Annotated in this window: 54 protein-coding genes and 1 tRNA gene (1 of these 55 only partly in view); 12 read left to right on the forward strand and 43 right to left on the reverse strand. The window is 52.1% G+C overall.

From position 1 onward, the window contains the following. Positions 1-322: 322 nt before the first annotated feature. The 21 genes from FYJ64_RS10000 to prmA all read right to left on the reverse strand — a co-directional run bounded on the left by FYJ64_RS10000 (position 323) and on the right by prmA (position 20,151). Positions 323-398: transfer RNA gene (locus FYJ64_RS10000), tRNA-Ala, on the reverse strand. A gap of 259 nt (positions 399-657) precedes the next feature. After that, a complete protein-coding gene (locus tag FYJ64_RS10005; RefSeq protein ID WP_154575000.1) occupies positions 658-2,112 on the reverse strand; it encodes an aminoacyl-histidine dipeptidase in 1,455 nt (484 codons plus the stop codon). Between the two features lie 2 nt (positions 2,113-2,114). Further along, positions 2,115-2,483, reverse strand: coding sequence for a hypothetical protein (locus tag FYJ64_RS10010; RefSeq protein WP_154575001.1), 369 nt, complete (start codon positions 2,481-2,483; stop codon positions 2,115-2,117). Next, positions 2,480-2,857, reverse strand: coding sequence for a PqqD family protein (locus FYJ64_RS10015; protein ID WP_154575002.1), 378 nt, complete (start codon positions 2,855-2,857; stop codon positions 2,480-2,482). Before FYJ64_RS10015 ends, FYJ64_RS10010 begins: the two co-directional genes overlap by 4 nt. Further along, positions 2,841-4,784 (reverse strand): OPT family oligopeptide transporter, encoded by a 1,944-nt coding sequence (locus tag FYJ64_RS10020; protein ID WP_154575003.1) that lies wholly within the window; start codon positions 4,782-4,784, stop codon positions 2,841-2,843. The genes FYJ64_RS10015 and FYJ64_RS10020 overlap by 17 nt, the downstream gene beginning before the upstream one ends. A gap of 777 nt (positions 4,785-5,561) precedes the next feature. Further along, on the reverse strand, positions 5,562-8,192 hold the full coding sequence (ppdK, locus tag FYJ64_RS10025; protein WP_154575004.1) for a pyruvate, phosphate dikinase: 2,631 nt from the start codon (positions 8,190-8,192) through the stop codon (positions 5,562-5,564). A gap of 25 nt (positions 8,193-8,217) precedes the next feature. Continuing rightward, entirely contained in the window at positions 8,218-9,609 is a 1,392-nt protein-coding gene (locus tag FYJ64_RS10030; protein ID WP_427811246.1) for a glycine--tRNA ligase, read from the reverse strand. Between the two features lie 38 nt (positions 9,610-9,647). Continuing rightward, the gene (locus tag FYJ64_RS10035) at positions 9,648-10,856 is read right to left on the reverse strand and encodes a DUF4342 domain-containing protein (protein WP_154575005.1); all 1,209 of its coding nucleotides are present in this window, start codon (positions 10,854-10,856) and stop codon (positions 9,648-9,650) included. A gap of 27 nt (positions 10,857-10,883) precedes the next feature. Beyond that, complete coding sequence (gene recO, locus FYJ64_RS10040; protein ID WP_154575006.1) at positions 10,884-11,645, reverse strand: DNA repair protein RecO; 762 nt, start codon at positions 11,643-11,645, stop codon at positions 10,884-10,886. Beyond that, positions 11,645-12,547: a GTPase Era gene (gene era, locus FYJ64_RS10045; RefSeq protein ID WP_154575007.1), complete on the reverse strand. Its 903-nt coding sequence runs from the start codon at positions 12,545-12,547 to the stop codon at positions 11,645-11,647. Before era ends, recO begins: the two co-directional genes overlap by 1 nt. Before the next feature lie 15 nt (positions 12,548-12,562). Further along, positions 12,563-12,946 carry a cytidine deaminase gene (gene cdd / locus FYJ64_RS10050; protein ID WP_154575008.1) on the reverse strand — a complete coding sequence of 128 codons (384 nt, stop codon included), beginning with the start codon at positions 12,944-12,946 and terminating at the stop codon, positions 12,563-12,565. A 2-nt stretch (positions 12,947-12,948) separates the two neighbouring features. After that, a complete protein-coding gene (ybeY, locus tag FYJ64_RS10055) occupies positions 12,949-13,431 on the reverse strand; it encodes an rRNA maturation RNase YbeY (RefSeq protein WP_206045639.1) in 483 nt (160 codons plus the stop codon). Then, the gene (locus tag FYJ64_RS10060) at positions 13,428-14,396 is read right to left on the reverse strand and encodes a PhoH family protein (protein WP_154575009.1); all 969 of its coding nucleotides are present in this window, start codon (positions 14,394-14,396) and stop codon (positions 13,428-13,430) included. Before FYJ64_RS10060 ends, ybeY begins: the two co-directional genes overlap by 4 nt. Positions 14,397-14,477: 81 nt before the next feature. Continuing rightward, a complete protein-coding gene (locus FYJ64_RS10065; protein WP_206045640.1) occupies positions 14,478-15,167 on the reverse strand; it encodes a CPBP family intramembrane glutamic endopeptidase in 690 nt (229 codons plus the stop codon). 182 nt (positions 15,168-15,349) lie between these two features. Further along, on the reverse strand, positions 15,350-15,814 hold the full coding sequence (locus FYJ64_RS10070) for a GatB/YqeY domain-containing protein (protein WP_075712311.1): 465 nt from the start codon (positions 15,812-15,814) through the stop codon (positions 15,350-15,352). 38 nt (positions 15,815-15,852) lie between these two features. Next, the gene (rpsU, locus tag FYJ64_RS10075) at positions 15,853-16,038 is read right to left on the reverse strand and encodes a 30S ribosomal protein S21 (protein WP_075712312.1); all 186 of its coding nucleotides are present in this window, start codon (positions 16,036-16,038) and stop codon (positions 15,853-15,855) included. 179 nt (positions 16,039-16,217) lie between these two features. Then, the gene (locus tag FYJ64_RS10080) at positions 16,218-17,225 is read right to left on the reverse strand and encodes a polysaccharide deacetylase family protein (protein WP_154575011.1); all 1,008 of its coding nucleotides are present in this window, start codon (positions 17,223-17,225) and stop codon (positions 16,218-16,220) included. Next, complete coding sequence (locus tag FYJ64_RS10085) at positions 17,226-17,486, reverse strand: TIGR04076 family protein (protein ID WP_075712314.1); 261 nt, start codon at positions 17,484-17,486, stop codon at positions 17,226-17,228. Between the two features lie 31 nt (positions 17,487-17,517). Next, positions 17,518-17,859, reverse strand: a complete 342-nt coding sequence (locus FYJ64_RS10090) for a histidine triad nucleotide-binding protein (protein WP_154575012.1) — start codon at positions 17,857-17,859, stop codon at positions 17,518-17,520. Next, entirely contained in the window at positions 17,852-19,219 is a 1,368-nt protein-coding gene (gene mtaB / locus FYJ64_RS10095; protein ID WP_154575013.1) for a tRNA (N(6)-L-threonylcarbamoyladenosine(37)-C(2))-methylthiotransferase MtaB, read from the reverse strand. Before mtaB ends, FYJ64_RS10090 begins: the two co-directional genes overlap by 8 nt. Beyond that, entirely contained in the window at positions 19,171-20,151 is a 981-nt protein-coding gene (prmA, locus tag FYJ64_RS10100) for a 50S ribosomal protein L11 methyltransferase (protein ID WP_154575014.1), read from the reverse strand. The genes mtaB and prmA overlap by 49 nt, the downstream gene beginning before the upstream one ends. A 205-nt stretch (positions 20,152-20,356) precedes the next feature. Here prmA and FYJ64_RS10105 point away from each other — a divergent pair, with 205 nt between their 5' ends. Next, the gene (locus FYJ64_RS10105) at positions 20,357-21,187 is read left to right on the forward strand and encodes a MerR family transcriptional regulator (protein WP_206045641.1); all 831 of its coding nucleotides are present in this window, start codon (positions 20,357-20,359) and stop codon (positions 21,185-21,187) included. Here the strand turns inward: FYJ64_RS10105 and FYJ64_RS10110 are convergent. After that, the gene (locus FYJ64_RS10110; protein ID WP_154575016.1) at positions 21,159-22,613 is read right to left on the reverse strand and encodes an MFS transporter; all 1,455 of its coding nucleotides are present in this window, start codon (positions 22,611-22,613) and stop codon (positions 21,159-21,161) included. The two genes, FYJ64_RS10105 and FYJ64_RS10110, sit on opposite strands and share 29 nt — an antisense overlap. Positions 22,614-22,717: 104 nt before the next feature. Further along, on the reverse strand, positions 22,718-23,239 hold the full coding sequence (locus FYJ64_RS10115; protein ID WP_154575017.1) for a CarD family transcriptional regulator: 522 nt from the start codon (positions 23,237-23,239) through the stop codon (positions 22,718-22,720). Positions 23,240-23,585: 346 nt separating this feature from the next. Here FYJ64_RS10115 and FYJ64_RS10120 point away from each other — a divergent pair, with 346 nt between their 5' ends. Then, on the forward strand, positions 23,586-23,963 hold the full coding sequence (locus FYJ64_RS10120) for a hypothetical protein (protein WP_154575018.1): 378 nt from the start codon (positions 23,586-23,588) through the stop codon (positions 23,961-23,963). Positions 23,964-24,131: 168 nt separating this feature from the next. On the opposite strand, the gene FYJ64_RS10125 is transcribed toward FYJ64_RS10120, so the two are convergent. Together FYJ64_RS10125 and FYJ64_RS10130 are read right to left on the reverse strand one after the other, a co-directional pair. Then, positions 24,132-24,692, reverse strand: coding sequence for a hydrolase (locus FYJ64_RS10125; protein ID WP_154575019.1), 561 nt, complete (start codon positions 24,690-24,692; stop codon positions 24,132-24,134). After that, entirely contained in the window at positions 24,689-25,132 is a 444-nt protein-coding gene (locus FYJ64_RS10130) for an SseB family protein (RefSeq protein WP_075712322.1), read from the reverse strand. The genes FYJ64_RS10125 and FYJ64_RS10130 overlap by 4 nt, the downstream gene beginning before the upstream one ends. Positions 25,133-25,265: 133 nt before the next feature. Here FYJ64_RS10130 and FYJ64_RS10135 point away from each other — a divergent pair, with 133 nt between their 5' ends. Next, positions 25,266-26,507, forward strand: coding sequence for an arginine deiminase (locus tag FYJ64_RS10135; protein WP_328597008.1), 1,242 nt, complete (start codon positions 25,266-25,268; stop codon positions 26,505-26,507). 211 nt (positions 26,508-26,718) lie between these two features. On the opposite strand, the gene FYJ64_RS10140 is transcribed toward FYJ64_RS10135, so the two are convergent. Further along, a complete protein-coding gene (locus FYJ64_RS10140) occupies positions 26,719-27,942 on the reverse strand; it encodes a hydantoinase/carbamoylase family amidase (RefSeq protein ID WP_154575020.1) in 1,224 nt (407 codons plus the stop codon). Positions 27,943-28,112: 170 nt separating this feature from the next. On the opposite strand from FYJ64_RS10140, the gene FYJ64_RS10145 reads away from it, so the two are divergent. Beyond that, on the forward strand, positions 28,113-28,370 hold the full coding sequence (locus FYJ64_RS10145; protein ID WP_154575021.1) for a TIGR03905 family TSCPD domain-containing protein: 258 nt from the start codon (positions 28,113-28,115) through the stop codon (positions 28,368-28,370). Positions 28,371-28,465: 95 nt separating this feature from the next. Here the strand turns inward: FYJ64_RS10145 and FYJ64_RS10150 are convergent, their stop codons facing one another. Further along, complete coding sequence (locus tag FYJ64_RS10150; RefSeq protein WP_154575022.1) at positions 28,466-29,482, reverse strand: GNAT family N-acetyltransferase; 1,017 nt, start codon at positions 29,480-29,482, stop codon at positions 28,466-28,468. 217 nt (positions 29,483-29,699) lie between these two features. On the opposite strand from FYJ64_RS10150, the gene FYJ64_RS10155 reads away from it, so the two are divergent. Beyond that, on the forward strand, positions 29,700-30,488 hold the full coding sequence (locus FYJ64_RS10155; RefSeq protein ID WP_154575023.1) for a PHP-associated domain-containing protein: 789 nt from the start codon (positions 29,700-29,702) through the stop codon (positions 30,486-30,488). Positions 30,489-30,508: 20 nt separating this feature from the next. On the opposite strand, the gene FYJ64_RS10160 is transcribed toward FYJ64_RS10155, so the two are convergent. The 4 genes from FYJ64_RS10160 to FYJ64_RS10175 all read right to left on the reverse strand — a co-directional run bounded on the left by FYJ64_RS10160 (position 30,509) and on the right by FYJ64_RS10175 (position 34,735). After that, positions 30,509-31,708: a pyridoxal phosphate-dependent aminotransferase gene (locus FYJ64_RS10160; RefSeq protein WP_154575024.1), complete on the reverse strand. Its 1,200-nt coding sequence runs from the start codon at positions 31,706-31,708 to the stop codon at positions 30,509-30,511. Continuing rightward, positions 31,705-32,283: an indolepyruvate oxidoreductase subunit beta gene (locus FYJ64_RS10165; protein ID WP_154575025.1), complete on the reverse strand. Its 579-nt coding sequence runs from the start codon at positions 32,281-32,283 to the stop codon at positions 31,705-31,707. The genes FYJ64_RS10160 and FYJ64_RS10165 overlap by 4 nt, the downstream gene beginning before the upstream one ends. Before the next feature lie 6 nt (positions 32,284-32,289). Beyond that, a complete protein-coding gene (iorA, locus tag FYJ64_RS10170) occupies positions 32,290-34,071 on the reverse strand; it encodes an indolepyruvate ferredoxin oxidoreductase subunit alpha (RefSeq protein ID WP_154575026.1) in 1,782 nt (593 codons plus the stop codon). A 325-nt stretch (positions 34,072-34,396) separates the two neighbouring features. Then, positions 34,397-34,735: a winged helix-turn-helix transcriptional regulator gene (locus tag FYJ64_RS10175; RefSeq protein ID WP_075712331.1), complete on the reverse strand. Its 339-nt coding sequence runs from the start codon at positions 34,733-34,735 to the stop codon at positions 34,397-34,399. Between the two features lie 117 nt (positions 34,736-34,852). Here FYJ64_RS10175 and FYJ64_RS10180 point away from each other — a divergent pair, with 117 nt between their 5' ends. Then, complete coding sequence (locus FYJ64_RS10180; protein ID WP_154575027.1) at positions 34,853-35,479, forward strand: LysE/ArgO family amino acid transporter; 627 nt, start codon at positions 34,853-34,855, stop codon at positions 35,477-35,479. A 92-nt stretch (positions 35,480-35,571) separates the two neighbouring features. On the opposite strand, the gene FYJ64_RS10185 is transcribed toward FYJ64_RS10180, so the two are convergent. From FYJ64_RS10185 to FYJ64_RS10210, 5 genes are all read right to left on the reverse strand, one after another. Beyond that, complete coding sequence (locus FYJ64_RS10185; protein ID WP_154575028.1) at positions 35,572-36,000, reverse strand: Hsp20/alpha crystallin family protein; 429 nt, start codon at positions 35,998-36,000, stop codon at positions 35,572-35,574. Between the two features lie 297 nt (positions 36,001-36,297). Next, the gene (locus FYJ64_RS10190) at positions 36,298-37,404 is read right to left on the reverse strand and encodes a YibE/F family protein (protein ID WP_206045642.1); all 1,107 of its coding nucleotides are present in this window, start codon (positions 37,402-37,404) and stop codon (positions 36,298-36,300) included. Positions 37,405-37,457: 53 nt separating this feature from the next. After that, complete coding sequence (locus FYJ64_RS10195) at positions 37,458-39,671, reverse strand: metallophosphoesterase (RefSeq protein ID WP_206045643.1); 2,214 nt, start codon at positions 39,669-39,671, stop codon at positions 37,458-37,460. Positions 39,672-39,761: 90 nt separating this feature from the next. After that, on the reverse strand, positions 39,762-40,058 hold the full coding sequence (locus FYJ64_RS11905) for a type 1 glutamine amidotransferase family protein (RefSeq protein ID WP_235897171.1): 297 nt from the start codon (positions 40,056-40,058) through the stop codon (positions 39,762-39,764). Positions 40,059-40,209: 151 nt separating this feature from the next. Next, positions 40,210-40,368 (reverse strand): hypothetical protein, encoded by a 159-nt coding sequence (locus FYJ64_RS10210; RefSeq protein ID WP_154575031.1) that lies wholly within the window; start codon positions 40,366-40,368, stop codon positions 40,210-40,212. Positions 40,369-40,721: 353 nt separating this feature from the next. Between FYJ64_RS10210 and FYJ64_RS10215 the strand changes: the two genes are divergently transcribed. Further along, positions 40,722-43,328 carry a cation-translocating P-type ATPase gene (locus FYJ64_RS10215; protein WP_154575032.1) on the forward strand — a complete coding sequence of 869 codons (2,607 nt, stop codon included), beginning with the start codon at positions 40,722-40,724 and terminating at the stop codon, positions 43,326-43,328. 27 nt (positions 43,329-43,355) lie between these two features. On the opposite strand, the gene FYJ64_RS10220 is transcribed toward FYJ64_RS10215, so the two are convergent. Next, on the reverse strand, positions 43,356-44,651 hold the full coding sequence (locus FYJ64_RS10220) for an Ldh family oxidoreductase (protein ID WP_268891421.1): 1,296 nt from the start codon (positions 44,649-44,651) through the stop codon (positions 43,356-43,358). 251 nt (positions 44,652-44,902) lie between these two features. Next, on the reverse strand, positions 44,903-46,432 hold the full coding sequence (locus tag FYJ64_RS10225) for an alanine/glycine:cation symporter family protein (RefSeq protein WP_154575033.1): 1,530 nt from the start codon (positions 46,430-46,432) through the stop codon (positions 44,903-44,905). A gap of 665 nt (positions 46,433-47,097) precedes the next feature. On the opposite strand from FYJ64_RS10225, the gene FYJ64_RS10230 reads away from it, so the two are divergent. The 4 genes from FYJ64_RS10230 to FYJ64_RS10245 all read left to right on the forward strand — a co-directional run bounded on the left by FYJ64_RS10230 (position 47,098) and on the right by FYJ64_RS10245 (position 50,360). After that, entirely contained in the window at positions 47,098-48,219 is a 1,122-nt protein-coding gene (locus FYJ64_RS10230) for a sensor histidine kinase (protein ID WP_154575034.1), read from the forward strand. A 67-nt stretch (positions 48,220-48,286) separates the two neighbouring features. Continuing rightward, on the forward strand, positions 48,287-48,985 hold the full coding sequence (locus tag FYJ64_RS10235; RefSeq protein ID WP_154575035.1) for a response regulator transcription factor: 699 nt from the start codon (positions 48,287-48,289) through the stop codon (positions 48,983-48,985). Between the two features lie 174 nt (positions 48,986-49,159). Further along, a complete protein-coding gene (locus FYJ64_RS10240; RefSeq protein WP_154575036.1) occupies positions 49,160-49,753 on the forward strand; it encodes a PepSY domain-containing protein in 594 nt (197 codons plus the stop codon). Between the two features lie 205 nt (positions 49,754-49,958). Then, on the forward strand, positions 49,959-50,360 hold the full coding sequence (locus FYJ64_RS10245) for a hypothetical protein (protein WP_154575037.1): 402 nt from the start codon (positions 49,959-49,961) through the stop codon (positions 50,358-50,360). A 53-nt stretch (positions 50,361-50,413) separates the two neighbouring features. On the opposite strand, the gene FYJ64_RS10250 is transcribed toward FYJ64_RS10245, so the two are convergent. The 5 genes from FYJ64_RS10250 to FYJ64_RS10270 all read right to left on the reverse strand — a co-directional run bounded on the left by FYJ64_RS10250 (position 50,414) and on the right by FYJ64_RS10270 (position 55,562). Further along, complete coding sequence (locus FYJ64_RS10250) at positions 50,414-51,721, reverse strand: pyrimidine-nucleoside phosphorylase (protein ID WP_154575038.1); 1,308 nt, start codon at positions 51,719-51,721, stop codon at positions 50,414-50,416. A gap of 63 nt (positions 51,722-51,784) precedes the next feature. After that, the gene (locus FYJ64_RS10255) at positions 51,785-52,963 is read right to left on the reverse strand and encodes a phosphopentomutase (protein ID WP_154575039.1); all 1,179 of its coding nucleotides are present in this window, start codon (positions 52,961-52,963) and stop codon (positions 51,785-51,787) included. 33 nt (positions 52,964-52,996) lie between these two features. Then, the gene (locus FYJ64_RS10260; protein WP_154575040.1) at positions 52,997-53,698 is read right to left on the reverse strand and encodes a metallophosphoesterase; all 702 of its coding nucleotides are present in this window, start codon (positions 53,696-53,698) and stop codon (positions 52,997-52,999) included. A gap of 5 nt (positions 53,699-53,703) precedes the next feature. Next, positions 53,704-54,279, reverse strand: coding sequence for a hypothetical protein (locus FYJ64_RS10265; protein ID WP_154575041.1), 576 nt, complete (start codon positions 54,277-54,279; stop codon positions 53,704-53,706). A gap of 8 nt (positions 54,280-54,287) precedes the next feature. Beyond that, complete coding sequence (locus tag FYJ64_RS10270; protein WP_154575042.1) at positions 54,288-55,562, reverse strand: O-acetylhomoserine aminocarboxypropyltransferase/cysteine synthase family protein; 1,275 nt, start codon at positions 55,560-55,562, stop codon at positions 54,288-54,290. A gap of 101 nt (positions 55,563-55,663) precedes the next feature. Here FYJ64_RS10270 and FYJ64_RS10275 point away from each other — a divergent pair, with 101 nt between their 5' ends. Then, a protein-coding gene (locus FYJ64_RS10275) for a YibE/F family protein (protein WP_154575043.1) crosses the window boundary here: on the forward strand, positions 55,664-56,625 show its 5' portion. Its footprint extends 154 nt past the window's final position; the window shows 962 of its 1,116 coding nt (coding positions 1-962); the start codon lies at positions 55,664-55,666; its stop codon lies off the right edge, out of view.

The raw sequence follows: 56,625 nt of genomic DNA on the forward strand, positions 1-56,625 counted from the left end.
AACTGAATACAGCAAAAGACCACTTGAGCTACGGTGCTACACTTGAATATTGTTTTAGTGTCCGGAAAACCGATCGAAAAGAATAGATGAATTCTACAGGAAACAAATCTTGCGGGATGCTCGGTAGAAGCCAGTGAAAACAGTCATTTTTTCAAAAAATAAAGAGGCTCTGAAATACTTAGAGTATCCTCCACCCCAACATATTTAACAGAGCCAAAATAGGCTGCAGCGGTTATACAGGAATCGGCTGCAGCGTTACAAAAATAAAAGCCTTGAAAATTCAACCTAATCGGCTATTTTCAAGACTTTTCATCAATACATATGGTGGAGATAAGGGGGATCGAACCCCTGACCTCCTGATTGCGAACCAGGCGCTCTCCCAGCTGAGCTATATCCCCATGAGGTCTTTCGTGCGAACCACCAATGAACAGTATAGCGGAACTCAAACCAAAAATCAAGACATTTTTTTCGTTTCCGCATTTTTCTAACAGGCATCTGCGCATTATCTTCCCGCACTCTGCCTGACCAGGCGGCCGTGCCCTCCTGCTCATCGGAGGGCACGGCTGAGGGTCGTTTCGCGCAGCCCGCATCTTCACGGCCGATGAAGTTAACGGACGGATCGCAGCCGGCGTAACGTCCACAGTTCCCCAGCGTATATTATCTGCAGTTTTTCAGAATCTCACAGAGAAGCTTCCAGGTGCGCTCCACCGATGAGATCGAAAGCTTTTCATCTGTGGTATGCACGCCGGACATGTCCGGTCCGAAGGAGACCGCATCGAAATCATCTCCCATTTTTCCAGCAAAGAGTCCGCATTCCAGTCCTGCGTGTATCGCGTCGATTTCCGGAGCCTTCCCATACAGTTTTGTGTACGCCTCGATACAGGTATCCCGAAGCGCCGAATCCTCCCTGTATTCCCAGCCGGGATACGCGCCCGAATACTGCACCGATCCTCCCAGCAGTGCGGAAAGACTTTCCAGCTTATCGCATAGATAATCCTTTCTCGTTGCCACGGAGCTGCGCACCGCATACACCGCAACCATTTCCGCTTCATCCATACTCAGCGCGCCCAGATTCAGACTCGTTTCCACAAGACCTTCAATCTCCGTACTCATATTCTGAATCCCGTTCGGCGTCTGCATCAGATATGCGATGACGCGGCGGGTGCTGTCTCTGTCCAGCGCCTCTGCAGAGACTTCAGGCGTCTCTGCGGTGAATGTTACGCGGACCTCCGGATCTGAAGAGCGAAGCTCGTGGGCGAAGCTTTTGTTCATCTCATCACAAAGTTCTCTCAGGGCGTCAATGTCTGCGGATTCCGTCAGAATCTCCGCCTCAGAGAGTTTGCAGATCGCATTGTCCTTTGTTCCTCCCGCGAGCTTTACAAGCGAGAAATCCACATGTTCCGACAGCGCATACAGCAGCCGTCCCATCATGATATTGGCGTTTCCGTGCTCCTTGTCAATCTCAATTCCCGAATGACCGCCCAGGAGTCCGTCGATCCGGATATGGCAGAGAACGCCCCTTCCGGTCTGCCGTCTCACCGGAAGATGAACGGATGCGGTCACGCCGCCCGCGCAGCTGACTGTAATGATCCCCTCCTCTTCTGAGTCAATGTTGATCATCTTGCGGGCGCTGATCCGGGAAACATCGATAGCTTCCGCGCCCAGCATGCCTATTTCTTCGTCCACGGTAAAAACCGCATCTATCCCGGGGTGCTGCAGCTCGTCGGAATCCATTGCGGCAAGCGCCATGGCAACGGCAATTCCGTCATCCCCGCCGAGGGTCGTATTCTCTGCATAGAGCCAGTCCCCGTCCACGGCCAGCGTCAGGCCGTCCTTTTCCATGTCAATTGCACTGTCAGGAGTTTTTTCACAGACCATATCCATGTGTCCCTGAATCATCACCCGGGGAGCATCCTCATAACCCGGTGAAGCTGGTTTGAAAATCACGACATTATTGGCTTCATCCTGATAATATTCCAGTCCCCGGTCCTTCGCGAACTTTACGAGATAATCGCTGATCTGTCCGGTATTTCCGGAGCCGTGCGGGATAGCCGCAATCTCCCTGAAGAAATCAAATACCGCCTCAGGCTGCAGGTTTTTAAGCTCGTCCATTGTTATCTCTCCTTTTTTGGCAGGGTGTACAAAGTCTCACCCTTTTCATCCTTTATCCTGCTGATATAATCATGTCTCATCATATATTCGATCAGCTGCTTCTGAAAATCCGCCCCCCGGGCGATTACCGCCGTTTTCTTGGAATGAAATTCCCGGGCATGGACATCTTCGATGATATAACCGATTCCGTCCTCAGTGACGGTTTCATGCTGCTTAAGATATTTTCTGACGCGCAGCGCGCCGTTGTTCAGGAGCATCTCTGTGAGACGTTCCTCTTCATTCATCTTCTTGCGAAGCCCGATGGCGTAGAGCACTGCGGTTGCCAGGGCAAACAAAATCACGCCGATCACGATGATCACTGTCTGATTCATTCCTTCTTCTCCGCCTCTACATATTCCACATATTTCACATTCTCCAGCGTATAGAAATAAGTACAGAGTCTCTCGTACAGGGGCTCCGCTCTATCGCCGAATTCTTCCCGGATCCGCTGCCCGATCTCATAGATCGTCCGCGTTCCGTCAATCTGACACCATACAAAACTGCCGAACTCATCTAGATCGATGTTGCTGACAGCCGGCGTCCCGAACAGCTTTTGCGCGATACGGTTGTACGCGCCGGTATTCTGCTGTTTCACCGTCACAAAGCCGTTATTTTCCACCCAGTCAAGACCCCCGCGGATTGCGGGGATCTTGTCCAGGTAGTTCGTTAATTCGGCATTCTGTTTTTTTCTAAGCCGCTTCGTCATACGTTGTATATACCTTCTTGTTCCAGATGGACCATTTCAGCAGAGTCAGAACAAGTATCGCGAAGCAAATCAGCGCGCCGATGTTGCCGAAACTGATTCCCTTTGCAGAAATATCAATAACAGTTCCGACAGTGCCTCCCTGAACCGGAATGATCGCGAAGAGCGCCAGCAGGATTCCGACGATTCCTTCACCGGCAATCATACCGGAAGAATAGAGAACGCCGCTTGTGATGACGTTGTTTCTGTCCTGCTCGTTCTTGAACGACCGTTTCTCAAACCACAGTTTGACCAGACCGCCGACCATCAGCGGAGTGGACAGATGAATCGGGAGATACAGTCCGATCGCTACCGGCAGAACCGGAATTCCCAGAATTTCAATGATGACCGCAAAGAATACTCCGACGAAGACCAGGGTCCACGGCAGATTCGCGTTCATAACGCCTTCGATAACCATCTTCATCAGTGACGCCTGCGGCGCGGGCAGTTCTTTGCTTCCGTATCCCCAGGCCGCATTCAGCAGATAAAGCACTCCCGCGATAGCCAGACCGGAAGAGATCGTGCCGATAATTTCACCAATCTGCTGTCTGTAAGGCGTAGCGCCTACGATATATCCCGTCTTCAAGTCCTGAGACATGTCGCCCGCCATAGCTGCGATGATGCAGATGACTGTACCGATCATAATGGCGGTTACCATTCCGCTGGGACCGGTGGTTCCGGTCGCCTTCAGCAGGATTGTCGCGATCAGCAGCGTGGCGATCGCCATTCCGGATACCGGATTGTTGGAGCTTCCGACAAGTCCTACCATTCTGGAGGATACCGTCGCGAAGAAGAAACCGAAAATTATAATGATAATTGCGCTTCCGAAGCTCATCGGGATCGACGGAACAAAGATCAGAATCGCCAGTACGATCAGAAGAATCAGCCCGAGCCATTTCATATCCAGGTCCTTGTTCGTTCTGTTCAGATCGAGAACCACTCCGTCTTTGTTTCTCAAGCTTCCCATGGATTCGCGGAATGTGCGGATAATAATCGGCAGCGACTTGATCAGGGACATGATTCCACCCGCGGCGACCGCGCCGGCTCCGATGTATCTGACGTAGCTGCTCCAGATTGCCCAGGTGTCCATCTCGCTGATCGGAACTGTTGATGGGAACATCACCATGTTTCCGCCGAACGCCTTGATCATCGGCATAATGATGAACCACGCCGTGACGCCGCCTGCCAGCATGTAGGAGGAAATCACCGGTCCGCAGATGAAACCGACTCCTGCCAGTGCCGGGAGAACGTCCATTCCGATTCCGGAGCCGTCATATTTCTTGAAGGCCCAGTCTGCTTCGCTCGGGAAAAGCTTGATGCCATCCGCAATAAACTTGTAGATAGCCGCAATGCCCAGACCCCAGAACACTGTACTTGCAGCAGTACCGCCTTCTTCACCTGCCATCAGGACCTCTGCGCAGGCGGTGCCTTCCGGATACGGAAGAACTCCGTGTTCCTTCACGATCAGCGCACTCCTCAGCGGAACCATGAATACTACGCCCAGCAGACCGCCGCTGATGCAGACCAATGCGATGGTGAGAAAGTTCGGAGCGGTCCCGGTTCCCTCTGCGACCCACATGAACACAGCAGGAAGCGTAAAGATTGCGCCTGCCGCAAGAGATTCTCCGGCAGATCCGATGGTCTGAACCACGTTGTTCTCAAGGATGGAATCCTTCTTCATGATGAGACGGATCACACCCATGGAAATGACCGCCGCCGGAATTGACGCGGAAACCGTCATGCCGACACGCAATCCCAGGTATGCATTTGCTGCGCCGAAGACGACAGCCAAAAGGATACCCATGATGATGGATGTGGCCGTGAATTCCGGCATAATCTTGTCCGCCGGAACATACGGTTTAAATCCACTTCCTGGATTCTTGTTTTCCATTGTTATAACTCCTTTCAAAACATAACTTTCCAATAAGAAAAAACTATAGTACCTAAGTATACCATTTTTGTTTTTTTGGCACAAGTTTTCGTCAATTCTGGAAAAGAAATTTTAGTCGTGTCATAAAACCTACATTGAAATTGATATTTTTGTTTAATAATGCATATTTCTGGGATTTTAAAATCGCATTATTCAGATTGCACCGTTTTTTTATGAATTATAAATGTATAAGTATTAACAGCAATATTCACCGACATTTCTCGCCTGACGGCAGGACGCAAAATCAGTCAAAAAGTATACAATTTTATTTTGGGCAACGCGACCATTCTTTCAAACATTCGTTGTTGAAATTTAACAAAATATATAATTCGTGTCTGCTCATTAAGTCCGCGGCGCACCATCCAATGGAAGAGCGCGCCGGCAGACACTAATTAATGCTTGTGCTCAGGGATTCGGCCGTTTCCGAATTCCTCTGCCGCAGGTTTTTCGGATGAAACGCTTGAAAACCTTGCGGCAGGCTACCGAATATGCTCTTTGTATTATTGATATTTCAAGCATATTCGGTAACTGAGCACGCATTAATTCGTGTCCGTTCATCAGCACGCATTAATTTCATTTGTCTGTCGTGCACCCGTCGGGCGCACAAAAAAAGGCTGTCTCCCTGCGAACGAACCATGCAGTTCTTTGTCCGTTCCGGAAGACAGCCCTTCTTATTCAGTTGTCTTCAGTTGTCAGCGCTTCTTCAAGTCCGACGGGAACTTAATGAGCACCCACTGATTACTTCTGCTCCTGCTTAATCGCCGCCTGCGCAGCCGCCAGTCTGGCGACCGGTACACGATACGGTGAGCAAGAGACGTACTGCAGCCCGACTTTGTTGCAGAATTCAATAGATTTCGGATCGCCGCCGTGCTCGCCGCAGATTCCCAAATGGATGTTCGGACGAGTCTTCTTGCCCAGTTTCACAGCATTCTCAACCAGCTTGCCGACGCCGTTCTGGTCGATGGTCTTGAACGGATCGGACTCCAGAATTCCTTTGTCCACATAGGAGCGAATCAGCTCGGCAGTGTCGTCTCTGGAGAAGCCGAAGGTCATCTGCGTAAGGTCATTTGTACCGAAGGAGAAGAACTCCGCTTCCTCTGCGATCTCATCTGCGGTCAGTGCCGCTCTCGGAATCTCGATCATGGTTCCGACGAGATAATCAATCTTCTTTCCGGCCTTCTCGAAGCATCTGTTAATCGTATCAACAACAGTCTTCTTGACATTCGCAAGTTCGTTCTTTGAGCCGACCAGCGGAATCATGATTTCCGGAACGATCTCGATGCCTTCTTCATCGATGACTTCCAGTGCCGCCGTGATGATCGCTTCGGTCTGCATTTCAGCGATCTCCGGATAGGATACCGCAAGTCTGCAGCCTCTGTGTCCCAGCATCGGGTTGAATTCCTTCAGTTTGGCCGCTTCGGCCTCAATCTTCTCAACGGACACGCCGCTGCTCTCAGACAGCTGCTTCACTTCCTCAGGAGTCTTCGGCAGGAACTCGTGAAGCGGCGGATCCAGCAGACGGACAGTCATCGGACGGTCACCCATCGTCTTATACATCGCCTTGAAATCGCTCTTCTGGAAAGGCAACAGTTTCGCCAGCGCCTTTCTTCTGGCCTCCTCAGTATCTGCGATGATCATTTCGCGAATTGCCGGAATTCTCTCTTCCTCGAAGAACATATGCTCTGTACGGCAGAGTCCGATTCCCTCCGCACCGAATTCGATTGCCTGTTTTGCGTCTCTCGGAGTATCTGCGTTGGTTCTTACCTTCATGGTGCGCAGTTCGTCGGCCCAGCTCATGATCGTATCGAAGTTTCCGGAAATGTCCGGCGGAACCAGTTTCAGCAGACCGCTGTAAACGTCGCCTGTCGTGCCGTCTACCGAAATGTAGTCATCCGGTCCATAGACTTTGCCGCCGACTTCCAGGGTTTTCTCCTCTTCGCTGATCTTCAGTGCGGAGCAACCGGTAACGCAGCATTTCCCCATGCCGCGGGCAACGACCGCAGCGTGAGAGGTTGCGCCGCCGTGTGCGGTCAGGATTCCCTGTGCGGCAACCATGCCGGCCAGATCTTCCGGTGAAGTTTCCGTCCGAACCAGAATCGCTTTTTCGCCGGCTTCCGCAGCAGCCGCCGCCTCATCCGCGGAGAAGCAAATCTTTCCGCAGGCTGCCCCCGGGGAAGCATTCAGTCCATGTGCGATCGGTGTTGCCGCCGCCTCTTCATCCGCGTCGAATCTCGGGTGAAGAAGGTGCTCTACAAAGTCGGGTTCAATTCTCAGAACCGCTGTTTTCTTGTCGATCAGACCTTCATTTACCATATCCACCGCAATATTGACTGCGGCTTCAGCAGTTCTCTTTCCGTTTCTGGTCTGCAGCATGAACAGTTTCCCGTTCTCAACGGTGAACTCCATGTCCTGCATATCTGTATAGTGCTGCTCCAGCTTGGAAGCAATCTCTTTGAACTGTGCATACACTTCCGGGAAGGTCTCTGCCATCTCGGAAATCTTCTTCGGCGTCCTGATGCCGGCTACCACGTCTTCGCCCTGTGCGTTGACCAGGAATTCACCGTAGAGGACATTTTCTCCCGTCGCTGGGTTTCTGGTGAAGGCAACGCCGGTGCCGGAATCATTTCCTTTGTTTCCGAACACCATGGACTGTACGTTGACAGCAGTTCCCAGATCCTCCGGGATGTCGTTCAGTTTTCTGTACAGGATCGCCCGGTCATTTCCCCAGGAACGGAAGACCGCTTTGATGGCTTCCATCAGCTGCTCCTGTGGATCCTGCGGGAATTCGCGTCCGAGAACCTTTACGTACAGTTTTTTGTATCCCTCAATAATATCCTTCAGATCTTCAGTCTTCAGGTCAACATCGAACTCTGCGCCGACTTCTGCCTTCTTGCCGTCAAAAATCTCGTTGAACTGTTTCATCGGGACTTCCATTACAACATCGCCGAACATCTGCAGAAATCTTCTGTAGCTGTCATAGGCAAATCTTTCATTATCTGTCTGCTTCGCCAGCGCAACGACAGTCTCGTCATTCAAACCGAGGTTCAGAACCGTATCCATCATGCCCGGCATGGAGATAGGCGCTCCGGAACGAACGGAAACCAGCAGGGGATCCTCAGGATCTCCAAGCTTCTTTCCCATGACCGATTCCAGCTCATCCTGATGCGCTTTGATCTCTTCAATGATGCTGTCGTCGATTTTTCCACCGTCTGCATAATACTGTTTGCAGGCGTCGGTCGTAACGGTGAATCCAAACGGCACCGGCATGCCGGATTTTGTCATCTCAGCCAGATTCGCTCCCTTTCCGCCGAGCAGGGCTCTCATGTCCTTGGAACCCTCGTTGAATGAGTAAACAAATTTTTTCTCCATTGGTACTACCTCACTTTTTGATTCTTTAGAACTGCAAGCGTTCTTCAATATAACCCTTCACGTCCTCGATCGGAATACGGATCTGTTCCATCGTATCACGATCTCGGATCGTTACGCATCTGTCCGTCTCCGTATCGAAGTCAACACAGATGCAATACGGCGTACCTATCTCATCTTCTCTGCGGTATCGCTTTCCAATCGAACCTGTAACATCGTAGTCCACATTAAAATATCTGGACAACTCTTCATATATGGGCTCCGCCTGGTCCGCCAGCTTCTTCGCCAGCGGGAGCACAGCCGCTTTATACGGCGCAAGCGCAGGGTGGAAATGCATGATTACACGGGTATCCTCCTTGCCCTTTGCGTCGGTTACAGTCTCCTCCTCATATGCATCGATCAGAAACGCCAGGGCGACACGATCCGCACCCAGCGACGGTTCGATGCAGTATGGGATATATGTTTCTCTGTCCTTGCCCTCACCCTCTGTGAAGGTCAGCTGTTCACCCGAGTATTCACTGTGTCTGCTCAGGTCGAAGTCGGTTCTGTCCGCAATGCCCCACAGTTCGCCCCATCCGAAGGGAAAACGATATTCAATATCGGTGGTCGCGTTGCTGTAGTGCGAGAGCTCCTCCTTCTCATGATCTCTGAGGCGAACATTTTCCATGTTCATATTAAGGCTCTTCAGGAAGTTTTCGCAATAATCCTTCCAGTAGGCGAACCATTCCAGATCGGTTCCGGGCTTGCAGAAGAATTCACACTCCATCTGCTCGAACTCCCTGGTCCGAAACGTGAAATTTCCCGGCGTGATTTCGTTGCGGAAGGATTTCCCGATCTGACAGATTCCGAACGGAATCTTCTTTCTGGAAGTCCTCGCAACATTTTTAAAGTTTACAAAGATTCCCTGTGCCGTCTCAGGCCTCAGATAAATCTGCGATTTGCTGTCTTCCGTTACTCCCTGGAAGGTTTTAAACATCAGGTTGAACTGCCGGATATTCGTAAAATCACTTTTGCCGCAGTCCGGGCACTGAACCTTATGCTCGCGGATATACGCCTCCATCTTCTCATTGGGCCATCCGTCGATAACAGGCTGTTCCTGTCCGTTCGCCATCATGTGATCTTCGATCAGCTTATCCGCACGGAAGCGGGAATGGCAGTTCTTGCAGTCGATCAGCGGATCCGAAAATCCGCCGACATGACCCGACGCCTCCCAGGTTCTGGGATTCATCAGAATCGCTGCGTCCAGTCCAACGTTATATTTGTTCTCCTGAACAAATTTCTTCCACCACGCTTTCTTGATGTTGTTCTTGAACTCGACTCCCAGTGGGCCGTAATCCCAAGTGTTCGCAAGTCCTCCGTAAATCTCTGACCCAGGGTAAACGAACCCTCTGCCCTTGGCCAGAGCTACGATTTTTTCCATAGTAACTTCATTGCTCATTAATCTGTCTACCAACTTTCTTAGAAAAATTTAAAACGATTCAGCTCGTCTTCTGTCTCTTCGGGTTTTTCCGCCTTCTCGGATTCATTCTGAATTTCTTCCCGGGCCTTCTCGGCTTTTTCCATCGCCTCGCCTAGAGTATCCTTGACCTCCGGAATATTGTCATCTACCGCCGCAGCAACGTCGATTTCGCCGGTATTGTCAAGCACCGAGCCGCCTGTCTTCTCCAATCCGGGGAAATCCACCGGTTCGGCAGGAGTCTTCCCGTCAACGGCTTCGACTGCTTCAGGAGCCGCCACCGGCGCGGTTTCCGGTGCCGTCTCAGGCGCAGTTTCCGGCGTGACTTCAGCCGCTGTTTCGGGTGCGGCTTCCGGCATCGTCACCGGCGCAGTTTCGGCTGCTGCTTCGGGCGCGGTTTTCGACGCGGCCTCAGATACGTTCTCCGGTACTTCTGCGGCCGCTGCGTCCTCCGCAACCGTGTCCTCTGTCCCGACAGGTTCCTCCGGTTCTTTCTCCGGCGCAGCAGCTGCCTCCGGATGTACTTTGCCGAACCCGCAGTCGTCGCAGGGTTCTTCACAGGGTTCCTCACAGCTTTCGCAGTCTTTGTCGCATACATCGATATCGACAAAGTCATCTCCGCCTCCGAACCCGCGGATGCGCTGAGCCATATCTTTCGCTGCATCCGTGGCATCTCTTGCCATATCTCTGGCTCTTCCGGCCACATCTCCGCTCTTTTCTTTCACAGTCTCATAGACGTCGGGCGCCTTTCCCCTTATATCCTCGTACAGCCCGGTTCCCCGGCTGACTGCCTCGTCATACAGATTTCCGGCTTTATCGGAAATGTCAACGACTTCGCCGTTGTCTTTGACCATCTCCACCTGGCACTTGAAACTGAACGCCGCGAGCACGCCGATCACGATTCCCCAGGGCGCGACGATCGCCCCAAGCACGCCCGCGTTCAGCGGAATGTTCAGGATCGTTTCGCCCCTGCGCTTTACCACAATTCTGGCAATGTTGCCCTTATGCACAACGTCCTTCATTTTGGAAAGGAATTCCTCACCCTGAGCGCCGATCTTTCTGGAGGACGATGTCTCGTCAATATTGTCCTCAATGGCTATGATCGCCTCTACAACATTGCCGTCCGCCTTTTCCAGCGCTTCCTTTGCTTCCTTATAGGTTACCCCCGTTCTGTCCTTCACCAGTTCGATCTTTTCCAATGTAATCTCCATAACTGCCCTCCAAATCCGGTGGTTCTCTCAATTCAGCCCACCCGTCAGTATACTCTCGCTTTTCAAGTCTCCCACATCCAGATGATAGGATATGTAACTGCGGAGAATCGACCGCAGTGCAGCCGCATCCTCCTCATTCAGCGCAATATTCCGAAAAGACTTTAACGGATTCGACGCAAAATAATTAATTACATTTACTATATCAAATTTTGTACGGTAAATCAATGTTTCATCGCCTGAAGACAGGATTTTTTCAGCGCATTTTTCGCATATCATACCGCCTCGGGTCACACTGAAATGCGTAAGGTTCTGCTTTGTCCCACAGACCGCGCATTCCCCCAGCTCCGGAAATGTCCCGAGCAGACGGAGCAGGCGGATCTCATATGCCAGCACCAGCGTCAGGTGCTGCTTTTTTCTCTGCTCCAGCTCCTCCAGGAAACCGATCAGCAGATGAAACACCCCCGGCTGCGCCGCCTCTTCCGGAACGACCTTCTCCGTCAGTTCCAGAATATAGGCCGCCGCCATATATTTATCGATATCCTCGCCGATACCGTAATAACTCCGAATGGTTTCCGCACGGTCGAGATTGTAGTAATTCCGTCCCTGAAAGATCTGATAATTCCCATAGGTAAACGGGCGCAACGCAAGAGAGGACCGGCTTTTCCCCTTTTCCGTCATGCTCGTTCCCACGCTCAGTTTCCCGTATTTCGCTGTAAAAAGAAGGATCATCCTTCGACCGGACGCGGTTTTCGTCTGCCGGAAAATGATCCCTTCCGAGTTCAGATACATCAGTCTTTTTCCTTATAGCCGAAATTGCTCAGATCAAAATCACTGTCACGCCAGTTTTCTCTGACTTTGACAAAAAGCTCCAGATATATTTTTGTGCCTAGCAGCGCCTCCAGTTCCAGACGGGCCGCTTTTCCGACGCCCTTGATCTTTTTTCCGCCGCTGCCGATAATGATGCCCTTGTGGCTCTTCTTCTCGCAGTAGATCACCGCACTTATCCGAGTGATCTTCGGTTCCTCCCGGAACGATTCGATCTCCACCGCCACGCCGTGGGGCACCTCCTCCTGCAAGTATAGAAGAAGTTTCTCACGGATCACCTCACTGACCAGGAACCGCTCCGGATAATCAGTGATCATATCCTCCGGGAAATACATAGGGCCTTCCTCCAGGAAGTCCTCGATCCTCTCCACGAGTTCCGGAACATTGGTCCCGTTCTTTGCAGAAGTTCCGTAGATATCGTCAAACAGTCCCAGTTCCTCATATTCGTTATAAATCTGCAGGTACTTCTCAGGCTGCATGGTATCCGTTTTGTTCACCACAAGAATTTTCGGCGTATCCACCGTCCGCATCATCTCCACAATGTAGCGGTCTCCGGGACCCGCCGACAGCGGTCCGTCGATCAGGAACAGAATCAGATCCACCTCGCGCAGTGTTCCGGCAGCCATGTCGGTCATCGCGGTCCCCAGCTTGTTTTTTCCCTTGTGAATACCGGGTGTATCGATGAACACCATCTGAACGCCTTCCCTGTCTTCCGTCTCACTCCTGGTATAAATCCCGCGGATAGTATTTCTCGTAGTCTGCGGTTTGTCGCTGGTAATGGCGATCTTCTCTCCCATGATCTGGTTCAGCAGTGTGGATTTTCCCACATTCGGCCGCCCCACGATTCCGATAAATCCAGATTTCATCCTTCCTCCATTCCGTTACAGCGTAAAATTCTCCGGCAGCAGTTCTGCCAGAGTCTTCACTTCCAGATGCTCCTCGTCGTCGCCTGTGATCACCTTCATCTCCGTCGAAAACTCCGACAGAAACTGGCGGCAGATCCCGCACATCGGTGCAGCTCCCCGGTCGGAGACCGTTGCGATCGCCGTGAAATCCCGTTCTCCCTCCGACACCGCCTTGACGCAGGCGGTACGCTCCGCGCATATCGCAGCTCCGTAAGATGCGTTCTCCACATTGACGCCGGTGAACACTCTGCCTGTCCTTGTCAACAGAGCAGCACCCACCCGAAACCTCGAGTAAGGTGCATAGGCGTTTTCCCGCGCTTCCCGGGCAATCCTGTATAATTCTTTGTACTCTAAAGCCATGATTACCTCTCAACTCCAAGATATTTCATGATTTCTTCCTCTCTTACGCGCATAACGCTCTTCTCCTCCGGCTCCATATGATCGTATCCGAGGAGATGGAGAACACTGTGAACAAACAGATAGAGAAGTTCTCTTTCCACCGGATGTCCGAACTCCTCCGCCTGTTCCTCAGCCCGTTCCCGGCAGATCACCACATCGCCGAGCGCCACGGGCTCATCCCCTGTCCGGCGCTGTGCCTCCAGAATCGCCCCGGGGCTCTCATACTGCGGAAACGAAAGCACATCGGTCACCCTGTCAATCCCGCGGTAATCCCGGTTCAGCTCCCTGATCTCCTCAGGAGGAACAACACTTACGCTGACTTCGCACCGAGACGCGTCGAGTCCCTCCAGCACGGAGCACCTCTCTGCCGCTTCCTGCATCGCTGCAGAAATTCCCTGCGAAACACCTGCGCCCGCGCCGTCATCCTCTGTGAAATAAACCCTCATCGCCGTTCTCCTTTTCTGTAATAGGCATCGTAAGCCTTGATGATTCGCTTAACCATCTCATGGCGCACCACATCCACATCCTTCAGATAACAGAAGTCGATTCCCTTTACATTCTTCAGAATCTTCGCCGCCTCCGTCAGACCGCTTTTCTTTCCCTTGGGCAGATCGATCTGGGTCACGTCCCCGGTCACAACCACCTTGGAACCGAAGCCCATACGAGTCAGAAACATTTTCATCTGTTCCTGCGTCGTGTTCTGTGCTTCATCCAGAATAATGAACGCATCGTCCAGAGTCCGTCCGCGCATGTATGCCAGCGGCACAACCTCAATAGCTTCTTTCTCCTTCAGACGCAGGGCGTTCTCACGCCCCAGAATATCATACAGACCGTCATAAAGCGGACGCAGATACGGATCCACCTTCTCCTGCAGATCACCCGGCAGAAATCCCAGGTTTTCACCTGCCTCCACCGCCGGACGCGCCAGGATAATCTTCTGGACCTCTTTGTTCTTAAACGCACTGACCGCCATCGCCACCGCTATATAAGTCTTGCCGGTCCCCGCAGGGCCGATGGCGAAAACCACATCCTTCTGGCGGATGCTGTTCACATATTCCTTCTGTCCGATCGTTTTCGCCTTAATTGGTTTCCCGCGGCTCGTAAAGCAGATCACGTCCCTGCTGACATTCTGCTCTGCATAGGACATCCCGCTCTCCTGCAGAGAGATGATATAGTTCACTTTCTGTTCGTCTACCCGCTCTCCGCTCCTCACCAGAGCAATCAGTTCCTCCAGGATCCTCTCCGCGGCATCCGGCTGTTCTCCCCGGATCAGCAGGTAATCCTCCCGCTGGATGATCTCCGCTCCCGTCGCTTCTTTGATCAGTCTCAGATTCGCGTCAAGGTTCCCGAAAATATCCTCTACATCGATTGTATCATCGATTTTTATTTTCCTGAATTCCGTTTCCGTCAATCGCTTCTCCTCATCATTTTATTTTTCTCCGACAAAGCCGGTTTTGCTTCTATTATAGCGCAAACCCGCCGGTTTGACCATTCATTTCATGACAATCAGCGCGATGATGTTGTTCGCCGCGTGAACAAGAACAGGGACGATAAGATGACCTGTTTTTTCGTAGACATAACAAAGCACAATTCCCGTGACCAGCGCCGCGGCTGCCGCCAGACCGATCCCGTGCATCAGGGCGAACAGGACGCTCGACAGCAGAGCGGCTGTAACAAAACTGTACCGGCAGCGTATTCCAATGAAAAAAACGCCGCGAAATACAAGTTCCTCCGTTACCGGCACACACACCGCATAAACTGCAAACATCCGCACCGGATAACCGGCCGTCGCGGCTGCACTCATGCCGGATGCATCGCCGAATCCGGCAGCCGCGCCTCCTCCCCAAAGCCGGGCAAGAAGCGATATCAGAGAATCCGCCGCCAAAATAACCGCCAGCGCAGTTATGAAAAAAAATACCATTTCTCCTGTATTTCTTCTGTCCCGCAGCAGCATATCCCTGCGGATCAGCGTTGTAAGTGTATAGGGAATCATCACAGCAGCCGTGCAGAGATGAATCACTGCCGTATCCACAGTGCCACTCCACTGCGGACAAATGGAAATCAGCATTTTCCCTGCTCCCCTCCCTGCGAAAAACAGCAGCACCGTCAGAACGAAAAGCGATTCCGGTCTTTTATTTTCTGTCGGAGGATCTCCGAGTCTGACTGTTTTGTTCTTTGCCATCATCTCTCTGCTTTCTGTGACAAACCGTTCCTGTATGTCGGGTCCCTGCCGACCAGTCGTTGAATGTCGACGGACACCGACGCGCAGCAGCAGCCGGCCGGTTGCCGAATAACCCCGGTCACCGTACAGCAGCCGCACGATTATCAAAAAGGGCTGTCACCAGCGGGACAGCCCTTTGCAATTTACTCATTTTTTCCGTCTCCGGAAAGAAACTCCATAACGACAGCTTTAACATCATTTCCGTCCGCAAGTCCTCTGACTTTGCCCATGACGGGTCCCATGAGTTTCCCCATGCTTTTCTTTGTTCTCTCAATGTTAAGAGCAGTCGCCGTTTCCTCAACGATTTCTCGGATCTTTTCCTTCGACAGCTGCTCGGGAATGTACTTCTTCAGAACCTCGATCTCTTTGTTATATGCCTCTGCCAGATCGCTCCTTCCGGCCTTTTCAAAATCAGCGAGGGCATCCTTGCGCATTTTGATCTGCTTCTGCAGGATTGCTACGACACCATTGTCATCCAGTTCTTCCCTCTCGTCTATCTCGTGCTGCTTGATCGCAGCCCGCGCCAGACTGATCGTGTTCTTCCGAACCTCATCGTGAGCCTTCATCGCTTCCTTGAAGTCGTTCATGAGTTCTTCTTTTAAGCCCATTTATTTCACCTCGATTCGTTGATAAACCGGCCTAAAAACTAATATCTCTTACTCTTAGCCTTTTTTCTCGCGGCTTCAGACTTTTTCTTTCTCTTGACACTTGGCTTTTCATAATGCTCTCTTTTTCTGACTTCCGCCATGACGCCGTCTCTTGCGCAGGATCTCTTGAATCTCTTCAGAGCGCTTTCCAAGGTCTCGTTATCTCTGACGATAACCTGTGCCATATTCCATTCACCTCCTGACCTGTTGAAATATTCGCCGTGGGCGATCAAAGCCTATAACAGATTGATTATACTATTTTTGCGATTGTTAGGCAAGTTTTTTTTAACGCCTGCTGAACCGCCTTTTCCGGCACCGGCAGAACCGCCTGTGCAGTCTTTCCGCGCAGCGCCTTCCGTTCCCTCTATTTCTGTTTCCCGAAGGTCATTTCCGGTCCCCGGTAGTCCTCCAGGCCTTTAAAGCTGTAGCCTCTGGCTTTGTAGTACTTCAGAATCCCCTCCAGTGCCGCCGGTGTTCTCTTCATCGATGCGGAATCATGAAGCTCCACTACCGGTACCTTGAAGGACTTGATCGCCTCATCGATAGTCTTGATCCCGTATTTTGTCATCTCGGCGGAGGTGTATTTCACTCCCACCGCATCGTTAATCATAGCATTATAATCCATCTCTGTGTAGCCCCTCCGGTGCAGACGCTTCATAATCTCTTTTTCATCGGACGCAGAGAGGAAATCATTGTTGCCGCCTCCGGGAAATCTCCAGTAGGACGGTTTCTTTCCCGAAATTTTCTTCAGCAGCTTCTCTTCTTTATTAAAATCCTTTATGTAAGAGTCCACGCTCTTATATAATATGTTATAGTCTTTTTCATAGCAGAGGATCCCCACCGTGTGGCCCTCCGCGATTTCCCGACGGATCACATCCTGCTGGATTTCTGCGTTCTTTCCAACGACAAAGAACGTTGCCTTTGCATTATACTTCTTCAGGATCTCCAGAATGCTTCCTGTAACAGTCTCATCCGGCCCGTCCTCAAAGGTCAGATAGATGGTTTTAGTATGTTCCGGCGCTTTTACCTGCACCTTTGCGGAAACGTCCTGCCCGCCCCGCGTCTTACAGTGGATTCTGCAGGTCCCGGCCCGTTTCGCGGTAATCGTTCCGTTCTCACTGACCTCCGCCACTGTTTTGTTGCTGGTGGAGTAGGCGACCTTCACCGCTCTGCCCTTTTCTTTGTCGAATACAGTCTGCAGCGTTGCAGTATCGCCGATTTCAAGAGAATACGAGGTTGTCTTCAGCGAAAGCGTCCCCTCCCTGAGGAAAATCATACCAAGAACAGCTCCCGTCAGGATAACGATCAGAAGGACGATCCCAAAGAACAGGACCCGCTGTTTTCTTACCGTATTATGTTTTTTTTCACCCATTTAATCCTCCACATCGATGCGGAACACGTTGATCACATCCGCATCCGGACAGCAGAACCGGATATCCCCGTCCTTTCCTCTGGGCAGTTCGCCGCCGTATCTCAAAATGTCAATATAGGGGAAAGCCACGTGCATGACCATCGGACACAGTTTTCCCCGATCTGTATCAAAGTCAAACCGGTCGCCGATCTTATGGCCGTGATGGCACCCCATCGGACCTTTTTTGTCAATTAATGTCATTGTCACTTTTTTTCTGGACATGAAACCCTTCCTTTCCGCACAAACCGCCGGATCAGCCCGGTGGCCAGGTCATTTTGCGCTTTCCAAGGATATGGAAATGCAGGTGCTTTACTGTCTGAAAAGCGTCTTCACCGTTGTTGATGACTACGCGATATCCGTTTTCCAGTCCCAGATCTGCGGCGATTTCCGGGATCTTCAGCATGATATCCGCAATCAGACCGCGATCCTCCTCCTTCAGATCATCCAGACACGCGATATGTTTTTTCGGAACCACCAGAACATGAACCGGCGCCTGCGGCTCCAGATCGTGGAAGCAGATGATGTTGTCATCTTCGTATGCCGTGTTCGACGGAATCTCATGATTCGCGATTCCGCAGAAAATGCAGTCAGCCATTATTCTCTCCTTTCCTCTCCTGCCCGGCGATCTCGCCAAGCATTCCATCTTTATATTTTCTACAAAGCTTTACTTCGTAAAACCTGTCGAACGAAATATTCTGCGCCGGCGCATACACCTTGATATAGTTATCTGTGTACCCGCTGACCATGCCGTCCTCCTCCTGCTCGAACAAAGTCTGCCTCGACTCGCCTGCGCTCCTCTCGAAGAACCGCTCCGCCTGCCGCTCCGCCGCTTCTGTCAGCAGACGGCTGCGACGGGCACGCACCTCTCCCGGAACCTGAGCGTCCATCCGGGCGGCCTTTGTTCCCTCACGGGCAGAGTATTTGAAAACATGAACGCGGCTGAACCCCGCTTCCTGCACCATACGCACGCTGTCCAGAAAATCCTCCTCTGTCTCCGACGGAAATCCCGTGATGATATCCGTGGTAATTCCGTAGTTGGGATCAAACTCCCGAAGGACATTTACAATATCAAGATAATCACTCCGGCTGTACCCCCGGTTCATCGCAGTCAGAACGTGATCCGACCCGCTCTGAACAGAAAGGTGCAGATGATGACAGAGTTTATCATACCGCAGCAGACGCTGTACATACGTCCTGTCGATGACCGTGGGTTCCAGGGAACTGAGCCTTATCCGGAAATTCCCCTCCAACCTGTTCAGCCTTCCGAGCAGCCCGTCGATTTCCAGGCTGCCGCGGTCCGCGCCGTAAAGCGCGGTATTGATTCCGGTCAGAACAATTTCCCGGTACCCTCGATCCAGAAGCCCCCGAACCTCTTCCTCAATCTCAGACTCTCCGCGGCTGCGGACATTTCCTCTCGCATAGGGGATGACACAGTAAGAGCAGAAGCGGTTGCAGCCCTCCTGTATTTTCACGAAAGCCCTACTCCGGGACTCCATCGCCTCGATGACTCCCAGATCTTCATACCGAACCAGTTCTTCATAAGGACGAACCGCCACAGCGCCTCTGTGATTCCGCATATATTCTTCAATCATCGGAAGCAGGCTGCTCTTCTCATCAGTTCCGGCGACAATCTCCACGCCTTCGATCGACGCAACCTCCTCCGGTTTCATCTGCGCATAGCATCCGGTTACAGCAATCACCGCTTCCGGATTGCGCTTCCTCGACCTGCGGATGAACTGCCGGGATTTCCGGTCCGCCAGACTGGTCACCGTGCAGGTGTTGATCACATATACGTCGGCTGCCTCGTCTTCATGCACAATCATATGACCCGCCCGGGAAAATTTTTCCCGCAGGGCCTCTGTCTCATACTGGTTGACCTTGCAGCCCAGCGTATGAAACGCCACCCTCATCGCGCGCCGTCCTTCTCCGGAAGCCGGGCCGCGATGCAGCACCATTCTCCTTTGTCACGAATCCTGTCCACGGCAAATCCGGCGTCCAGCAGGTGTTTCACCACCATTTCCTTTTTCTCTGTCAAGATCCCGGAGGTGATGAAAACTCCTCCCGGAGCGAGATGTGCCGGAATATCCGGAGTGATCATGCAAATCAGCTCCGCCATCAGGTTCGCCACCACCAGATCCGCAGTGAAATCCACACCCTTTGTAACATCACCACAGGCCGCCATGGCCGTCGAATCCACACGGTTCTGCACCAGGTTCGCCTTCGCGACCTCTACTGCGGTTTCGTCAATATCAATGCCCAGAACTTCCGACGCACCCAGTTTCGCTGCAGCGATGGAAAGGATTCCGGATCCGCATCCCGCATCCAGAACACGCATTCCCGGCTTCACATATTCCTCCAGCATCTGAATGCACATGGCGGTCGTCTCATGGGTTCCGGTTCCGAACGCCATTCCGGGGTCGATCTCAATGACCGCATCCGCATCCGCCAGTTCCGCCGGAAGAGGTTCCCATGTGGGGCGGATCACGATTTTTTCCGATACCTTGAACGGGCGGAAATACTCCTTCCAGCGATCCTTCCATCGGGAATCGTCCTGTTCTGTCACCGTCACCTCCAGGCTGCCCAGATCTGCACCGGATCCGAACATTCCTTCCGCCGCCTCCAAGGCGAGTTCCCTGATGGCGACCCTGATCTCCCGTACCTGTGCAGGATCCTCCGTGTAAACTGTAACACGCGGCGTTTCTTTCATCCGCTCCGTAACCTCTCCGTCAATATAATCCCATTCGTAGGATTCCTTTTTATCCATGATCTCCTGAATGTCACGGGGATCGCTCACCTCGGTATCTTCAATACCGATGGACAAAAGCTTTCCGACTGCCGCTTCGATTCCCGCTTCGGAGGTTTCAATGTCAATCTGATAATATTTCATTTGTTCGCTCCTTCACGCAGAATTATACCATTTTCACCTTCCTGAGGCTATATTTTTTTGAAAAACTTCGTAAACCGTCACAAAAAACGCCGCACACGGGCTCTCGCCACACCCCTCTCCGTATGATATAATGATGTCTGTATTATTGGTTTTTCAAGCATATTCGATGGCTGATCACACATTAACAAATTCCGGGAGGTTCGCAATGCCAGATTCCAAAGATTATTTCACCACCGGTGAATTCGCCGCACTGTTCGGCGTCCCCAAACAGACTCTGTTCTATTACGACGAGATCGATATCTTCAAACCGGAACGCGTCGGCGAAAACGGCTACCGCTACTATTCTTTCACGCAGCTGGAAACCTTCGAAACTCTGCTGATGCTCCGGGAACTTTCGGTTCCGCTGAAGGATATCCGCCGTCACATGGAGCATCGCTCTCCTCAGGCGCTGATCGAGCTGATGAACAAATGGAAGGACGATGTGGATCAGAAAATCCGCCGGCTGGAACTTGCCCGGGACTATATTGATGCCAAAGTCAGAACGACACAGGAAGGAATACGCGCCGTCATAGACGAGGTCATCATTGAGGATCTTCCGCCCGTCCGCCTGATCACCTCGACCTACACCGGCAACGGCGATGAGGCCAGCGTTGCTGAAGCCGTCAGCCGCCATTTCCGGCGTTACAGAGATCTCGGGCTCGCCGGCAGCGTCGCTGTCGGCGGCATCATTCCGATTTCTGACGTCCGGGAGGATTCCTATTCTTACTCCCGCTTCTACAGTACCCTCCCCGCGAATCTCACTCCGGACGAGTGCATCAATCTGGAAACAGTTGATTATGGCGGACGGTATCTGTGCATCTACGGAAACCGGGGATACGGCGGTGTGCTCTCCATGTGCCACCGGCTTCTCACATATATAAAAGAGAACCATCTGAAAACAGATGATTCTCTCTATGAAGATCTGATCCTCGACGATCTGTCCGTCGAAGGATATTATCACTATGTCGTCAAGCTTTCCGTGAAGCTTTTTCAATGAACTTTCTGCCATATATATCCTCAAACTCCGCGAGATCTATCGTCTCCCCCGCTCTTCGCCGTTCCAGCGCCTTCATGATGCGGGCAAACGATATTTTGTTCACCGGATGCCTGGCAATGATCACTGCGACGACAACCATACACACCCCCGGAATCAGAGTAAAACTGTTGCTGATCCACGTCAGTGCGGAATCTGCCTGTTGACTTGCTGTTTCATCGAAGCGCGCTACCTGAAGAATCACGCCCAGTATCTGTGATCCGACGGCCGTGGCCAGGGATTCCGACAGCGCCTGAAGAGAAATGACCTGCCCGGAATGCTTCTCGCCCGACGCCAGTTCCTCCGCCTCACAGACATCGTAAATCATCGACGGCATCAGCTGCCAGTAGCAGGTATTTCCGATAGAATAACAGAGACATACCAGACAGCACGCACCGAAGGAATTCACGCCGACAAACCGTGAAGCGATCAGTAGCAGTCCCGTCAGCCCCACGCCGCCGAGCAGTACCTTCTTTTTGTCGCTTCTGCTGCAGATTGCGGTGACAACAGGTGCAAACGCGATACCGGACGCCGTGATGACCAGCATGATCAGAGAGATCCGGCCTGCAGAGAGCCCAAGATTATAGGTGAAATAATAGACTCGGTCTGATGAAAACAGAGTGTTCGCCACCAGGTAGAGCAGACTGGCGCCGATGATATACTGAATCGGACGCAGCTGAATGATCTCCCCGTAATCACGGAACATCACCCCGATTTCCTTCAGAGAGAACCGGCTCTTGCGGTTCGGATCTTTCTTGAAATCCGGAACATCAGTCTCATGAATTGTCAACGCACAGATCAGCAGTGCGGCGCCGCTGGAAACTCCGACGATGATTCCCGTCATGGACCAGGACATTTCCCGGGTTCTTCCCATATTCATCAGAAGATCCACCATCGCCGTAGGCAGTACCATTCCCAGCGCCATTCCGACCTGATTGAACACATAAGCGTAAGACCGCAGCACCGTCCGTTCATGGTAATCCTCCGTCAGATCGGATCCCCACGCCATATAAGGTACAAAGAACAATGCGAAGGCCTGCCAGAACAGCAGCGTCATCACAAAGTAATAGACGAGCTTGACCGCATATCCGGCATCGATCGCCGTAAACAGCAGACTGGTTACGATGGCGACCGGAAACGCCGCAGCCATCAGAAACGGTTTTCTTTTTCCGTAACGGGTTTCTGTATTGTCCGACAGGAATCCGGTAATAGGTCCGCAGATCACCTCCCACACTGATCCGATCGCGACGATTGCTCCGGCGGCAGCCGGCTGTATGCCCGCCACTGATGTGAGAAAGAACAGCAGGAAGGTTCCCGCCATTGTATACATTGCGTTGTCCGCAACACCGCCGATCCCATAAGAAAGCTTGGTATGGAATCTCAGCTTCATAATTAACACCTCCAATGATTCTATATTAATCTATACAGTTACTGTATAGTCAAGTATTTTTTCATAAAAACAAGAGGCTTCCGCCTCTCTTCCTGTAATAACGTTTATTCTCTGGTCTCCTCAATCCGCAGACCTGTGCGTTCGCGGATATAAGATAAAACCTCTTCTCTTGGAATCTGCAGTGCGGCTGCGATTTCTCCAAACAAGAGATCCTCTGCCCGTTTCATGAATTTCCTATCGATCTGTCCGAGATGACGATTCTGCTTCACAGCCTCCTCCTTCTTCAGATGAATCGATTTGGTGAGTTCAACCAAGCCCTCACATTCATGGGTGTCGATGACTTCCTGATAATGCTTTGACAACTGCTGAATACTGCTGGACTTAAAAACCTCCGAGTGAATTTCCGGCATACTGTCGATAAGCGCGTTTGCCTCATCCTCCGATATAATCGGACGCGTAAACACCTTGTTATTATCGATCGGCGCGTAAATCGTGCCGGTCTGATATAACGGCTGCAGTACATAATACTGTCTGTCATCATCCGGATCGAAAACTCCTGTTGAAACTGCATCCACTCTGCAGACGCCTGTAGCACCATACATAATCAGATCGCCTGCTTCATACATTGAGTCACTCCTCTCTGCGTATGTGTCACAATTTTCCAAAATTATTATACACCATTTCGCAGAAAAATGTAAGTCCTATTTCTGAATTTTCCCATCATGGGTCAGTTACATTTTATTGGCACTTGTCCTTCTCCTCAAGCTTATCCAGACATCGCACGGCATCAAGAGCCGCCCAGACATAAACCAATGCCGCTCCTCCACGTGCCAGTTTCGCAGAAAAGCCCGACAGATCGAGTTGTATTTTTCTTGTCAATAATTAATGCGTGTCTCAGCAGGCTGGTTATTTCTTAATATCCGTGGTATTATATAATCAGAACTGTCAGATAGAGATTGGGAGGAAAAAGCTATGGTTGACAAAAAAGTATACCAGCAGGCTTTCGAGGAAGCCCTGAAGGATCCGGACGTGAAGTCCAACGAAACAGACAATGCAGACGAGCAGATCCGTGCGGCGATGATACGCTACATGGAGAAGCAGAATGAGGAGGTTCGCCTGAAGGAGATCGGCGACTATATCCGAGAACGAACCTTGGCGGAAGATGAACTGCTCCCGAAGTCCTTTAAAGAGGCGAAGGCAGACAGAGCCGCGCTGGAGGAAGCTCAGGAGCGGGAGCGTGTCGAACGGGAGATGCGCAATTACTTCGAGAAGAAAGAAGAGGCCATCCGTCTCAAACGGATTCAACTGTACATCAAAGAGCAGGCCGCCAAAGAGGACTCCGGGAAATAGCGCAGACGCCGCACGCCAACAGTGTGTTGTGCCAAAAATCGTCCAGAATAGAAATAGTTTCAAATGCTATCACTGAATTACAAACGCCGGAGCACGCAGCGGTATATCAACCGCTGCGGCCCGGCGTTTTTTTGTCCTGTTTTTTGTATATCGACGACGATGAAGATCTCACTGGATTTCCTTCACCAGATCCGAAATCCCTCTGAACGCCGGATCTCTGGAATCCACCAGAAGCTCGAACAAAATCGATTCCAGCGTCGTCACCGTGGCGCCGGAATTTGCCAGCCGCTCCAGTCCCCGCTCATGATTTTCTCTGAAGCGGGCGGAAAGGCAGTCCGCAATCAGATAGACACTATAGCCTTTCTCCATCAGATACAGCGCAGTCTGCTGAACACAGATATGCGTTTCAATTCCGATCAGAATCACGCTTTTTCTGCCCGTTGCCTCCAGCGCCTCCATGAACTCCGGGCACCCCGTGCAGCTGAAGGTTCTTTTGTCGATAGGAACAAAATCACCCAGCGCCTCTGCGACAGCTGCGGTTGTATTCCCAAGCCCCTTCGCGTACTGTGTGGTCGCGATAATCGGCACGTCAAGGATCCGAAATCCCCGGATTGCCTGCACCAGACGGGTTTCAAGCTTCTCATGATCATAGATGACCGGTACGAACCCGTCCTGATAATCAACCTCCACCACCACGGCGTCGTCTCTCTTCATAATAAGACTGCTCATGCTTCTGCATCTCCTTTCTCCTCTTCCTTCGGATGAAGCCGGGAGGGAATCCGCAGAATCGCATCCGTAAGATCATACTCGATGATCATGGCCTCCGTAAACCCGTCCAGCACCAGTCCGCTGCAGTCAGGATACTCCTTCGCCAGCCCGACGCATTCCTCGATCCCCATCCTCCTAAGATCAAATTCCTCCATGTAATCCGGCGGAAGCTGCTTTTCCTGAGAAAAGACCGGCAGAAAACGCACTCCGTCGTCACTTTCCAGAAAATCCGGTTTTCCGCTCACCGGAAGGGTGGGAACAATCAGTACAGAATCCCGCAGACAGGCCAGCAGCCAGTCCAGCTGCTCTCGTGTCTTCTTGGAAAGGAATCTGTGCTTCAGATAACAGAGCGTGCTCCCATCCTTCAGCATTTCTTCTGTAAAATTCTTATATTCATCCATTTTCTGTCTCCATTCACTACTGCGATAACCTCTTGTCCATTCTAACAAAATTCGCGGAAAAATCAATCATCAAATGATAGACACCTCTGTCATAATCGTAGTATAATTAACATGAAAGGTAATTATTACTGATATGAAAGGAAAGGTACTGAAAATGAAACCGGGAATTCATAATTTTTCGGAGATCGGAAGGCTGAACAAAGTCCTGATCCACCGCATCGACCACGAGGTAGAGGGCCTGGTGCCGGAAAACTTTGAACGTCTTCTGTTCGATGATATCCCGTTCCTGAAAGTCGCACAGCAGGAGCACGACCACTTTGCCGAAGTCTTGAGGAACTGCGGCGCCGATGTGGTCTACCTGGTGGACGAAGCCGCGAAGGCGCTGGCGAATGAGGACGTCCGCGCCCGGTTTATTCGGGAACTTCTGGATGAAAGCGGCATTACCAGCGAAGGCACACTGGAGGCTCTGACGGAATATCTGACGGCAATGGATGCGGAAACCCTCGTGAAGACCACTATCGACGGGATCAAGAAGGAAGATGTAGTAGTGAACAACGCCAAGTCTCTCTCTGACTTCATCATGTCCGCCTACCCCTTCTATCTGGATCCCATGCCAAACGCCTATTTCACCCGGGATCCCATAGCGGCTATCGGAAAGGGCATTTCCATCCATCACATGAGCACCGCCACCAGAAGACGGGAAGCACTGCTGATGAAATACATTTATGAAAACGACCGCGACCTTATTCCGGAGAATACGCCGCTCTACTACGACTACAACGACCCATACTCCCTGGAGGGCGGCGACATTCACGTTCTCAGCAAAGACGTTGTCGTACTCGGACTCAGCGAGCGCACCACCGCCAGAGGAATCGAAGCCCTGTCAAAACGCCTGCTTACCGACGGCGGATTCAAAAAAATTCTTGTTCTGGACATTCCCAAAACGCGGGCATACATGCATCTGGACACGATTTTTACAATGGTGGATTATGACAAATTTGCGGTTTATCCGGCCATGGGCAACCTGAACCAGAAATTCGAGATCACGATGGGCAAGGGCGGTGAACCGAAGCTGACCACCGTCACCGATTCGCTGGAGGACATGCTGAAGAAAGCGCTGAAACTCCCCGCGGTGAATCTGATCCAGTGCGGAGGCAGCGATTACCTCGCATCACAGAGGGAGCAGTGGGGCGACGCGGCCAACGCTCTGGCGGTTGCACCGGGCAAGGTCGTCTCCTATCAGAGAAACTACATCACTAATGAACTCCTGTCCGAAAACGGCGTTGCGATCATCACGATTCCGGGCTCCGAGCTTTCCCGCGGCAGAGGCGGCACACGCTGCATGGTCTGCCCGCTGAACCGCGACAGTCTGTAGTTTTCAGAACAAAGGACACTCTGCGGCTTTCAGCACAAAGAACACTTCGGATTCCTCAGGTGCTCCACACTCCCCTTCAGGGCAGGCGGGAGCACCGCGAAAAACCTGATATTGCGACGGAGGCGCCGGAAATAATCCGGCGCCTCCGCTTTTCTGCACTGCACAGATAATCACAGGCGCATTCAACGGCTGAACACGCTGAAGTAATCCTTTATTTTCCCCAGGCGAGCGTTCTGAGGTACTCCCGCAAAAGAATGTATCCTTCTTCCAGATCCTCTCTGGACGTATACTCCAGCGGGGAGTGGGCGATTCCCTTCTCGCTGGGAACAAAAATCATATTTGTGGGGAAACAGTCTGCAACGATCTGAGCGTCATGCCCGGCTCCGCTGTCGATCCTCATATACTTCATGTTATGCTCCGCCGCGATATCGCGCATCGCCAAAATCCCGTCTAGATCCATATCCGCCGGTGCGTCGTAGGCGGCGATTTTGTAATCCACTGAAAATCCCGGTCCGGCGCTGTTCCGGAATTCCTGCAGGATAGAACGCGCCTCGCTGAGAAGAGATTCGTTGGTGGAACGGATATCGAAGGTAATCGTAACGGAGTCAGCGATGATATTCGGCTTACCGGGCTGCACCTGAATGTTACCAAAGGTGACGACAACCCGATCGTTCCTGCTGTTGGCCCATTTAGTCAGGGACGCGATAATCTCCGCCGCGTAGGGAACAGGATCCTTCCGCATACTCATCGGAGTGGTGCCGGCGTGGTTCTGTTCCCCGTGGATTGTGATGCTCCCCACCTCCAGTCCGACAATGGACTGCACCAGCCCCACCTTTTTCAGAGATTTCTCCATTACCGATCCCTGCTCGGCGCTGAGCTCCACAAAACGCTCAATGTCCTTTCGAGGCTCCGGAAGGCTTCCTTTGTAATATCCGGCGTCCTCCATCGCCTGCTTCAGAGTTATTCCCTGTGCATCCTCCTCTTCCAGATGCTCCGGCTTCAGTTTCCCGGCGATAGCCCTGCTTCCGGTATAACTTGAAATGAAACGGCTTCCTTCTTCCTCTACCGTTGCCACGATTTCCACGGTTTTCACCGGCTGTCCCAGTTCCTGATTCAGCCCGGTAACAGCCGCAACAGCAGATAAAAGCCCCAGTGCGCCGCCGTATTTGCCGTCGTGTTTAACCGTATCCCGATGTGAGCCGGTCAGAATAACGCCGCTTTCCTTACCTTCCAGCCGGCCGTAGAGATTTCCGACCTCGTCCGTGTAGGCTTTGAAGCCACGCTCCGTATACCATCCGGTCAGCATTTCCACCGCCGCCCTGTCCTCATCTGTATAGGACGCGCGCCAGTACTCGCCGCCCCGGATGGAAGTCTCCGCGAATTCGTCGATGGCTGCCTCCAGCCAGTCCAGTTCTCTGCTTATTTTTGCATCCATAGTAGCACCCCGTCACTTCGTTTTATTCTGATAACGTACTGCTATTTTAGCATAATATATTCTTCCTGTACAGAAATGCAGCGCAGAAATTTGTGAAATAAAAAACAAAGTTGCCCGCAGCCCCGGGTTCGTGTACAATGTCTGTTAGAAATTAATCGAGGAGGCAATAAATGAACAACTATACATACAGAACCAGCGGAACATGCTCTCAGCTCATACACTTTAATCTTGACGAAAGTGGAAAGCTGCACGATCTGAGTTTCTACGGAGGCTGCGACGGGAACCTGAAGGCCCTCGGACTTCTCCTGGAGGGCACGGATGCCAGAGAAGCCGCAGACCGGCTTCGGGGAAACGACTGCGGCGGACGTGGAACCTCTTGCGCCGACCAGCTCGCCCGCGCCATTGATCAGGCTCTTGATAATGCGTAAGCACGCTTTTACACGATATAAGCATGTTTTTCATCACACATAAGCGCAGGACTGCTGCTTCGACTCTTGAAGGTCTATTGCAGCAGTCCCGTTTTTCATCCATGGTTTATTTTCTCCAGCGTCTCTGCCATGATTCCGTCCACGTCCGCACCCCGGATATCCAGACCCTCCGCGCGGTATTCCCGGAAATTCCTGATGCCCAGCATCCGTCCCACTCCACGGATATAGTCATAGCCAAGATCCATTTCACCGACGGGACCTCCCGCCGTCGTAATATAAGTCAGCTCCCGGCAGGGACACAGTCCCTCATATCCCTGCTCTGTCTCGCGGAAGGTCAGGTCAGCCACTACGATATTTTCAATGTAGATTTTCAGGACGGACGGAAAAGAACAGTCCCAGTAAGGTGCTCCCACAAGGATGTAATCTGCCCGGCGGAACTGCCGGGCGAGATCGAACATGGGCGCCTCCCAATCCCTCTGCTGAATCAGTTCATTACGCAGCAGAATCAACTCCCGGTCCATCGGCTGCACCACACCGGGCTCTGCCATCGCGATATCTGTCACCGCGCCGGGATGCTCCTTCCGGAACCTTCGGATCCATGCGTCACAAAGCTGTCGTGTGCGGGAACGGTGCGTGGAAACGCAGCTGTCCACAAACAGGAGTCTTTCTTTTGTCAGCTCCATCACCATAAACTCGGGCGTGCACTTTGTTCCAAAAGACTCACACTCCTGGCAGTGAAACAGCCCCGGCACTTCGTCAGCGTCAATTTCCGAAAAGCCATAGTTCCGGAAAAACGCCGGCGCCTTCGCCGCCAGGCAGACCCGTTCCGCACCCATATCCTGAAACGCAGCCATCACACTGCAGAGCAGCCGCCTGCCCACGCCTTTACCTCTCAGCGCTTCCGTCACCGCGATATCGTGCAGGACATACTGATTGCCAGCTTTCACCAGAGCTGCGCCCCCTGCGAGCGCGCCGTTCTCATCCTCCGCCGCGAACCCGAACCGGAACCCCTCCGGTACACGTTCTGTGTTTTCAAGCCCCGCGGCAGCAAACAGCGGCGCCAGCTCTCTATAATCGCCGGTTTTACGAATCGTAAGCTTTCTGATATTCATAGGCTCCTCCCCTCAGTTCAATACGCACCGGTCAGCGCTCATTAAGTCCTGCGTGGCTTAATGAGCGGATACTGTTATTTATGATATCACAAAGAAGCTTCCGTGACAAAGCGTTCCGCTGTTACGGCGGTACTTCTGTGACGAAAACATTACGTTCCCATGATTGCAAAAACACAGTTTTGTGTATAAAATAAAAGACAAGAAAGAAGGTCTGCGTATGAAATTTGATATGCACTGCCACACCAGAGAAGGGTCTATCGATTCCCATGTGGCAATCAGAGAGTATATTACGATTCTGAAGAGCCGGGGGTTCGGCGGGATGCTGGTCACCGACCACGACTCATACCGGGGATACCGGTACTGGGAAAAGCATCAGGACACGATGCCGGATGATTTTGTTGTGCTGAAGGGGATCGAATATGACACCCGGGACGCCGGGCATTTCATCGTCATCATGCCGGACGGCGTGAATGTACGGCTGCTGTCAGTCCGCGGCATGCGCGCGGAGATCCTCTCCAAACTGGTTCACCATTACGGAGGTATCCTGGGGCCGGCTCATCCGTACGGAATGCGCAGTTCCAGCGCCATGTTCTTCCGCAAGATCAGAAAGCATCCGGAGATTATGCGGAGATTCGACTTCCTCGAAGGCTTCAACACCTGCGAGCTGGTGAGCGCGAACGTCAAAGCCCGCGGACTCGCCCGGGAATATGATCTTCCCTGTATCGGCGGCTCCGATTCCCACAAAGCCATGTACGTAGGCACGGCGTTCACGGAATTTGACCGTGACATCACCTGCAACAACGATCTGATCGACTGCATCAGAAACAATGGGATTGTAGCCTTCGGCGGAAAAGAGCGAGCCTTCCTGCGGCACCATAACAAGCGTTACTGGAAGGTCACCAACTATACGCTGAAGACTTTGAACCGGAGCGCCAGCCTGCTGTTGAAGCCTTACCGGAAAATTAAAGTCCTGCGAATGGGTCTCTACGACGAAAACATCGAATAACGTAATTGAACTGCCTGGAACTACCGGGTTTCCAGAGAATATTTTTCTGCGACCCGGCGGAATCCCGGCAGGGAATTTACAATCGTATCATAGGCGACACAGTACGAGATTCGAATATATCCGGGACCGGCAAAGGCGCTGCCCGGGGTCACTAGGATATGCTCCTCTTTCAGCCGTCCGACGAATTCGGTCTCATCCTCATCCGGGGATTTCACCCAAAGGTAAAACGCCCCCCGGGGCTCCAGGCAATCATAACCGGCCTCAGTCAGCCCGTCGTACAGCGTCCGCCCGTTCTTTTCATAAAAGGCGATATCCGCCTTGGCATCCAGACAGCGTGTAATCGCCAGCTGAATCAGAGACGGCGCGTTGACAATTCCGATAATCCGGTTGGCAATCGTCGCCGCCGTAATGAATTCCTGTGAATCATCTGACGCATCGGGAACCAGAACATATCCGATCCGCTCCCCCGGCAGGGAAAGTGATTTACTGTAGGAATAACAGATAATCGTATTGTCATAATAATCCGGGATATGCGGAACCTCTGCATCGCCGTAAACCAGTTCTCGGTACGGCTCGTCCGAAATCAGATAGATTGGATGCCCGATCCTCTCTGATTCCTCCGCCAGAATTTCCGCCAGCTGCCGGATCACCGTCTCCGGATAGACCACTCCCGTGGGATTGTTCGGCGTATTGACGATGATTGCCTTTGTCTTTTCTGTGACCGCCTTCCTCAGCCCTTCCATATCCGGCAGGAAGGATCCGTCTGGCCGCGGTGCGACTTCCACCGTCTCCGCATAGAAATTTCCGATGTAATTTTTGTATTCCACAAAGTACGGTGCGAAGACGATGACCTCGTCCCCGGGATCCAGAATCGTCTTCAGCGCGACATTCAGCGCTGAGCCCGCCCCGGCGCTCATAATCACATTTTCCGCGCGATAGGCCGTGCCGTACCGACGGTTCAGATCCTCCGCAATCGCCTGCCGCGTCTCCTCAAAGCCCGCGTTGGACATGTACCCGTGCACCCGGATCGGATCCTCGTTCTGCAGAATATCGACAATGGCGTCGCTGACCGCCCGGGGCGCCGGCACGTTGGGATTTCCCAGGCTGAAATCATAGACGTTTTCCGGTCCCACGACCTGCGCCATTTTCTTCCCTTCCTCGAACATCTGCCGGATTACAGAGTTTCCGGCAACTCTCGGTTTCATATTTTCCGCGATCATTTCATCTGCTCCTTTCCGACGGCGAACGCCTTCAGGTTCAGCTTGACAAACTTCTCCTTTACTGTTTTGCGGATGATTTCCTCCCAGTCGATATCATCCAGCCCCATGGCCTGTACCAGCGCACCCAGCAGAATCACGTTGGCTGCCTTCACGTTGCCCAGTTCTTCCGCCTTCCGGGACGCATCAATGACCACCACCTTCTTTGCCGTCTTCTGCAGTTCTTCAATCACGTCCGGTGCATATTCCTCCTCTCCGGTCAGCACCGTCATCGAAGGAATCTCTTCACTGTTCACCACCACGGTTCCGTCCGCGCGGATGTAGTCCAGATTTCTCAGCGCCTCCATCTTCTCGAAGGAAACGATGATGTCGGCGGTTCCCTTCTCGATTACCGGCGACCATACCCGCTCCCTGCTGTATCTCACCTGGGAGGTCACGTCTCCCCCCCGCTGGCTCATTCCGTGAATTTCGCTCATCTTCACGTCGTAGCCTTCCTCCATCAGTCCGATGGTCAGCATCTTTGCGGCAAGGATCGTTCCCTGTCCCCCGACTCCCGTCAGCAGTATATTCTTTGTCATCTCTCCTTACCTCCCTGTTTCCTTTGTGATAGCGTCCACAGGACATACCTGCATGCAGACGTCACAGCCCACGCAATCCGCTCTGTTGATGCGCACCTTCTTCTCTTCCTTCTCAAAGATCAGCGCAGGACATCCTGTACCCATGCAGGCGCGGCATCCGATGCATTTCTCCGGATCTACCGTGTCCTTCGTGCTGAACAGACCGTCGAATTCCTCCAGATCCGCTTCAGAGAATTTCTTCAGTACACAGGGCCAGCGCGTGATGATCACTGACGGCTCCTTCAGCGGCAGAAATTCATCCAGCGCCGCGTCTACCGCCGCAAGGTCGTTGGGGTCGATCACCTTCACATGACGGATTCCGAGTGCCTTCACCAGCTCTTCTATATCGATAATCGGTGCAGGCTCCATCTTCACGGTGAATCCCGAACCCGGATTCTGCTGGTGTCCTGTCATTCCCGTAATCCGGTTGTCCAGAATGATATTGACTGTATCACTTTTGTTGTATACCGTGTTGATCAGGGATTCCACTCCCGTATGGAAAAAGGTGGAATCTCCCAGCACCGTCACTACCTTGCGTTTCACCCCTGCGCGGTTGAACGCCTGCTGTGCTCCGTGGCCCACCGAGATAGATGCTCCCATGCACACTGTGGAATTCATCGCGTTATACGGTGCTCCCGCTGCCAGCGTGTAGCATCCGATATCTCCGCTGATCATTATATCCTTTCTCTTTCCCAGGCGGTAGAACAGTCCTCTGTGGGGGCATCCCGCACAGAGGGACGGCGGTCTCCGGATCACCTTGCTCCGGTCGTATTCCACCTCCGGCAGCGTGCTCCCGGTCAGGCTCTTCCGCAGTACATCTGGCGTCATCTCCCCGTAAGGCGGGAAAGTATCTTTTCCGTGCACCTCAAATCCCAGTCTCTGGCAGAATTCTTCAATGTACGGATCATCTTCCTCCACGATGTACACCCGGTCCATTTTCTCACAGAATTCCCGGATCATCTTCTCCGGCAGAGGATTGGTAAATCCCAGTTTCAGGTAGGATGCCTCTTCACCGAACACCTCTCTGGCGTAATAATAGCTGACGCCGGAGGCAATCACGCCGGTCTTTGTTCCATTGATCTCCGCGTGGTTGAAGGATGAGCGTTCACTGTACTCCGCAAGTTTCTTCATCCTCTCCTCAATCTGCACCCGCAGGATCCTGGAGTGCGCCGGCAGCGCCACGTATTTCATCGGATCCGGTTTCCATTCCTTCACCGGCACTTCCTGTCGTTCGCCGCATTCCACCAGGGATTTGGAGTGACAGACCCGAGTTACCATGCGGATCATGAAAATCACATTATAGGTTTCCGACAACTCGAACGCCGCCTTCATCATATCCAGACACTCCTGGCTGTCCGCCGGCTCCAGCATCGGGATCTTCCCCATTTTCGCATAGTTGCGGTTATCCTGTTCATTCTGGGATGAAAACATTCCCGGCTCATCCGCCGTCACGATCACCGCTCCTCCGTTGACACCCATATAAGCAAACGTCATCAGCGGGTCAGCCGCCACATTGACTCCCACATGCTTCATGGACGCCATGCTCCGGACTCCCGCCATGGAGGCTCCGATCGCGGATTCCATCGCCACCTTCTCATTGGGCGCCCACTCCGCATAGATCTCATCATATTTCGCGATATTTTCCAGAATCTCCGTGCTGGGAGTCCCCGGATAGGCTGACGCGTGTCTTACGCCCGCCTCATATGCTCCTCTCGCGATAGCCTCATCGCCTGTTAACAGTTTCTTCATCCTTGTCTTTTCCTCCTGCTATATTAAAGATGTTCTTTCCCGATTTTACCACTCCTCGCAGACGGATTTCCCTCCTGCGACCGATACAGATAATTCTCCGCCTTCTGTGACCGGCGACGCTGACAGCCATCTGTCACACGCCCTGTTTATGCGGTACCTGCCGCGTCAGTGCAGAAAAACTGCCGTAAGCGCTCATTAAGTCCAACGGAAGCTTAATGAACAGACTCTATTATAATATCACAAAATATAGTTCCTGTTGCCTTTGTCACAAAAAAATCTGTGTGAAAACGACCGGCTTTTTTCGATTCCCCGTCCGCATACGGAATTACCGTTCCGCCTCATACGCTTCATACCACTCCGACAGCTGGTCGAGAATCGGAATCAGTGCGTCGCAGGCTTCGGTAGTGCTGTATTCCACGCGCACCGGCACCTCCATGTATTCTCTGCGTTCCACAAGCCCTACCGACTCCAGTTCCCGCAGCGCTCTGGCGAGCACTGTGTTCGACACGCCATCCATGCGGCGCTTCAGTTCATTGTAGCGAGTCGGTCCGCCGTTGTTCAGAGTGCAGATGATCTGCATCTTCCATTTTCCTCCGATCAGATCCATGGAGCGGCTCAGGGGGCAGGTTTCCAGACACGGGCAATTGTAATGCGTTTCAATCATGGTCATCTCCTCCTTACCAGGTAACAAAAAAATGCGTTATTGCGTTTTCTCTCCTGCTGCCATATTATATAAATAGCAAAAAGAAATCAAGTGCTAAATTACTACTTAGGAGAAAATATGAGCGCATTTATTCAGGGATACACGCTTGGACTTGCCTATGTAATGCCCATCGGAACACAGAACATCTTCGTCATCAATACGGCGCTGACACAGCGGCGCAGCCGTATCTGGCTGACGACATTCTGCGTCTTCTTCTGCGACATCGTCTGCGCGCTGGCATGCTTCTACGGAGTGGGTGGGATCATGCAGTCCTCTCGTTGGCTGCAGCTGGCGGTTCTCGGCGCCGGTTCGCTGGTGGTCATGTGGATCGGATTCTCGATTTTTCGGGACAAAAGTACCCTCGAGGGCGATGAGGGTAAATCTGAGCTTTCTGCTGCGAAGGTATTCACTACCGCCTGTTTCGTGACCTGGGCCAATCCGCAGGCATGGATCGACGGAAGCATGATGCTGGGCGCCTTCCGCACCTCTCTGAACGGCGCAGACGGCGCACGGTTCATCATAGCTGTCTGTCTCGCCTCCCTGTCCTGGTGGGTGGTGATGCCGACGGTTGTTTCGCTGCTCCAGTCCCGCATCAACAACAAAGTCTTCCGCGCCATCAACATCATCTGCGGCGCGATCATCATGGCCTACGGAGCAAAACTGCTGGTCAGCTTTGTACGACTGGCCGCTGTGATGTTCGGATAAGGGCTTCGCTCTTTAAACTCACGCCCTGTCCGGCGTACATACAGAAAAGGAGGCCGCGCGCTATGCGTGACCCCCTTTTCTGTATGGGAAAATTATCCTTCGATTGCAATGTATTTATTCTGCTCGATCTCCGGTTTGGCCTCTGCCTTCGGCACATCGATTTTCAGAACGCCCTGGTCGAATCTGGCCTTAATATCCTCCTGTCTGACATCATCGCCGACATAGAAGCTCCTGGTGCAGGTTCCCTGGAATCTTTCTCTTCTGATGTAGGAACCATCCTCGCCCTTCTCGTCATTGTTTGTGGACGTGGTTGCCTCTACCTGCAGAACGCCGTCATTCAGTTGGATTTTAACATTGTCCTTGTCAAATCCCGGCAGATCCATATGCAGTTCATAATGGTCTCCGGCGTCTTTCACGTCGCTCTTCATCAAAGTGTTTTCTACACGGTTTCCACGGAACGGCGGGAAATCCATAAAATCATCGTTGAAAAATCTGTCTCCAAAAATGCTCGGTAACAACATAGTAAATACCTCCTTTTAATATCGGCATCTCTGCCTGTTTGTCTGTCTGTTCTGATCAGGCTCTCCCGATCTCTGTTAATCTCTGTCTCCCTATCTCTTTCTGTTTCCTTCGTTCCTCCTTACAAGTATCATTATACTCATTTTGTTAGCACTGTCAATAGGTGAGTGCTAATTTTTTTAAAAAATTTTTCTTTTGCTTTTTTCGGTATTTAATGCGTGCCCGGCCATCGGATATGCTTGAAATATCAATCATGCAGAGAGTATATTCGGTGGCCTGCCGCAGGGCTTCAGAGAACTTTATCCGAAAAACCTGCGGCTCCATCGCACCGCTAACGCCGTCAAAAACGCGGAAAACGGCACTGTCAGAATCACCGCTATCGCCGCGGTCATCCCTCCGAGCAGTTCAATGCTTATGAAATCCGCGTTTATCAGTTGGTTAAACTGATAGCCATAGGAAATTATCACCATCAAAGTTGTTATCACGGAGCCTGTAAACGCCAGAATCAGCGTCTGACAATTCGCGCCGGCCAGATCTCTCCCGATATTCATCCCCGAACGAAACAACTCATTGCTTCTGATATCCGGTTTCTGTTCCCATATCTCAAACAGGGCCGAAACCACCGACATCGCTATGTCTATCAATGCACCGAGACTTGACACCGCAATGCTGACAAAGAGCAGACCGGATACGCTAAGACCCGATTTCTGTCGGATCAGGATCAGTTCCTCCGCCGCCTCCAGATTATATCCGTTTACATACATGATTCCTGAGAAAACCACATATACGGCTGATGCCACAGCCATACCGAGAACCGTTGCCGCAACTGCGACCCATGTTTTCCGACTCCAGCCGTTCAGCAGCGTCATGGCGCTGACGATAATCACCGTTGCCGTGATGAATGTCACCACCGCAGGCGAATACCCGTGAAACAGTGCCGGCAGCAGAAATCCCAGAATCATAACCATCGCGGAAGCAAGACCGAGCAGCGAACGCAGTCCTTTGTGCCCTGCGACAACAATCAGCAGCGCTGCAAATACTCCCAAAAGAAGAATTCTTCCCAGAGTACGGTCATAGTTATATATATTGTAGAACGGCTTCACTCCCGGGGAACTGTCAACCTTGACGATCACACGGGTTCCCTTGCTGCAGATAATATGATGCGTGTTAGTGACATCATTGTCTATCATGAGTTTTCTGCCCTTCAGCGGTCCCTGATCAATGTGAACCTCCAGCTTCTGGTATCCCAGTCTGCGTGCTCCCTCATTGTCTCTGCCGGTCAGCGATTCCTCAGCGACTCTGGTTACATATCCCTTATAATAATTGAGTGAATCAGACTCATAGATCCTGCTGTCGACCGGATTTGCGTGATTCCAGATCAGCACAGCAAGGACAATGACTGTCATTGCCCCTGCAGTTATCAGATCTTGTATTTTGTTACATCTTTTTTTCATCAGCTCTATCTGACTTTTACAGTCTTGCTTTCAGACCATTTCCCATAGTAGGTTTTACCGTTCACTGTCTTATAGCCTCTGACCCTAACCTTGTATCTGCTGCCGGATTTCAAGTTTTTGATCGTTTTATAGGTCCGGGTGCTCCTAATGCTCTTCCACTTGGAGCTTCCGGCCTTTCTGTAACTGATCTGGTACTTTACACCCTTCGCAAGCTTACTGTAACTGACAGAAATCTTTTTCTTTCCCGCTTTAGCTTTCTTGATTTTTCCTTTGCTGATTTTTACCTGCTCCGGTTTTTGCTCCGTATCTGTACGCGAGATCTTGAAGGAATCCAGAACCGGCATTTCTTTCGTATCCGTAAAATATGTCGTAAAGGTCAGGCTCGTCCGTGTCACTTCGACATTGGTAATGTTCGGTCGATTACTCTGATCCTTCATCGCAATGAAATCTGTTAAAGAATCATTGTTGTATTTGTAATACTTACTTCCGGATGCAGAATTGGCAGTAAGATAGAATACCTGCCCGTCTTTCGGATCCATAACGGAGGTGCTGTCCGAAGTCTGCGGATCATTTGCGTCCATCAGATAGGTTCTGGTATAGCAGTGATCATGCCCCATCAGTACAGCGTCGATGTCCAGATCGGAGAAAATCCGGGGGAGCTCTGATCTGCGTTCCAGAATGTCATCGTCTGTTGCATGACTCGCTGCACTGTAAATGGAATGATGGAAACTGACTATTTTCCACTGAGCGTCCGGATTTGCCTGCAGCGCCTGTTTCATAAATGCTCTGTGCTCACTGGTGCTTCTGTTATTGGAGTTGAGATTCATAAACAGAACCCCGTTATACATATACCAGTAGTCTCCGCTTGCTTTGCCGGAGCTGTCCACACGTCCCAGGAAAGATACGTTAGGAATATTTCCATGCGCTGTGTACAGTGTGCTTCCGGAATCATGATTTCCTTCATTCAGCGCCAGTGCATAGGACTGCAGCTCGTCCGGCGTAAAGAATCCCTGATACTGAGATTCTTCTGAAGCGCCTTTATCGTTAATCTGATCCCCGGCACTAAGAATGAAACTTGTCTGCGGAAACTTCTCCGTTGCGAAATCCAGTGTATTGACCCAGCCCTTTGTGTCATTTTCTGCATTATGGCTGGCACCGATCTGCGGATCTCCGGCAAACAGAAAACTGAAAGAATCCTTTTCTCCCAGATCCTGCGTTGCAAAGGTATAAGTATCCGACCATCCGTCATCATTTCCTACTCTATAAATATATGTTGTGAATTCATCCAGATTCTTCAGCACTGCTTTGTTGGAATAGAATCCGCCGAGTCCGCTCTTTACCTGATCGGCTCTGCATTTTCTGGCGGAAGTTTCCGGGAACTCATCGCCATTTTTCCATCCGGACGGTTTGACCGCCACCTGCACATAAGACGCTTTTCCGGATTCTCCCAGCCAACTCAGATTTCTCTTTGTTTCATCCGTCCCGATCTGCAAAGACACGTCGCGAACTTCTTTCTGCGGAAGAACCGTGCTCACTGTAAGATCCTGAAGATCAACATAGATATCCGAGCTGCTCGCTCTTCCCTGGTGCAATTCCACTGCCAGAACATTATCTTTCGCCTTCAGGTTCAGACTGCTGATGTCTATACCGTCGCTGACCGCTGAAACTGTGCCGGTCTTCGGTTCTCCGGCGTTGGAGCCTCCGTAACCGTTCTCATCGAACGAGCTGTCATCGAATCCGGCTATCTTCTTTCCGTTGATCGTTACAATCGCTGCGTCATCATATAAAACAGTTCCTGTGATTTCCTTTATCTGACTGACATCAACATCATCGATATCAAATTTTGTTCTCAGATAATAGACCGGCACGTCGTTTGAAGTTCCACTGATGTACTGATTCAGAAGCACATTCGGAACGAAACCGCTGCCCAGATCGGCTTTCTGACCGTTCTTCGCTCCAAAGCTTCCCTTCCCGGAAGACCAGGCGGAATCATCGAAATCTGCATCGCTGTTCCAGCCGGCCTCAGGTTTAGTGTTATTGTCAAGATAGCGCCAAGTTGTCCCGTCAGTGCTCACTACCCTGTCTGTCGTCGCCGTACCCGACGCAGTTCCCGCATATACGTCTGAATTCGTCATTTGCGCCAGGTTTCCCGTTCCCGCCACGATCATGACGGAAAGTGCGAGGGCAGAAATTTTGTACAAACCTCGTAATTTAACCATCTCTTTACCATCCTTTACTTCTGTCAACTTCAGATCTGATACAGAGAGAATATCATATGTCTGTAAGAACCGCATGCTTGTCAGCGTTAATTATTTGTAAACAAAGAACTCTCTCAGAAAGTATTCATGAAGTCTTTTATCGCCTGACACCTCCGGATGAAATGCGAGGGCAAGCTGATTCTTGTATTCCGCCGCAACGATGTGCCCGTTCACCTCCGCAAGAGTCTGCACAGCAGGATCATCCCTGCACAAGTCCCCAGAACCGGCATTCCTCCCTGAATAAACGCTCTGATCGGTTCGAGCATTCCCGTCTCTTGCAGCAGCCGCTTCTGCGATTCTAGCCTGTTCGGCATTGGTAACATCCATAATCACTCTGCCTTTCAGCATCCATTAAGTCCCGGCAAGGGCTTAATGAGCAGGCACCATTTAATATACGGAAAAACTGTTCTTTCCAAAAGATGCAAAAGCTTTTATTTTTTAGAGTAGAAAAGCCCGCAGAACAACGCCTGCGGGCTTTTTATCGATTTCATATACAGTTTCAGTTGAAAAGCAGTGCCGGTATTGAAAACATGATTGCCATGACGACACAAAGTCCAACAATAAAAATCTTCAGCGCCAGACTTTTTCCATTGCTCTTTTTTTCTGCGTAAACCGGCTTCTTCTCCGGATTACGATAATTTTTAGGTTTATTGCTCATTCGCGGTTCGCTCCCTTCCTGCACCATGATTATATATGATATTGCGGTTTTTTGCAATCAGACTTTGAAAAACATCGCAACAGACTGCAGCAATCTTTTTTTATCTTTCTCTTGACAATCTCCCCCGTCTGTATGTATAATTTCGGAAACGAAAGCTTGTGCACTGCGCACAGAAGAGGGAGTAGTCAGAATACAGTATCAACAATCGCGGTAACATACCTGGTACTGTAGCCATTGATTCGATATGGTGACGAGACTTTTCATGCCGGTTCCGAACACGGAAGCCGGATGAAGAGTCTCGTTTTTTATCAGCCGCCGGCGCCAATTGCGGCAAGGCGGGAAAGGAAACAAACATGAAGGAATATTATCAGCAGACAGTCTCGGAGGTATTGAAACGGGTAGGACAGACCCAGGCCGGATGGAGCAGTTCTCAGGCATCTGAATTGCTGGAAAAACACGGGCCGAACGCGCTGCAGGCGGGGAAGCGGAAAACCGTATTGCAGATGTTTGCAGAACAGTTCCGGGATCTGATGGTCATCATTCTCATCATCGCGGCGGTCATTTCCATGATCTCCGGCAATGCAGAGAGCACACTGGTGATCTTCGCAGTACTGATCATCAACGCGGTACTCGGCACCGTACAGAACAGGAAAGCTGAAAAATCTCTGGACTCCCTGAAGTCTCTGGCTTCTCCGAGTGCCAAGGTCATCCGCGGCGGCGTGACGCAGGAAATCAATTCCACACAGGTTGTGCCGGGCGACATCGTTGTTCTGGAGGCAGGCGATATGGTGGTTGCGGACGGACGCGTCATTGACAGCTTTTCACTTCAGGTAAACGAAAGCTCCCTGACAGGAGAATCCACCAATGTAGACAAAAGCTCCGGTGTGATCGACGGGCAGGTCCCTCTCGGTGACCGCGTCAACATGGTATATTCCGGCTCTCTGGTCACCTACGGCCGTGCTGTAATCGCCGTAACCGCCACCGGAATGGACACGGAAATCGGCCGGATCGCTTCCATGATGAACGCCACCAAAGAGAAGAAGACACCTCTTCAGCGAAGCCTTGATCAGTTCAGCAGCCGTCTGGCCGTCGTCATCATGATGATCTGCGCCATCGTATTCCTTCTGGGGCTTTTCCGCGGCGGACTCTCCATTCTTGATTCCCTGCTGTTCGCTGTGGCACTGGCTGTCGCCGCAATCCCAGAGGCCCTCAGTTCCATCGTCACAATCGTTCAGGCGATGGGAACACAAAAGATGGTTCGGGAACACGCCATCATCAAAGAGCTCAAGGCTGTTGAAAGTCTGGGAAGCGTCTCAGTAATCTGCTCCGACAAAACAGGAACACTGACACAGAACAAAATGACCGTTCAGGATGTCTACATTGATGAGCACGTTATTCCCTCCTCCAAGCTTACGCTGGACGATCCGATTCACCGGATGCTCCTGTACAACGCCATTCTGACCAATGATTCTTCCCTGCGCGACGGGCAGACAATCGGCGACCCAACCGAATTCTGTCTGCTGGAAATGGCCGAAAAAATAAATGTTCCTCATCAGAATATCCGCGCGCAGCTGAGCCGTCTGGAGGAAATCCCCTTCGATTCTGACCGTAAACTGATGACCACCCGGTATGAAATTGACGGAAAGGAGCTTCTGCTCACCAAAGGCGCTCCGGACGTCCTGCTGAATCGCTCCGGAAGACTGCTGACATCAGACGGAATCCGCTCCATCACCGACGCAGACAGAAATCGGATCGTACAGGCCAACATGCAGTTCTCGCAGGACGGACTGCGAGTTCTGGCCTTTGCCTACAAAGACGCTCCTGCCGACCGCGAAATCGGGCCGGAGGACGAACACGACTATACATTCATCGGACTGATTTCCATGATGGATCCTCCTCGGGAGGAATCCATGGAAGCCGTTGCAGAGGCAAAACGCGCCGGAATCCGCCCGGTCATGATTACCGGTGACCACAAAATCACCGCTACTGCCATCGCGAAGAAAATCGGGATCTTTGAGGAGGGCGATCTCGCCGTAACCGGCCTGGAGCTGGATGCGATGTCAGAGGATGAGCTGAATGAGAAGGTGGAGAAAATTTCTGTCTACGCCCGCGTTTCCCCGGAAAACAAAATCAGGATCGTTGATGCGTGGCAGAATAAAGGACACATCACCGCGATGACCGGCGACGGAGTCAACGATGCGCCCGCGCTTAAGAAGGCCGATATCGGCGTCGCCATGGGAATCACCGGAACAGAAGTGTCCAAAGACGCCGCCGCCATGATTCTGACAGACGATAATTTTGCGACAATCATCAAAGCTGTTGCCAATGGCAGGAATGTATTCCGCAATATCAAAAATTCCATCGAATTTCTGCTTTCCGGAAACATGGCCGGAATCTTTGCGGTACTTTACGCTTCCCTGGCCGCTCTTCCGGTTCCCTTTGCCGCAGTGCATCTGCTGTTCATCAATCTGCTGACAGATTCACTTCCGGCTCTGGCAATCGGCATGGAAAACCCCGAAAAAGATCTGCTGAATGATAAGCCGCGTGACCCGAACCAGGGAATTATGACAAAAGACTTTCTGCACAGGATCTTCTTCCAGGGCGCTCTGATCGCCATCGTAACGATGACCGCATTCCATCTGGGGATGCAGGTCAGCCACATGACCGGCATGACAATGGCCTTCTCCACACTGACGATAGCACGTCTGTTCCACGGCTTCAACTGCCGCAGCAGACACTCGATTTTCCGGCTCAGGCTGACCAGCAACAAATATACCATCGGTGCGTTCTTCCTGGGGCTGCTCCTCCTGAACCTGGTTCTGTTCGTGCCGTTCCTGCGTCCGCTGTTCATGATCGCGGATCTCACCGCATGTCAGTACGGCATGATTTACGCCCTGGCCTTTCTTCCTACCGTAGTCATCCAGACTGTCAAGGTAGTTCAGGAGTACCGGAAACAATAAATTCCAAAACCCGGTCAGGCTGTGTTCTCATTCAAACGGAAATTGATACGGGAGACTGAACCGGTCACGAAGCTCCCTGAATTCTTTCTGCAGTGATTTCCCTACCGGAACGCCCCTGTTTTTCCGGTATTCGCGGATCAGATGTGCCTTCTCGCCCGGCGTGAATATGCGGACTGCTCCCGGAGCTTTGGCGGAGGAGCGAAGTGCTCGCAGAATATCTCCGGTTTTCTTCCGGAAGACGTCCTCACCGCTGAAAAACTCCGGATTAATAACCAGGAAAAAGTGTCCGAGATGATAGGGGCGCCGAGAGCCGTCCGTATTTTTGTCGGTCAGGTCCTTCATGAACAGTCCGTCTGCCAGTGCCGCACTGAGAATTTCCACAACAGCGGCGTAGCCATATCCTTTGTAGCCCGCCAGTTCCTCGCCGATTCCTCCCAGAGGAGCAAGAGACGCCTCTCCCTCCGTCAGCGCCTTCAGGATCGCTTCACTGTCGGTCATGGCGCGTCCGTCCCTTCCGACCACCATGCCTGCCGGAGTGTCCCGGCCGTTCCTTGCGAAAAATTCAATCTTTCCTCTTTGGGTGATGGAGGTCGCACAATCCAGAATAAACGGAAATCCTTCGTCGGTGGGAAGTGAGAAAGTCAGCGGATTAGTTCCCATCATATTGTCCACGCCGAAGGTGGGGGCGATAGACGGGCGCGCATTAGTTCCGGAAATCCCGATCATCCCACGGTCGGTCGCCATGGTTGTCCAGTACCCGGCAATTCCGTAGTGCGAAGAATTGCGTATCGCTCCCATCGCCAGTCCATACCGCGAAGCTTTTTCCAGCAGCATCTCCATAACCCTGCGGGACGCCACCATGCCCATTCCGTCATGTGCGTCCGCCACCACCGTCGTCGGCGTATCCTTCAGAATCTCGAGTTCTGTGACCGGACGAAGAATTCCGGCGTCGATCCGGTCGATGTAAATCGGCTTGAACCGATTGCATCCATGGCTTTCAACTCCTCTGCGGTCGCTCTCAAGCAGAACGTCCGTACAAATTTCAGCATCCTCCTCCGGTACGCCCACTGCCCGGAAAACATCCGTCATGAATCCGCCGGCTGTCTCCCATGGAACAAAGGGACGCGTCTCATTATCAATTACTCCGTTTTCATCAAACTGAATTGCCATAACTCTTTCATACTCCTGTTTTTCATTAATTCTATTTTCTACGAATTTCAGTGGGAAGCCGAACGGAAAACGTGATTCAGCTGCTTTCTGATGAAAATCCCTCAGAACCCTCTCGGTCAGATCAACAGCCTTTAATGTCAATTCCTTTTTCATGCTGTATGTCTGCAATTTCCTCGTCAAAAACTTTGTAGTCTGTAGTAAAGTTTAATCCATATCCCTCGTATTTTCAACCGATCCTGTGGAGAAAAACACCGGGAAAACAAAAAGAAGAGAACCTGCCGGGAACCGCTTCGAGATCAAAAGACGAACATTCCCGCATCCGTTACGAACGCGGGAATGTTTTTTGTAACTGTCGTAATCACGCAATCTGAAGCCGCACCTGCGGTTCTTCAAGTCTCCGATGATTATTTAATCGCCTCGGCCTCAGTAACTCCGGTTTTGGATTCCGCCGCTTTCTTGGCCGCTTTCAGATCGGAATACTTCTCCTCTACGATCTCATCCCAGAGTTCGCAGTTGTCAAAGCCGATATCCTCCGGAATAAATACCGGATCCAGACCAAGATGTTTCTGATACTCGTAATCCTTAAGGAGCCTGAAGGACTTGGGCGCCATCAGCGCCAGCACCGGCAGGTTGAGCCAGCACATGATTCCGACGCCGACATCCGCGTAGTTCCATGCTGTAGTCATATCCTTCATGGATGCGAACAGCGACAGAGTCGCAATGATGATAACGCCGATGAAATATGCGTATTTCTTCGCCTTGTCGGAAACCGCATTCATAATATACTGGATGTTCGCATCCGCATAGACTGCGAAAGACAGCAGCGTTGTGAACGCGAAGAAGAAGATTGCAATGGTGATGAACGGTGCTCCGAATCCCGGAATCAGGGTATCAATCGCTCTCTGAACATAACCGGGGCCTGCTTCTACGCCGGGAAGATTTTCGACGATGAAGCTCTTTCCATCCAGCGCCAGAACGTTGTAGCATCCGGTGGACAAAATCATCAGCGCAGTTGCGGTGCAGACCATCAGTGTATCAACGTAAACGGAAAACGCCTGTGCCAAACCCTGCTTAGCCGGATGGGAAACCTCTGCCGTAGCAGCAGCGTGTGCTCCGGAACCCCAACCTGCTTCGTTGGAGTAGATTCCTCTCTTAACGCCCATCATGACGCACTGTCCAAAGATTCCTCCGAACAAAGCCTCCTGATTGAACGCGGAACGGAAAATCAGAGCAAACATCGGTCCGATCTGTTTTGCGTTCGCAACCAGAATAATGATCGCGAGTACGATGTATACAATCGCCATGATTGGCACGACATACGATGCGAAGGAGCCGATTCTCTTCAGTCCGCCGATGGTAACCAGCAGGAACAGTACGAAGATCACTATGCCGACAACCAGCGGATTGATATTGAGGTTCAGGCCTTTGAATGCGGTGGAAATCGCGTTTGCCTGAACGGTCGGGCCTGTGATGGTCATCGCCAGGATCGTCGCGCAGGCAAAGATGATCGCCAGCGGCTTCGCCTTCAGTCCTTTTTCGATGTAGTAAGCCGGGCCGCCTCTGTACTGATTCAGTACCTTTCTTTTGTACACCTGCGCAAGTGCAGACTCAGAAAACGCAGATCCTGCACTTACCAGCGCGATTATCCACATCCAGAACACCGCACCCGGACCCCCGGTTCCGATAGCGCTCGCCACACCGGCGATGTTTCCGGTTCCGACTCTGCCACCCAGTGCCATAGCAAATCCCTGGAAAGAGGAAACTCCGTTCTCACTGGATCCTCCTCTTACGAGCTGATGCACCATATCCTTGATCAGCCTGAACTGAGGGAACTTCATCCCGATCGACAGGAAAATTCCTACGCCCAGAGCGAGGTAGACAAGTGCCGGAGCCCACAGAAAGCCGTTCAATGTACTTGCTAAGCTGTCTAACATAAAAAACTCCTTTCAATTATTGCGAAAAAGACTCACCGCCATACGGCAAATAATAACTCTGTGTTATATAATAGATGTTCAATTCAAAAAAACTCAAAAAAAATCGAGTACATGCGAGATATTTCGGAAAAAAACCACGATTCAACCAATTGCAGAACCGCCGCAGCGGCGGATTCCCACGAGCGCGCGAGGCTGTAGCCACCATACAACTACTCTCCCATGGAATTTATAATAATTTAATAAATTATTTACATAATATTTTCGTTGACGTGATAGGCTGAACTTCAGAATATCCGATCTCCCGACGCTGCCTGACTGAATTGACTGCAACAGTCGTGAAGAGAAACTGTTTTCGCCGTTCACCATCTTCACATCGACCATGCGAATCCGGGGATTTCAATCAACGCTCAGATATAGTATAATAATTAGTGTCTGCTCATTAAGTCCCCGTCGGACTTAATGGGCGCTGACGGCAGTTTTTCAGCAGCGCCGCGACGCACCATCCAATGGAAGGGTACGCCGGCAGACACTAATTGATGCTTGTGCTCAGGGATTCGGCCGTTTGTTAACACACAGCTCGTAAGTGTGCCGGAGTCGTGCAGAACTTCTCCTGCTCGGCGTGCGCCGAATCCGCACCGGATCTCCGATACGAAGGAGGTATTTTTATGACAATCAGGAAACGACTGATTCTTTCCAATTTGCTGATGATCCTGCTGCCGGCTGTCATGGCGCTGGCTGCTTCTGTGGTAATCGGGGATATATTTGAGAACCGGATGGACGGGCTTGAAGAAATTTTCGAGGAGGGACATCTGGATATCGGAGATTTTGAAGACCTGAAAACATCGCTGCTTGCACTTGCCGGCGGAATCGCGATGATTTTCATCGGCGCAGTTATTCTGATCAGCGTTATTCTGACCGGAATCATAAGCCGATCCATCATCCGTCCGCTTGAGGAACTTCGGGAAGGAGCGCGACGCATAGGAAACGGAGATCTGGATGCAGAGATCGCCTACAGAAGAAACAATGAAATCGGCGAAGTGTGCAGGGATTTCAATGAGATGCGCATCCGTCTGAAGCAGTCGGTAGAGGAACGAATCCGATACGATCAGTACAGACGTGAGATGATCAGTGGAATCTCTCACGATCTCCGCACGCCTCTGACCTCCATCCGCGGCTACGTCGAGGGTCTGCGGGACGGCATTGCAGATACAGATGAAAAGCGGGAGCGTTACTATGCGGCGATACAGCGGCGCACCTCCGACCTGGAATCGTTAGTCGAGACCCTTTCTTTGTTCAGCAGGCTTGAAAATTCATCCTTTCATTACAACCTGCAGAGAACCGAGCTCGGCACGTACATTTCCTCCCTTATCGACGACTATATGAGCGGCGCAGAGCGCGACCGGATAAATATTTTGTACAAAGCGCAGTCACCCGAACCTGTGGCCATGATTGATCCCCGGGAAATGAAGCGGCTCTTCGTCAATCTCTTTGAAAACAGCCTACGATACAGCCAGAAGGACTTAGTCACCGTCAGCGTGGATGTCCGTTCGGACGGTCAGTCGGCGCTTATCACAGTTTCCGACGACGGTCCCGGCGTTCCGGAAGACGAGCTTGAGAGAATATTCGACAGCTTCTACCGGGGCGACAAAGCCAGATCCAACGCCGGCGAAGGAAGCGGCCTGGGGCTCTCCATCGTGAAGAGCATCGCGGAGGGGCACGGCGGCAGTGTGCGCGCCTTCAACCGAGACGGCCTGAGCATTGAAATCGAGCTGCCGGCTGTGCGCTGAAATCGAACTGCCGATTATCTGTTGAATTCGAATCACCGACTGCCATTGAAGTTAAGAGGAGTAACCTATGAAGAAAATACTGATTGCAGAAGACGATGAACTGATTGCGGCGCTGGAGCGGGATTATCTTGAAGCCGCGGAATTTGAGGTGGTCATCGCATCCGACGGATTTGAGGGCATGCGCCTGGCGACGGAGGAGGAATACGCGCTGATCCTGCTTGACGTCATGCTCCCCGGCCCCAGCGGTTTTGACATCTGCCGTGAGGTGCGCAGGAACAAAAACACACCGATCATCATGGTGACAGCAAGGAAAGAAGACGTTGACAAAATTCGCGGACTCGGTCTGGGCGCGGACGATTACATAATCAAGCCGTTCAGCCCCTCTGAAATGGTGGCAAGAGTCCGGGCACACATCCGGATACACGAAAGACTGCTCAGCGAGGCGCGCGAGCCGGTGAAAACGCAGGTCATCGAGGTCGGCGGACTGAAAATCGATACACTTTCCCACCGTGTCTTTGTAAACGGCTCGGAGGTCGCTCTGACGAACAAAGAATACGAACTGCTTTGTTTCCTCGCATCAAACCCGAACATCGTGTTTTCGAAGGACGCCCTGTTCGACCGGATCTGGGGCATGGACGCCTGCGGGGACACCTCTACCGTGACGGTTCACATCAACAGAATCCGGGAAAAAATCGAAGACGACACTGCAAACCCCCGTTACATCGAGACCGTCTGGGGCGCCGGATATCGATTTACAATTCTGTAACCGCCGCCGCGAATTCCGTATCCGTGAAAAAAATTCCGGAGTTTATAAAATATTAATAAGCTGTTAAAATCAGTTTAATTTTTTTCCTCTATACTATGTCCAACAGTTGAAAATACTTACTAAACAGGAGACTGTGACGTAAACGTCGCAGCAGACACAAAGGAGGAAAATTTTATGGAGGATAAGAATAAGAAGAAGGGAATTTCCGGGAAACTGACAATGACTGAGGCACGGAGTTTTATCGGCAGGCACAAAAGACTGATGACTGCCGCCGCCGCATTCGTCATAATCGCGGCGATCACACTGCCCGTTGCCAATTACGCGCTGGAGCGTTATGAAGACAAGCTGGAGGCACGGTATGAAACAAAACTGAATGCGCAGGCTGCCGGTCAGACGGATACTCTGCAGACAACAGCGACAGACGCTCAGACCTCCCCGACCCGACTCACGGATGACAACAACGATCCGGAAGACGCTCAGGAGCAGCGCGCACTGGCCGAGCTTGCGAAAAAAGCCGGCTGCACGGAAAGCGAAGCTCTGTCGGTGCTCAAAAAGCATCTGAATCTCAAGGACAGCGCGGACATCGTGTCAGACGGACTGGAAGAAGAAAACGGCGCGCTCTTTTACGAATTCAAATACCTCGATACAAAGGGAGTCGTGCACAGTTATATGGTGAATGCTTCCACCAGGGCAGTCGTTGAAGAAATGGACGATGACCATGACGACCGGAACGACATCGACGACGACCGCTATGAATACGACGACTGATCAGCACTGTCCGGCACTGACTAATGCGGCAGAGGGCTTCGGAAACGGCGAAGCCCTCTGCCGCATTTAACAGCAAGACTGCCTTCGCAGTCTTTTTTTGTGATGCGGTTCACGGAAAAGGCAATCGGAATAAGTCCCACCGGCGGAGAAAAAGCAAACGCCCCGGCTGGAATTATGGTACAATACGAAGCAGGAGGTTTCTTCTATGAACGCAAAGAAAGAAAATACGGATGCCCTGAGCCGAAAGGTTCTGACGGGCATCCGTGATGAAATTCTGGACGGGCTGTATGCGGAGTTCGGCGAACACCCTGCAGAAATGGCGCGCCAGCGCCGGATTGCCGCGGCAAAATACGTCTTCGACCGACGTCAGGTCGGGATACGTTCCGGCATCGTCGCCATTGATTTCGCCATGCGCGATCTCCGTCTTCCTTCGGAAGACGCCCAAGCCTATAAAAACATCTTCCGGCTGTGCCAGTACTTTGTTTTCCGGGACGGTGATCTGCGGCAGCAGGTTCTGGACTTCAGTCAGACGCCGGACGCCGCACGGATCCCGAAAAGCATGGACTGGATTCTGAAGAATCTGGACAGTTTCTGCGAATCCGTGTAATGCCGCAGCCGGCTTTATACACTGCCCTGCAAGAGCCGCCGCAATACCGCAGTTTATTTCCCGACGATTTCCTTTATCAGCGTTGGTTTTTCCGGTTTTTTCTTATCGATGATGTAAGCCTTCCGGGCCTGCTCGGCCGCAGCATCCGCCTTCTTGCGTCCGCTGCTGAAGACAGACGCGAGAACGTCCCCTTTCGACACATGATCCCCTACCTTCACATGCAGCAGAATTCCCGCGCCGGGGTCGATGCTGTCTTCCTTTGTCGCCCGGCCCGCGCCGGAATGCTGTGAAGCGATGCCGATCTGCTCCGCGTCGATCTGCCGGATGTATCCGGTTTCCTGTGCGATAACGTCGCACTCGGACGGACTCACAGTCAGAATCGAGGGATCGTCACACACCAGCGGATCGCCTCCCTGAGCCGTGATCAGCGCACGGAGTTTCTCCAGTCCGGCGCCGCTGACCAGCGCCTGCCTGGCCACATACGCTCCCTCTTCATAAGTCCTGACCCGGCCGCCCAGGTAAATCATGGCGCCGGCGATCTCCACAGAAAGCTCAGTGATATCCTCCGGACCCTCGTTCCGCAGCACATGAATAGCCTCCTGCACCTCCAGCGCGTTTCCTACTGCGTCACCCAGCGGCTGACTCATATCCGTAATTATTGCGATCGTCCGGCGCCCGGCGTCAGCGCCGATATCCACCATAATCTGCGCAAGCCTGCGGGCATCCTCCTGCGATTTCATAAACGCCCCTCTCCCGCACTTCACATCCAGAACGATGGCGTCGCTGCCGGCAGCCAGTTTTTTGCTCATGATGGAGGACGCGATCAGGCTCATGTTTTCCACCGTGCCTGTCACATCGCGCAGGGCGTACAGTTTTTTGTCGGCCGGCGTAATATGTCCCGACTGCCCGATCAGCGCAATTCCCGTTTCCCGCACCTGCTTCATGAACGCCTCCGGCTCCAGTGTCGTCCGAAGCCCCGGAATGGATTCCAGCTTATCCACCGTTCCTCCGGTAAACCCGAGGCCGCGTCCGCTCATCTTGGCGACAGGCACGCCGCAGGCCGCGGCGATCGGACCGACGATCAATGTAGTTTTGTCCCCCACTCCTCCCGTAGAATGCTTGTCAACTTTAATTCCCGGAACAGAGGAAAGATCCACCGTATCCCCGGAGCGTCGCATCGCCTCGGTCAGCTCCATTGTTTCTCCGCGGTCAAGTCCCTGAAAATAAATCGCCATCAGCAGTGCGGAAGCCTGATAATCCGGAATTTCCTCCCGGACATATCCGTCTACGAAAAATCTGATTTCCGCCGGTGACAGCACGCCGCCGTCCCGCTTCCTGATGATAATATCCTGCATATCCATAAAATCCCACCTCTCAGTGCAAGGGAAAGCCCGGGGTAAACTTCTCCGGGCTCTGCCTGCTGGTCACTCAGTTATATCCTTCAGAAAACTCTCGCCCATAGCGGTTTTCTCCACACCCAGATACTCGGCGATGGTCTGGCCGCAGTCTGCGAAGGTTTTTCTGGTCCCGATGCTCACGCCCGCGCGCACGCCGGCGCCGCAGATCAGAATCGGCACATATTCCCGCGTATGGTCAAATCCGCTGTGAACCGGATCGTTTCCGTGGTCCGCGGTAATCACAAGGATGTCCTCTTCCTTCATCGCTGCCAGAATCTCCGGCAGCCGTCCGTCATAGTCCATAATCGCGCGCCCGTATCCGGAAGGGTTCCGGCGATGTCCGTATAAAGAATCAAAATCCACCAGGTTCGTGAAGATCAGTCCGCCGAAGTCCTCCTTCATCGCCTCCAGGGTTTTATCCACGCCGTCCATGTTTCCGTCGGTGTGAACGGAGACTGTGCAGCCCTGACCGTCAAAAATATCATGAATCTTCCCGACCGCATATACCGTCTGCCCTGCCGCCGATACCTTGTCAAGCAGCGTCGGCTCGGGCGGTGCCACCGCATAATCTCTGCGGTCCGCGGTTCGGATCCGTTTTCCGTCTCTGCGGATATACGGCCGGGCAATCACTCTGCCGCAGGCCCAGTCTCCAACCAGCATTCCCCGGGCGGTTTCACAGATTTCATACAGACGTTCCAGCGGAATCACGTCTGTGTTCGCCGCAATCTGAAAAACGCTGTCTGCGGATGTATAGACAATAGGCTTTCCTGTAGCCTCGTGTTCATCTCCCAGTTCCTCGATGATGACCGTTCCGGAGGCCGGGTAGTTGCCCAGCACTTCAGTTCCGATGGCCGCCTCAAACTTTTCAATAAATTCCTTTGGAAATCCGTCCGGATAGGTTTTAAACGGTGTGAGTGTTTCAATGCCACAGATTTCCCAGTGTCCTGTGATGGTGTCCTTTCCCCGTGACATTTCACGCATGCGTCCGAAAGAGCCGGTGATTTTTTCTTGCGGAAGTACAAAATTCCCGCCTCCGGCGTTTTCGATGTTTCCAAGTCCCAGCTTCTGCAGGTTCGGAATACGGAATCCTTCCGTATTCTCCGCGGCGTGCAGAAAGGTATTCGCGCCGGCGTCTCCGTACGCCGGCGCGTCCGGCTCCTCGCCTACTCCCATGCTGTCCATAATCATAAGAATGACTCTCTTCATAATCGATTCACCTCAGTTCATGCATTTTCTTTGTCACCGGATTTTTTCCGGCATACTTTCCAGATAATCCAACGATACCAGCCGGTATTCCACTCCGTTCATCGTTCCCTGCAGTCCGCGTCCGAAATTCACTTTCCCGTGCAGGTGTCCGTAAACACAGGTATTCACCCCGTACCGCGATAGCATCTCCGTAAAATCCGAAGGCTGCAGCTTATCATTGGTGGGAGGATAGTGAAGCGCCGCGACAATGTCCCGCGCACCCATAGACCGCGCCTCCTCCAGGGAGAATTCCAGACGGATCAGTTCCCGGTCGTAGATTTTCCGATCATGTTCGTCGAAGCCTTCCGTTCCGGGGCAGATCCAGCCCCGCGTCCCGCAGATGACGGTCTCCGTTCCGGGAACAGCATAACAGTGATTCTGAAGAAACAGAATGTCGTCGAACATCTGATTCATCTTGTTGATGGATGTCCACCACAGATCGTGATTTCCCTTTGTAATCACCTTTCGTCCCGGAAGCTCGTGAATCCAGCGAAAATCCGCCAACGCTTCATCCAGACGCAGCCCCCACGAAACGTCTCCCGGAATCAGCACCGTGTCGCCGTCGCGAACCTTACTGCGCCAGTTCTCTTTGACACGTGCGGAATGATCCGCCCAAAGATCACCGAAGATGTCCATTGGTTTCTGAATCCGTTCATCGAAAGACAGATGCAGATCCCCGATCGCATATATGCTCATTAATTTTATTCTCCGTTCTGCTCGTTCGCGGCTCCTTCACGATTCTGCCCGCAATCCTGAGCCTGCTCGTCATCCGATGCCGTGTCTCCGTCTGTCTCGCGCTCCGAATCAGGATCCTGCCGCACCGGTTCCCCGTGAAGAACGCGATCGGCTGTTTCCAGAGCGTTCAACGACTCTACCGATTTCATCATCGCCGCGTTGACTCCAGTCACGGACAGCCTGAAGTCTTCCATGGAGACGTGATTTTTCCGGTACTGCCGGCGGTCCATCAGGTCATAGTGGGACATATTCCGCTCGCAGAGCAGGATGAAATCGCGCAGACTCGCGACGAGTGCCCGGGCGACAGTCCGCTCCTCCTGCGCCAGAGCGGGGATATCGATTTTCTCCGCAACCGGCAGCAGTTCCTGCGCCGCAGACTTCATCTGCCGAAAGTTCTCAATATGGCCGCTGAAATCCGTCTTATGAAACACCGGAAGCTTCTTTCCGGCATTCGCAGCCGCCACAGTCACTTCTTTATATTTCGGAAGGATCTCCTCAAAGTATTTGCGAATCAGTCCTTCCAGCTGTCCTCTGTTCTCCATAATCGTTCTTAAACCTCCGCAAGTGCCTGCGCCAAATCGTCGATGATATCGTCTGCGTTCTCAATTCCTACGGAGAGCCGGATCAGATCCGGTCCTACTCCGCCTGCGGTCAGTTCCTCGTCAGTCAGCTGCTTGTGTGTGGAGTTCGCCGGATGCAGAATGCAGGTGTGCGCGTCCGCCACATGCGTCGCAATGATCGCCACGTTCAGATGCTTCATGAATTCCTCCGCGGCGGCACGTCCTCCGCGTAGACCAAAGGAAATGACTCCGCATGTTCCCTCCGGCATATACTTTTTCGCCCGGTCATAATATTTGTTTCCCGGAAGTCCCGGGTAATTGACCCAGGCCACCTTCTCGTTTTTCTCCAGGAATTCCGCGACCTTCTGCGCATTTTCCACGTGACGTTTCATACGCACGTCCAGCGACTCCAATCCCAGGTTCAGGAAAAACGCGTTCATCGGCGCCTGAATGGCTCCCAGATCCCGCATCAGCTGTGCGGTGCATTTTGTGATAAACGCGCCCTCTTTTCCGAATTTCTCTGCATAGGTGATTCCGTGATAGGATTCATCCGGAGTGCAGAGACCCGGGAATTTTTCTTTGTGGGCCATCCAGTCGAAATTACCGCTGTCCACTATACATCCGCCTACGGAGGTGTCGTGGCCGTCCATGTACTTCGTCGTGGAGTGGGTCACGATGTCGGCGCCCCATTCAAAGGGTCTGCAGTTGATGGGTGTGGCGAAGGTGTTGTCTATGATCAGAGGAACGCCGTGAGCGTGGGCCGCATCAGCGAACTTCTCAATGTCGAGTACGATCAGCGCCGGATTGGCGATGGTTTCGCCGAACACCGCCTTTGTATTCGGCCGAAAAGCAGCCTCCAGCTCCTCCGCGGAGCAGTCGGGGTCGACAAAGGTGAAATCCACGCCCATTCTACGCATAGTCACGTTGAAGAGGTTGAATGTTCCCCCGTAGATTGTGGATGAGGAGATCACATGATCCCCCTCGCCCGCGATATTGAAAACTGCGAAAAAGGACGCCGCCTGTCCGGAGGACGTCAGCATTGCCGCAGTTCCTCCTTCAAGCGCCGCGATCTTGGCGGCCACCATATCGTTCGTCGGGTTCTGAAGACGCGTATAAAAATAGCCCTCCGCCTCCAGGTCGAACAGTTTTCCCATCGCCTCGCTGCTGTCATATCTGAAGGTTGTGCTCTGGATAATCGGAATCATGCGCGGATCACCATTCCCCGGCGTATATCCCGCCTGAATGCATTTTGTTTCTTTTCTCATCGATGCGTAGCCTCCCTATCGTAAATTCTTGTACACCTAAATATTCTATACCATTCGGGGGCTGATTGCAAATATAACACGAGCGGTGTATAATACCGCTTATGAATAAAAAAAGACTCATTCCTGAAATTCTGATTTTTATCGCTGTGGTCTGCGCCGTATGGATTTTCACGACCAACGATGCGTTCCTGTACAAAACGGGCGTCGCAAAGATCACGAAGGTCCGCAGCGAATACACCGGCTCCCGGACCGGAACGGACGGCTCCCGCAGTTTCCGCGAAAGATATTACCGTCAGACGATTACGGCAGTCATGAAGAACGGCTCCCACAAAGGCAAGACTGTGACGCTGACCGCGTCCTTCGCCGAATCAGGAGTCTACGACACCGAATACAGCACCGGCGACTTTATCTTTGTCGAAGCACTGAAACCTTCCGAAAACGGATTGACGGGTACCGTGACCGGAACGAAGAGGGACGCCCTCGTCATTACGATTCTTACAATTTTATTCGGATTGTTTCTGCTCGTTGGCGGCAGGCGGGGCGCGCTGACTGTCTTGAGTCTGGTGCTGAATATGGCGGCGTTCTATGTTGTGCTGATGCTGTATACAAAAGGAATCAATATGCTGGTCACCACAATTCCGATGACCGTTTTCTTCACTGCCATGCTGCTGTTCTTCATGTACGGAAAAAGTGAACGAACCGGAATTTCCTTTGTCGCCACCCTGGTCACCGTCGCAGTTACAACCCTCATCGCAGCCGCGGTAATCCACTTCGGCGGGCGAGTGGATTACGACTTCATGGACTACCTGAACCAACCCTATGAACAGCGAGACGCGAATCTCATCTTCCTGTCCGAGATTCTTGTAGGCTGCCTGGGCGCGGTCATGGATGTAGTCGTCACGATGGTAATGACTGTGGATCAGATTGCGGAAACAGGGCAGGCTCCTGACCGCGGAGACTTCATCGCCTCCTGCAGAGCTGTCGGGGACGATCTGATCGGCACGATGATCGGCCTGATGTTTTTCACCAACATCGCCGCCAGCCTTCCCTTTTTCCTGCTCTC

This window comes from Hornefia butyriciproducens (genome assembly GCF_009695915.1).
GTDB classification, from domain to species: domain Bacteria; phylum Bacillota; class Clostridia; order Peptostreptococcales; family Anaerovoracaceae; genus Aminicella; species Aminicella butyriciproducens.

What these genes read in the sequence shown, in the direction of transcription:
- iorA (WP_154575026.1), bottom strand. Translation starts at nt 34,071, where the DNA reads ATGAAGAAACTGTTAACAGGCGATGAGGCTATCGCGAGAGGAGCATAT.
- FYJ64_RS10235 (WP_154575035.1), top strand. Translation starts at nt 48,287, where the DNA reads ATGAAGAAAATACTGATTGCAGAAGACGATGAACTGATTGCGGCGCTG.
- FYJ64_RS10270 (WP_154575042.1), bottom strand. Translation starts at nt 55,562, where the DNA reads ATGAGAAAAGAAACAAAATGCATTCAGGCGGGATATACGCCGGGGAAT.
- FYJ64_RS10085 (WP_075712314.1), bottom strand. Translation starts at nt 17,486, where the DNA reads ATGTCCAGAAAAAAAGTGACAATGACATTAATTGACAAAAAAGGTCCG.
- FYJ64_RS10140 (WP_154575020.1), bottom strand. Translation starts at nt 27,942, where the DNA reads ATGGATGCAAAAATAAGCAGAGAACTGGACTGGCTGGAGGCAGCCATC.
- FYJ64_RS10010 (WP_154575001.1), bottom strand. Translation starts at nt 2,483, where the DNA reads ATGAATCAGACAGTGATCATCGTGATCGGCGTGATTTTGTTTGCCCTG.
- FYJ64_RS10160 (WP_154575024.1), bottom strand. Translation starts at nt 31,708, where the DNA reads ATGATCGCGGAAAATATGAAACCGAGAGTTGCCGGAAACTCTGTAATC.
- FYJ64_RS10035 (WP_154575005.1), bottom strand. Translation starts at nt 10,856, where the DNA reads ATGGAGATTACATTGGAAAAGATCGAACTGGTGAAGGACAGAACGGGG.
- FYJ64_RS10165 (WP_154575025.1), bottom strand. Translation starts at nt 32,283, where the DNA reads ATGACAAAGAATATACTGCTGACGGGAGTCGGGGGACAGGGAACGATC.
- FYJ64_RS10130 (WP_075712322.1), bottom strand. Translation starts at nt 25,132, where the DNA reads ATGGATGAATATAAGAATTTTACAGAAGAAATGCTGAAGGATGGGAGC.
- FYJ64_RS10255 (WP_154575039.1), bottom strand. Translation starts at nt 52,963, where the DNA reads ATGAAGAGAGTCATTCTTATGATTATGGACAGCATGGGAGTAGGCGAG.
- FYJ64_RS10230 (WP_154575034.1), top strand. Translation starts at nt 47,098, where the DNA reads ATGACAATCAGGAAACGACTGATTCTTTCCAATTTGCTGATGATCCTG.
- prmA (WP_154575014.1), bottom strand. Translation starts at nt 20,151, where the DNA reads ATGAAATATTATCAGATTGACATTGAAACCTCCGAAGCGGGAATCGAA.
- FYJ64_RS10195 (WP_206045643.1), bottom strand. Translation starts at nt 39,671, where the DNA reads ATGGTTAAATTACGAGGTTTGTACAAAATTTCTGCCCTCGCACTTTCC.
- FYJ64_RS10110 (WP_154575016.1), bottom strand. Translation starts at nt 22,613, where the DNA reads ATGAAGCTGAGATTCCATACCAAGCTTTCTTATGGGATCGGCGGTGTT.
- FYJ64_RS10265 (WP_154575041.1), bottom strand. Translation starts at nt 54,279, where the DNA reads ATGGAGAACAGAGGACAGCTGGAAGGACTGATTCGCAAATACTTTGAG.
- FYJ64_RS10135 (WP_328597008.1), top strand. Translation starts at nt 25,266, where the DNA reads ATGAAAGGAAAGGTACTGAAAATGAAACCGGGAATTCATAATTTTTCG.
- rpsU (WP_075712312.1), bottom strand. Translation starts at nt 16,038, where the DNA reads ATGGCACAGGTTATCGTCAGAGATAACGAGACCTTGGAAAGCGCTCTG.
- recO (WP_154575006.1), bottom strand. Translation starts at nt 11,645, where the DNA reads ATGTATCTGAACTCGGAAGGGATCATTTTCCGGCAGACGAAAACCGCG.
- FYJ64_RS10015 (WP_154575002.1), bottom strand. Translation starts at nt 2,857, where the DNA reads ATGACGAAGCGGCTTAGAAAAAAACAGAATGCCGAATTAACGAACTAC.
- FYJ64_RS10105 (WP_206045641.1), top strand. Translation starts at nt 20,357, where the DNA reads ATGCCAGATTCCAAAGATTATTTCACCACCGGTGAATTCGCCGCACTG.
- FYJ64_RS10175 (WP_075712331.1), bottom strand. Translation starts at nt 34,735, where the DNA reads ATGATTGAAACGCATTACAATTGCCCGTGTCTGGAAACCTGCCCCCTG.
- FYJ64_RS10245 (WP_154575037.1), top strand. Translation starts at nt 49,959, where the DNA reads ATGAACGCAAAGAAAGAAAATACGGATGCCCTGAGCCGAAAGGTTCTG.
- FYJ64_RS10120 (WP_154575018.1), top strand. Translation starts at nt 23,586, where the DNA reads ATGGTTGACAAAAAAGTATACCAGCAGGCTTTCGAGGAAGCCCTGAAG.
- FYJ64_RS10180 (WP_154575027.1), top strand. Translation starts at nt 34,853, where the DNA reads ATGAGCGCATTTATTCAGGGATACACGCTTGGACTTGCCTATGTAATG.
- FYJ64_RS10090 (WP_154575012.1), bottom strand. Translation starts at nt 17,859, where the DNA reads ATGGCTGACTGCATTTTCTGCGGAATCGCGAATCATGAGATTCCGTCG.
- FYJ64_RS10215 (WP_154575032.1), top strand. Translation starts at nt 40,722, where the DNA reads ATGAAGGAATATTATCAGCAGACAGTCTCGGAGGTATTGAAACGGGTA.
- FYJ64_RS10240 (WP_154575036.1), top strand. Translation starts at nt 49,160, where the DNA reads ATGGAGGATAAGAATAAGAAGAAGGGAATTTCCGGGAAACTGACAATG.
- FYJ64_RS10030 (WP_427811246.1), bottom strand. Translation starts at nt 9,609, where the DNA reads ATGGAAAAAATCGTAGCTCTGGCCAAGGGCAGAGGGTTCGTTTACCCT.
- FYJ64_RS10005 (WP_154575000.1), bottom strand. Translation starts at nt 2,112, where the DNA reads ATGGACGAGCTTAAAAACCTGCAGCCTGAGGCGGTATTTGATTTCTTC.
- FYJ64_RS10020 (WP_154575003.1), bottom strand. Translation starts at nt 4,784, where the DNA reads ATGGAAAACAAGAATCCAGGAAGTGGATTTAAACCGTATGTTCCGGCG.
- FYJ64_RS10220 (WP_268891421.1), bottom strand. Translation starts at nt 44,651, where the DNA reads ATGAAAAAGGAATTGACATTAAAGGCTGTTGATCTGACCGAGAGGGTT.
- FYJ64_RS10115 (WP_154575017.1), bottom strand. Translation starts at nt 23,239, where the DNA reads ATGTATGAAGCAGGCGATCTGATTATGTATGGTGCTACAGGCGTCTGC.
- FYJ64_RS10260 (WP_154575040.1), bottom strand. Translation starts at nt 53,698, where the DNA reads ATGAGCATATATGCGATCGGGGATCTGCATCTGTCTTTCGATGAACGG.
- FYJ64_RS10210 (WP_154575031.1), bottom strand. Translation starts at nt 40,368, where the DNA reads ATGAGCAATAAACCTAAAAATTATCGTAATCCGGAGAAGAAGCCGGTT.
- cdd (WP_154575008.1), bottom strand. Translation starts at nt 12,946, where the DNA reads ATGGCTTTAGAGTACAAAGAATTATACAGGATTGCCCGGGAAGCGCGG.
- FYJ64_RS11905 (WP_235897171.1), bottom strand. Translation starts at nt 40,058, where the DNA reads ATGCTGAAAGGCAGAGTGATTATGGATGTTACCAATGCCGAACAGGCT.
- FYJ64_RS10250 (WP_154575038.1), bottom strand. Translation starts at nt 51,721, where the DNA reads ATGGATATGCAGGATATTATCATCAGGAAGCGGGACGGCGGCGTGCTG.
- FYJ64_RS10125 (WP_154575019.1), bottom strand. Translation starts at nt 24,692, where the DNA reads ATGAGCAGTCTTATTATGAAGAGAGACGACGCCGTGGTGGTGGAGGTT.
- ybeY (WP_206045639.1), bottom strand. Translation starts at nt 13,431, where the DNA reads ATGAGGGTTTATTTCACAGAGGATGACGGCGCGGGCGCAGGTGTTTCG.
- FYJ64_RS10065 (WP_206045640.1), bottom strand. Translation starts at nt 15,167, where the DNA reads ATGGCAAAGAACAAAACAGTCAGACTCGGAGATCCTCCGACAGAAAAT.
- FYJ64_RS10080 (WP_154575011.1), bottom strand. Translation starts at nt 17,225, where the DNA reads ATGGGTGAAAAAAAACATAATACGGTAAGAAAACAGCGGGTCCTGTTC.
- FYJ64_RS10225 (WP_154575033.1), bottom strand. Translation starts at nt 46,432, where the DNA reads ATGTTAGACAGCTTAGCAAGTACATTGAACGGCTTTCTGTGGGCTCCG.
- FYJ64_RS10155 (WP_154575023.1), top strand. Translation starts at nt 29,700, where the DNA reads ATGAAATTTGATATGCACTGCCACACCAGAGAAGGGTCTATCGATTCC.
- mtaB (WP_154575013.1), bottom strand. Translation starts at nt 19,219, where the DNA reads ATGGTGCTGCATCGCGGCCCGGCTTCCGGAGAAGGACGGCGCGCGATG.
- FYJ64_RS10145 (WP_154575021.1), top strand. Translation starts at nt 28,113, where the DNA reads ATGAACAACTATACATACAGAACCAGCGGAACATGCTCTCAGCTCATA.
- FYJ64_RS10190 (WP_206045642.1), bottom strand. Translation starts at nt 37,404, where the DNA reads ATGACAGTCATTGTCCTTGCTGTGCTGATCTGGAATCACGCAAATCCG.
- ppdK (WP_154575004.1), bottom strand. Translation starts at nt 8,192, where the DNA reads ATGGAGAAAAAATTTGTTTACTCATTCAACGAGGGTTCCAAGGACATG.
- FYJ64_RS10185 (WP_154575028.1), bottom strand. Translation starts at nt 36,000, where the DNA reads ATGTTGTTACCGAGCATTTTTGGAGACAGATTTTTCAACGATGATTTT.
- FYJ64_RS10150 (WP_154575022.1), bottom strand. Translation starts at nt 29,482, where the DNA reads ATGAATATCAGAAAGCTTACGATTCGTAAAACCGGCGATTATAGAGAG.
- FYJ64_RS10070 (WP_075712311.1), bottom strand. Translation starts at nt 15,814, where the DNA reads ATGGGCTTAAAAGAAGAACTCATGAACGACTTCAAGGAAGCGATGAAG.
- era (WP_154575007.1), bottom strand. Translation starts at nt 12,547, where the DNA reads ATGAAATCTGGATTTATCGGAATCGTGGGGCGGCCGAATGTGGGAAAA.